General features: G+C 70.3%; 44 protein-coding genes and 1 tRNA gene (2 of these 45 running past the window's edge). 13 read left to right on the top strand and 32 right to left on the bottom strand.

Features of this window, described 5'->3' with window-relative positions:
- Positions 1 to 532: the 5' portion of a hypothetical protein gene (locus GB864_RS00740; protein WP_160422358.1), read on the bottom strand. Its footprint begins 92 nt before the window's first position; only the first 532 of its 624 coding nucleotides appear in the window; its start codon is at positions 530 to 532; its stop codon lies beyond the left edge, outside the window.
- A gap of 456 nt (positions 533 to 988) precedes the next feature.
- Between GB864_RS00740 and GB864_RS00735 the strand changes: the two genes are divergently transcribed.
- Together GB864_RS00735 and GB864_RS00730 are read left to right on the top strand one after the other, a co-directional pair.
- Positions 989 to 1,810 carry a hypothetical protein gene (locus GB864_RS00735; RefSeq protein ID WP_160422357.1) on the top strand — a complete coding sequence of 274 codons (822 nt, stop codon included), beginning with the start codon at positions 989 to 991 and terminating at the stop codon, positions 1,808 to 1,810.
- 2 nt (positions 1,811 to 1,812) lie between these two features.
- The gene (locus GB864_RS00730) at positions 1,813 to 2,520 is read left to right on the top strand and encodes a DUF4191 domain-containing protein (RefSeq protein WP_160422356.1); all 708 of its coding nucleotides are present in this window, start codon (positions 1,813 to 1,815) and stop codon (positions 2,518 to 2,520) included.
- A 61-nt stretch (positions 2,521 to 2,581) separates the two neighbouring features.
- Here the strand turns inward: GB864_RS00730 and GB864_RS00725 are convergent, their stop codons facing one another.
- Positions 2,582 to 2,998 carry an RDD family protein gene (locus GB864_RS00725; RefSeq protein WP_160422371.1) on the bottom strand — a complete coding sequence of 139 codons (417 nt, stop codon included), beginning with the start codon at positions 2,996 to 2,998 and terminating at the stop codon, positions 2,582 to 2,584.
- 162 nt (positions 2,999 to 3,160) lie between these two features.
- On the opposite strand from GB864_RS00725, the gene glnA (GB864_RS00720) reads away from it, so the two are divergent.
- Positions 3,161 to 4,585, top strand: coding sequence for a type I glutamate--ammonia ligase (gene glnA / locus GB864_RS00720; protein WP_160422355.1), 1,425 nt, complete (start codon positions 3,161 to 3,163; stop codon positions 4,583 to 4,585).
- A gap of 147 nt (positions 4,586 to 4,732) precedes the next feature.
- Here glnA (GB864_RS00720) and GB864_RS00715 read toward each other — a convergent pair whose 3' ends face one another.
- Both GB864_RS00715 and glnA (GB864_RS00710) read right to left on the bottom strand, forming a co-directional pair.
- Entirely contained in the window at positions 4,733 to 7,738 is a 3,006-nt protein-coding gene (locus tag GB864_RS00715) for a bifunctional [glutamine synthetase] adenylyltransferase/[glutamine synthetase]-adenylyl-L-tyrosine phosphorylase (RefSeq protein ID WP_160422354.1), read from the bottom strand.
- Between the two features lie 7 nt (positions 7,739 to 7,745).
- Positions 7,746 to 9,083 carry a type I glutamate--ammonia ligase gene (gene glnA, locus GB864_RS00710; RefSeq protein WP_160422353.1) on the bottom strand — a complete coding sequence of 446 codons (1,338 nt, stop codon included), beginning with the start codon at positions 9,081 to 9,083 and terminating at the stop codon, positions 7,746 to 7,748.
- Positions 9,084 to 9,242: 159 nt separating this feature from the next.
- On the opposite strand from glnA (GB864_RS00710), the gene panB reads away from it, so the two are divergent.
- On the top strand, positions 9,243 to 10,097 hold the full coding sequence (panB, locus tag GB864_RS00705; RefSeq protein ID WP_160422352.1) for a 3-methyl-2-oxobutanoate hydroxymethyltransferase: 855 nt from the start codon (positions 9,243 to 9,245) through the stop codon (positions 10,095 to 10,097).
- Between the two features lie 78 nt (positions 10,098 to 10,175).
- Here panB and GB864_RS00700 read toward each other — a convergent pair whose 3' ends face one another.
- The 5 genes from GB864_RS00700 to sufB are packed head-to-tail and all read right to left on the bottom strand — an operon-like array spanning position 10,176 to position 14,286.
- A complete protein-coding gene (locus GB864_RS00700) occupies positions 10,176 to 10,505 on the bottom strand; it encodes a metal-sulfur cluster assembly factor (protein ID WP_160422351.1) in 330 nt (109 codons plus the stop codon).
- A 20-nt stretch (positions 10,506 to 10,525) separates the two neighbouring features.
- Positions 10,526 to 11,293, bottom strand: coding sequence for a Fe-S cluster assembly ATPase SufC (gene sufC, locus GB864_RS00695; RefSeq protein ID WP_160422350.1), 768 nt, complete (start codon positions 11,291 to 11,293; stop codon positions 10,526 to 10,528).
- 49 nt (positions 11,294 to 11,342) lie between these two features.
- Positions 11,343 to 11,669: a non-heme iron oxygenase ferredoxin subunit gene (locus GB864_RS00690; protein ID WP_160422349.1), complete on the bottom strand. Its 327-nt coding sequence runs from the start codon at positions 11,667 to 11,669 to the stop codon at positions 11,343 to 11,345.
- Positions 11,669 to 12,865, bottom strand: coding sequence for a Fe-S cluster assembly protein SufD (gene sufD, locus GB864_RS00685; protein ID WP_160422348.1), 1,197 nt, complete (start codon positions 12,863 to 12,865; stop codon positions 11,669 to 11,671). Before sufD ends, GB864_RS00690 begins: the two co-directional genes overlap by 1 nt.
- 2 nt (positions 12,866 to 12,867) lie before the next feature.
- Positions 12,868 to 14,286: a Fe-S cluster assembly protein SufB gene (gene sufB / locus GB864_RS00680; RefSeq protein ID WP_160422347.1), complete on the bottom strand. Its 1,419-nt coding sequence runs from the start codon at positions 14,284 to 14,286 to the stop codon at positions 12,868 to 12,870.
- A gap of 242 nt (positions 14,287 to 14,528) precedes the next feature.
- Between sufB and GB864_RS00675 the strand changes: the two genes are divergently transcribed.
- Positions 14,529 to 15,467: a COX15/CtaA family protein gene (locus GB864_RS00675; RefSeq protein WP_336603825.1), complete on the top strand. Its 939-nt coding sequence runs from the start codon at positions 14,529 to 14,531 to the stop codon at positions 15,465 to 15,467.
- 277 nt (positions 15,468 to 15,744) lie between these two features.
- On the opposite strand, the gene GB864_RS00670 is transcribed toward GB864_RS00675, so the two are convergent.
- Positions 15,745 to 16,665, bottom strand: a complete 921-nt coding sequence (locus GB864_RS00670) for a heme o synthase (protein ID WP_160422345.1) — start codon at positions 16,663 to 16,665, stop codon at positions 15,745 to 15,747.
- 330 nt (positions 16,666 to 16,995) lie between these two features.
- On the opposite strand from GB864_RS00670, the gene tkt reads away from it, so the two are divergent.
- The 6 genes from tkt to pgl are packed head-to-tail and all read left to right on the top strand — an operon-like array spanning position 16,996 to position 25,095.
- Positions 16,996 to 19,083: a transketolase gene (gene tkt / locus GB864_RS00665; RefSeq protein WP_160422344.1), complete on the top strand. Its 2,088-nt coding sequence runs from the start codon at positions 16,996 to 16,998 to the stop codon at positions 19,081 to 19,083.
- A 25-nt stretch (positions 19,084 to 19,108) separates the two neighbouring features.
- Positions 19,109 to 20,221 carry a transaldolase gene (gene tal, locus GB864_RS00660; RefSeq protein ID WP_160422343.1) on the top strand — a complete coding sequence of 371 codons (1,113 nt, stop codon included), beginning with the start codon at positions 19,109 to 19,111 and terminating at the stop codon, positions 20,219 to 20,221.
- The gene (locus tag GB864_RS00655; protein WP_160422342.1) at positions 20,218 to 21,822 is read left to right on the top strand and encodes a glucose-6-phosphate isomerase; all 1,605 of its coding nucleotides are present in this window, start codon (positions 20,218 to 20,220) and stop codon (positions 21,820 to 21,822) included. Before tal ends, GB864_RS00655 begins: the two co-directional genes overlap by 4 nt.
- Before the next feature lie 2 nt (positions 21,823 to 21,824).
- Positions 21,825 to 23,372, top strand: a complete 1,548-nt coding sequence (zwf, locus tag GB864_RS00650) for a glucose-6-phosphate dehydrogenase (RefSeq protein WP_160422341.1) — start codon at positions 21,825 to 21,827, stop codon at positions 23,370 to 23,372.
- Positions 23,369 to 24,328: a glucose-6-phosphate dehydrogenase assembly protein OpcA gene (locus GB864_RS00645; protein WP_160422340.1), complete on the top strand. Its 960-nt coding sequence runs from the start codon at positions 23,369 to 23,371 to the stop codon at positions 24,326 to 24,328. The genes zwf and GB864_RS00645 overlap by 4 nt, the downstream gene beginning before the upstream one ends.
- Positions 24,325 to 25,095 (top strand): 6-phosphogluconolactonase, encoded by a 771-nt coding sequence (pgl, locus tag GB864_RS00640; protein WP_160422339.1) that lies wholly within the window; start codon positions 24,325 to 24,327, stop codon positions 25,093 to 25,095. Before GB864_RS00645 ends, pgl begins: the two co-directional genes overlap by 4 nt.
- Before the next feature lie 81 nt (positions 25,096 to 25,176).
- Here pgl and GB864_RS00635 read toward each other — a convergent pair whose 3' ends face one another.
- From GB864_RS00635 to polA, 15 genes are all read right to left on the bottom strand, one after another.
- Positions 25,177 to 25,533: an RNA polymerase-binding protein RbpA gene (locus tag GB864_RS00635; protein WP_160422338.1), complete on the bottom strand. Its 357-nt coding sequence runs from the start codon at positions 25,531 to 25,533 to the stop codon at positions 25,177 to 25,179.
- 33 nt (positions 25,534 to 25,566) lie between these two features.
- Positions 25,567 to 25,818, bottom strand: a complete 252-nt coding sequence (gene secG, locus GB864_RS00630; RefSeq protein WP_160422337.1) for a preprotein translocase subunit SecG — start codon at positions 25,816 to 25,818, stop codon at positions 25,567 to 25,569.
- Between the two features lie 70 nt (positions 25,819 to 25,888).
- On the bottom strand, positions 25,889 to 26,677 hold the full coding sequence (tpiA, locus tag GB864_RS00625; RefSeq protein WP_160422336.1) for a triose-phosphate isomerase: 789 nt from the start codon (positions 26,675 to 26,677) through the stop codon (positions 25,889 to 25,891).
- Positions 26,668 to 27,882: a phosphoglycerate kinase gene (locus GB864_RS00620; RefSeq protein ID WP_160422335.1), complete on the bottom strand. Its 1,215-nt coding sequence runs from the start codon at positions 27,880 to 27,882 to the stop codon at positions 26,668 to 26,670. Before GB864_RS00620 ends, tpiA begins: the two co-directional genes overlap by 10 nt.
- 11 nt (positions 27,883 to 27,893) lie before the next feature.
- Complete coding sequence (gap, locus tag GB864_RS00615) at positions 27,894 to 28,901, bottom strand: type I glyceraldehyde-3-phosphate dehydrogenase (RefSeq protein WP_160422334.1); 1,008 nt, start codon at positions 28,899 to 28,901, stop codon at positions 27,894 to 27,896.
- Positions 28,902 to 29,039: 138 nt separating this feature from the next.
- Positions 29,040 to 29,666, bottom strand: a complete 627-nt coding sequence (locus GB864_RS00610; protein WP_160422333.1) for a superoxide dismutase — start codon at positions 29,664 to 29,666, stop codon at positions 29,040 to 29,042.
- A gap of 127 nt (positions 29,667 to 29,793) precedes the next feature.
- The gene (whiA, locus tag GB864_RS00605; protein WP_160422332.1) at positions 29,794 to 30,774 is read right to left on the bottom strand and encodes a DNA-binding protein WhiA; all 981 of its coding nucleotides are present in this window, start codon (positions 30,772 to 30,774) and stop codon (positions 29,794 to 29,796) included.
- A gap of 47 nt (positions 30,775 to 30,821) precedes the next feature.
- Positions 30,822 to 31,694, bottom strand: a complete 873-nt coding sequence (gene rapZ, locus GB864_RS00600) for an RNase adapter RapZ (protein WP_160422331.1) — start codon at positions 31,692 to 31,694, stop codon at positions 30,822 to 30,824.
- A 49-nt stretch (positions 31,695 to 31,743) separates the two neighbouring features.
- The gene (gene uvrC / locus GB864_RS00595; protein ID WP_160422330.1) at positions 31,744 to 33,642 is read right to left on the bottom strand and encodes an excinuclease ABC subunit UvrC; all 1,899 of its coding nucleotides are present in this window, start codon (positions 33,640 to 33,642) and stop codon (positions 31,744 to 31,746) included.
- Positions 33,643 to 33,649: 7 nt separating this feature from the next.
- On the bottom strand, positions 33,650 to 36,541 hold the full coding sequence (gene uvrA, locus GB864_RS00590; RefSeq protein WP_160422329.1) for an excinuclease ABC subunit UvrA: 2,892 nt from the start codon (positions 36,539 to 36,541) through the stop codon (positions 33,650 to 33,652).
- An 88-nt stretch (positions 36,542 to 36,629) separates the two neighbouring features.
- The gene (gene uvrB / locus GB864_RS00585) at positions 36,630 to 38,690 is read right to left on the bottom strand and encodes an excinuclease ABC subunit UvrB (protein ID WP_160422328.1); all 2,061 of its coding nucleotides are present in this window, start codon (positions 38,688 to 38,690) and stop codon (positions 36,630 to 36,632) included.
- A 63-nt stretch (positions 38,691 to 38,753) separates the two neighbouring features.
- The gene (gene coaE / locus GB864_RS00580) at positions 38,754 to 39,374 is read right to left on the bottom strand and encodes a dephospho-CoA kinase (RefSeq protein WP_160422327.1); all 621 of its coding nucleotides are present in this window, start codon (positions 39,372 to 39,374) and stop codon (positions 38,754 to 38,756) included.
- A 142-nt stretch (positions 39,375 to 39,516) separates the two neighbouring features.
- A complete protein-coding gene (gene rpsA / locus GB864_RS00575) occupies positions 39,517 to 40,971 on the bottom strand; it encodes a 30S ribosomal protein S1 (protein ID WP_160422326.1) in 1,455 nt (484 codons plus the stop codon).
- A 223-nt stretch (positions 40,972 to 41,194) separates the two neighbouring features.
- Positions 41,195 to 42,868 carry a DUF885 domain-containing protein gene (locus tag GB864_RS00570; protein WP_160422325.1) on the bottom strand — a complete coding sequence of 558 codons (1,674 nt, stop codon included), beginning with the start codon at positions 42,866 to 42,868 and terminating at the stop codon, positions 41,195 to 41,197.
- 80 nt (positions 42,869 to 42,948) lie between these two features.
- Complete coding sequence (gene polA, locus GB864_RS00565) at positions 42,949 to 45,615, bottom strand: DNA polymerase I (protein ID WP_160422324.1); 2,667 nt, start codon at positions 45,613 to 45,615, stop codon at positions 42,949 to 42,951.
- A 135-nt stretch (positions 45,616 to 45,750) separates the two neighbouring features.
- Between polA and GB864_RS00560 the strand changes: the two genes are divergently transcribed.
- Positions 45,751 to 46,098, top strand: coding sequence for a hotdog fold thioesterase (locus GB864_RS00560; RefSeq protein ID WP_160422370.1), 348 nt, complete (start codon positions 45,751 to 45,753; stop codon positions 46,096 to 46,098).
- A gap of 97 nt (positions 46,099 to 46,195) precedes the next feature.
- Here the strand turns inward: GB864_RS00560 and GB864_RS00555 are convergent, their stop codons facing one another.
- On the bottom strand, positions 46,196 to 46,801 hold the full coding sequence (locus GB864_RS00555; protein ID WP_160422323.1) for a response regulator: 606 nt from the start codon (positions 46,799 to 46,801) through the stop codon (positions 46,196 to 46,198).
- 36 nt (positions 46,802 to 46,837) lie between these two features.
- Here GB864_RS00555 and GB864_RS00550 point away from each other — a divergent pair.
- A tRNA-Leu gene (locus GB864_RS00550) sits at positions 46,838 to 46,923 on the top strand.
- Positions 46,924 to 47,136: 213 nt separating this feature from the next.
- On the opposite strand, the gene pyk is transcribed toward GB864_RS00550, so the two are convergent.
- The 6 genes from pyk to trpB all read right to left on the bottom strand — a co-directional run.
- The gene (gene pyk / locus GB864_RS00545; RefSeq protein WP_160422322.1) at positions 47,137 to 48,552 is read right to left on the bottom strand and encodes a pyruvate kinase; all 1,416 of its coding nucleotides are present in this window, start codon (positions 48,550 to 48,552) and stop codon (positions 47,137 to 47,139) included.
- 67 nt (positions 48,553 to 48,619) lie between these two features.
- Positions 48,620 to 50,077, bottom strand: coding sequence for a glutamate synthase small subunit (locus GB864_RS00540; protein WP_160422321.1), 1,458 nt, complete (start codon positions 50,075 to 50,077; stop codon positions 48,620 to 48,622).
- Positions 50,070 to 54,644: a glutamate synthase large subunit gene (gene gltB, locus GB864_RS00535; RefSeq protein ID WP_160422320.1), complete on the bottom strand. Its 4,575-nt coding sequence runs from the start codon at positions 54,642 to 54,644 to the stop codon at positions 50,070 to 50,072. Before gltB ends, GB864_RS00540 begins: the two co-directional genes overlap by 8 nt.
- A 119-nt stretch (positions 54,645 to 54,763) precedes the next feature.
- Positions 54,764 to 55,777, bottom strand: coding sequence for a prolipoprotein diacylglyceryl transferase (gene lgt, locus GB864_RS00530; RefSeq protein WP_336603824.1), 1,014 nt, complete (start codon positions 55,775 to 55,777; stop codon positions 54,764 to 54,766).
- Between the two features lie 68 nt (positions 55,778 to 55,845).
- Positions 55,846 to 56,631, bottom strand: a complete 786-nt coding sequence (trpA, locus tag GB864_RS00525) for a tryptophan synthase subunit alpha (RefSeq protein ID WP_160422319.1) — start codon at positions 56,629 to 56,631, stop codon at positions 55,846 to 55,848.
- Positions 56,628 to 57,671, bottom strand: partial view of a tryptophan synthase subunit beta gene (gene trpB, locus GB864_RS00520; protein WP_160422318.1) — the 3' portion only. Its footprint extends 171 nt past the window's final position; 1,044 of the gene's 1,215 nt are visible here — the last part of the coding sequence; the start codon falls outside the window, past its right edge; the stop codon is at positions 56,628 to 56,630. The genes trpA and trpB overlap by 4 nt, the downstream gene beginning before the upstream one ends.

The following is a 57,671-nucleotide window of genomic DNA, read 5'->3' as shown; positions in this document are numbered from 1 at the left end:
CGAGCACGGCGTCTCCCAGCCCGTCGAGCTCGCCGATGCGTTCGATCCCGGCGACATCGGCATCGATTCCCGCGATCATCTCGCCGCCGTCGCGCGCGGTCGTGATGGCGGCCGACTCGGCTGCCGCGAGCGGCGACCCCGCCTGCGCCACACCTTCGAGGCACGACAGCGAGAGTTCGTCCCGGCAGCGGGACAGTTCGGCGACGAGCACGCGGGCGGCGGCGACCGGGTCGTCTCCGGCGACGATGCGCGCGGGGTCGTCGGACGCCGTGGATTCGGGGATTCCGCCGCCGTCGGTCGCCGCCGGCGTCGCTTCCGGAACAGCCGGAGGTACGGTGCCGACGACCGTTGGTCCTCCGGTGGGCTCCCCTTCGGACGCCTCCACGCCGGCGCCCGGAGCCGGCAGCACGGTGAAGACGACGACGAGCGCGGCCACGGCGACGAGCCCGCCGATGGCGAGCTGGCGTCGGTAGCGGTCGAGGGTGAAGCGGACCCGTGCGAGCGGCACGCCGCGGTCGGCGATCGCAGCCAACCGCTCCCACAAGTCGCTCGACCCTGCCGCGACGGCGCGCGCCTCCCGCCTGCTGCGGCGTGCCGCCCGGAGCCGCGCCCGCTCCGCTCCGTCGCCGAGGGCCGCGACCCCCTCGAGTGCATGCGCGTGCGCCCCGGGATCGGACGCAGGAGCGGACGCGGTCCAGTGCGCCCACGAGGAACTCGCCGTCGCCAAGGGCCGGTCCGTCGGCCCAGGAGCGGTGACGTGCTGCGCTCCCCGAGCGAACACCAGCGATTGCAGATCGGGCGGTCCGCCGAGCGCGCGGCCGGGTCCGAGGCTCGCCTCTTCGGCGTCCCGCTCGCGCGACGTCGTTCGCTCCACGGGCGGAGCGATACCGCCGCTCGCACCGCGGACGGGCAGCGCCCGCGCCCAGGCGAACAGCGCTCGCTCGACTTCCTCTCCGGGCACCGCGAAGACCGCCGATGCGAGCGCGCCATGGAGGACGCCGCGAACCGGCGCGGATCGACCGTCCTCCGTCGCATCGAGTACGGCATCGACGATGCGTGCGACCGACGACCACGCACCGCGCCGCGCCTCCCGACGCGCCGCGATCGTCGACTCCGATCCGATGCGGAGCAGCCCGGGCAGCGAGGTGAGCCGCGGCCGGCCTTCGAGGTCGAATCGGACGTCCGAGACTTCGAGGCCCGTCGGCGCGAAGCCCAGAGCGTCGAGGGCGACCACGCCGGCCGCAATAGGCGCGAGGATCGTGACCGCCTCCCCGGGCGCGAATCGCCGCTCGGCGAGGACGTCGGACAGCATCGGGCCGGCGAGCCGTTCGAGCACCAGGCAGGTGCGCCCGCCGAGGACGGCGGCGAGGTCGAGGAGACGGGGCAGCGCAGCCAGCCCGCTGTCCTCTCCGGCATCAGTGCGTTCCGATGCGGCGCTCAATGCCGCGACTTCGGCGATCGCCTGCGCCCCGTCGGGCATCCTGAAGGCGCGAAGCACGACCGGTGCTGCATCAGGCTGATCGCCCTCCGCGATCGCGAGGTAGGTGTCCGCGACGGCGCCGGCGCCCAGTCGCCGAAGCAGTCGGTAGCCTGCGAGGCGCGACGGTGCGGCCGCGGCGGGATCGGCGACAGCGGCGGGCTCACGGCGGTCGGTGCGGCGTCTGGCAGCGGGCGTCATGCCGACACGGTGCCGTCGACCGGCCTCCACCTCGCGCATCGGTCGTTCAGGCGGTGGATCACCTTGCAGCGAACGCGATGGTGGAGGATGACTCACGGTCCGATCGCGCTCTCCGGCGCCGGTATCCTGTAGGCATGGCACGCAGTTCGAGCGCTCCCGCGCAGAAGGAGCCGGGACGGCTCAAGCAGATGTGGCAGGTCTTCCAGATGACCCGCCGCTACGACTCCCTGGCCGTGTGGTACATCGTCGGCGTGTTCGTCGCGCCCATCGCTCTCGCCGTGGTCCTCGCGCTCGTCCTCGGCGGCGGATGGCTGAACATCACGCTGTTCGTGATCGCGGGCATCCTGGCAGGCATCCTGCTCGCCATGCTCGTGCTGGGCCGTCGCGCCGAGCGCGCCGCCTACAAGCAGATCGAAGGCCAGCCTGGCGCCTCCGGGGCCGTGCTCCGCAGCGGGCTGCGCCGCAACTGGATCGGCGCGGAGATGCCCGTCGCCGTCAACGCGAAGACCCAGGATGCGGTGTTCCGCGCGGTCGGCAAGGGCGGCATCGTCCTCGTCGTCGAGGGCCCCGAGACCCGCACGAAGAAGCTCGTCGACGACGAGCGCCGCAAGGTCGCCCGCATCGTCCCGAACGTGCCGATCACCGTCATCCGCGTCGGCGCCGGCGAGGGCGAGGTCGCACTGCACCGCATCTCCCCCACCCTGAACAAGCTGCCGAAGGCGTTGACGAAGCCCGAGATCTCAGCCGTCAACAACCGCCTCGCCTCGCTGCAGGGCTCGTTGCCGATCCCGAAGGGAATCGACCCGAACAAGGTCCGCGCGCAGCGCGGCAAGCTCCGCTGAACCGCCTCGAACGCCGAACGGGCCCGCGCATCGCGCGGGCCCGTTCTCGCGTTCGGGGTGTTCAGCGACGGATCAGCACCGTGCCGGCGACCTTGTCGTGGAACCCGCGCTGGTCCGAGTCCCACACGAGTGCCGGGATCACGAGCAGGAGCAGCACCGTGCGGACGATCGGACGTCGGACGCCGACCCAGCCGCCGGCGAGCGGTGCGAGCTGCATGCCCAGCAGTCGGTGGCCGAGCGAGCCGCCGATGGTCGGGATGAACGCCACCTGCAGGACGCCGAAGACGAGCGGCGTCACCCAGGTGTACTGCGGCGAGTCGAACGGCGCGAACAGGATCGAGATCAGCATCGCCGATCCCCAGTCGACGAAGATCGCCGCGATGCGACGACCGGCACGGGCCACGGAGCCGCTGCCCGACTCGGGGAGCCCGAGACGTTCGCCGGGATACTTGCTGGGGTCGAGGTCGCCGAAGGTCATGGGAGTGGAGTCGGGCACCGACCGATTCTACCGAGCGCCCACCGTGTAACACCGCCGAAACATTTGCGTCACTGCGGGGTAACCCCTTCTCGGTAGCGTCTCTCCCGGCTGTACGAAATCGACGTCCGGTCTCACCCGCCCGCCCCCTTGGAGATTCGTCACATGTTCAGTGATTCTTCTGAAGTTCTCAAGTTCATCAAGGAGACGGATGTCAAGTTCCTCGACATCCGCTTCACCGACCTCCCGGGTGTGCAGCAGCACTTCAACATCCCGGCGTCGACGGTCGACGAAGAGTTCTTCACGGTCGGCCAGCTCTTCGACGGCTCCTCGATCCGCGGGTTCGCGTCGATCCACGAGTCCGACATGCAGCTGATCCCCGACGTCTCGACGGCGTACATCGACCCGTTCCGGGTCGAGCGCACGCTCATCATGGTCTTCGACATCTACAACCCGCGCAACGGCGAGATCTACGCCAAGGACCCGCGCCAGGTCGCCAAGAAGGCCGAGAAGTACCTCGCCTCGACCGGCATCGCCGACACCGCGTTCTTCGCCCCCGAAGCCGAGTTCTACATCTTCGACGACGTGCGCTACGAGGTGAAGCAGAACGGGAGCTTCTACTCCGTCGACTCCGAAGAGGGCGCCTGGAACTCCGGCCGCGTCGAAGAGGGCGGCAACCTCGGCAACAAGACCCCGTACAAGGGCGGCTACTTCCCGGTCTCGCCGGTCGACAAGCAGGCCGACCTGCGCGACGACATCTCGCTCAAGCTCATCGACGCGGGCCTCATCCTCGAGCGCGCGCACCACGAGGTGGGCACCGGCGGCCAGGCGGAGATCAACTACCGCTTCGACACGATGGTGCACGCGGCCGACGACATCCTGAAGTTCAAGTACATCGTCAAGAACACGGCCGAGCAGTGGGGCAAGACCGCCACGTTCATGCCGAAGCCGCTCTTCGGCGACAACGGCTCGGGCATGCACACCCACCAGTCGCTCTGGAGCGAGGGCAAGCCCCTGTTCTACGACGAGGCCGGCTACGGCGGCCTCTCCGACCTGGCGCGCTGGTACATCGGCGGCATCCTCAAGCACGCCCCGTCGCTCCTCGCCTTCACGAACCCGACGGTGAACTCCTACCACCGCCTCGTTCCCGGCTTCGAGGCCCCCGTGAACCTGGTCTACTCGGCGGGCAACCGCTCGGCGGCCATCCGCATCCCGATCACGGGCACCAACCCCAAGGCCAAGCGCATCGAGTTCCGGGCGCCGGACGCCTCGGGCAACCCGTACCTCGCCTTCGCCGCGCAGCTCATGGCCGGCCTCGACGGCATCAAGAACCGCATCGAGCCGCACGAGCCGGTCGACAAGGACCTCTACGAGCTCCCCGCCGAAGAGGCCAAGTCGATCCCCCAGGTGCCGGGTTCGCTCGACGCCGTGCTCGACGCGCTCGAGGCCGACCACGACTACCTCCTCGAGGGCGGCGTGTTCACCAAGGAGCTCATCGAGACCTGGATCGAGTACAAGCGCGAGCGCGAGCTCAAGCCGCTCGCCCAGCGCCCGCACCCGTTCGAGTTCGAGCTCTACTACGGCGTCTGATCCGACGAACCCAGAGCGGGGGTCGCACCGAACGGTGCGGCCCCCGCTTCGTCGTGTCCGGAGCGCTCGGCGTGGGACGCTGAATGCGCACCGGCCAGGGCAAACTCGGCGACGGACGACTCCGATGCGGGTCGCGGCCCGGATGCCTCAGAAGCGCGGTTCGCGCCGTTCGGGCTCGCCGTAGAAGCCGCGCTCGAAGACCGTGCGCGCGCGGCGCGTGGTCTGGAGGTAGTCCTCCTCGAACCGGGTCGCCGATCGCGGCGGGTATTCGAGCAGACGTGCGACGCCCTCGAGCTGCGTGCGGTCGGTCGGCAGGACATCGGTCGTGCGATCGAGCCAGAGCGTGAGCGCCGATCTCGCGCGGGACGCGAACTCCCACGCAGCGCGGAGCGTGGCGGCGTCGTGCTTCGCGACGAGTCCGGCATCCACGGCCGCGTCGAGCGCCTCGATGGTCGAGGTCGTGCGGAGCGAGCGCACCCGGCCGGCGTGCTCGAGCTGGAGCAGCTGGACGAACCATTCGACGTCGGAGAGCGAACCGCGGCCGAGCTTCAGGTGCCGCTTCGGGTCGGCGCCCTGCGGCAGCCGCTCGTTCTCGACGCGGGCCTTGATGCGCTTCACTTCGCGCACGTCGTGCTCGGTGACGGCGTCCGGGTAGCGGATCTCGTCGGCCAGCGCGGCGAAGTCGGCGAGGAGGCCGGCGTCGCCCGCGAGCGGATGCGCCCGGAGCAGCGCCTGCGCCTCCCATGTGAGCGACCAGCGCGCGTAGTAGGCGCGGTAGGCGTCGAGGGAACGCGCGACGACGCCGTTGCGACCCTCGGGCCGAAGGTCCGCATCGAGCTCGAGCGGGAGTCGGGCATCCTCGACCAAGCGCCCGAGTTCGGCGACGATCGCGACCGCGCGCCGCTGCGCGCGCTCGGGTTCGTCGCCGGCCGGCCGGAAGACGTAGATGAGGTCGGCGTCCGAGCCGAATCCGAGCTCCCGGCCGCCGAAGCGTCCCATCGCCACGATCCCGAACTCGAGGCCGTCGCGGTCGTCACGCCGGATGATCTCGAGGAGCGCACCGAGGTGGTGCTCCATCACGTCGCTGAGCCCGCGGCCGAGCTCGTCGATCCGGACAGTCCCGAGGATCGAGGCGATCGCGAGGCGCAGGATCTCCCGGCGACGGATGCCGCGCAGCACGTTCGCCGCAGCGTCGCGATCGGCATGACGGGCGAGGACCGCCGCCCCCTCCTCTTGCAGCGCGGCGAGCGAGCGCGGGCGCAGGTCGGCGTCGTCCTCGAGCCACGCGACGGCCTCCGGCAGGTACTCGATGAGCTCGCCGGCGAACCGCGAGCTCGAGAGCACCCGGGTCAGACGCAGCGCCGCCTCGGAGGAATCGCGGAGCAGCCCGAGGTACCAGTGCGTCGTGCCGAGACGATCGCTGATGCGACGGAAGGCGAGCATGCCGTAGTCGGGATCCGGGCCATCCGCGAACCACGCGATGAGCACGGGCATCAGATGGCGCTGGATGACCGCTCGTCGCGAGACTCCGGCGGTGAGCGCCGCGATGTGGGCGAGCGCGCCGCGCGGGTCGCGGTAGCCGATCGCCCGCAGGCGCGCTTCCGCCTGGGCGTCGGTGAGCTCGAGACCGGAGGCCGGGATCGCCGCGACGGCGGAGAGCAACGGCCGGTAGAACAGCCGCTCGTGCAGGCGCCGGACGCGGGCGCGCATCTCGTGCCAGCGGGTGACGAGTTCGTCAGCGCCCCGGGCGAGGCCCGACGCACGGGCGAGCACCCGGAGGTCGGCGGGCTCCGTCGGCATCAAGTGGGTGCGGCGCAGCCGTCGGAGCTGCTGGCGGTGCTCGAGGACCCGGAGGACCCGGTAGTCGTCGGCGAACTCCGCAGCCTCCTCGCGGCCGACGTAGCCGCGCTCAGCGAGGGCGGCGAGCGCCCCGAGGGTGTCGCGCTGGCGGATGCCCTCGTCGGTCGCGCCGTGCACGAGCTGCAGCAGCTGGACCGTGAACTCGATGTCGCGGAGTCCGCCGGGGCCGAGCTTGAGCTGGCGGTCGACCTCGGCGGCGGGGATGTTCGCGGTGACGCGCTCCCGCATCCGCTGCACTTCCTCGACGAACCCGTCGCGCGAGGAGCTCGTCCAGACCTTGGGTGCGACGCCGGCGACGTAGCGCTCCCCCAGCTCCCGGTCGCCAGCCATCGCGCGGGCCTTCAGCAGCGCCTGGAACTCCCAGTTCTTCGCCCAGCGCTCGTAGTACTGGAGGTGGGAGTCGAGCGTGCGCACGAGCGCGCCGTCCTTGCCCTCGGGACGCAGGTTCGGGTCGACCTCCCACAGCGGCGGCTCGATGCCGGGTTCGCCGATGAGCCGCTGGACGGTCACGGCGAGCCGCGTGGCGATCTCGAGGGCGCGGGCGGTCGGCAGGATCTCCTCGTCGGCGGAGTCGCCGACGTAGATGACGTCGACGTCGCTCACGTAGTTGAGCTCTCGCGCGCCGGCCTTGCCCATGCCGATGATCGCGAGCCGCACGGCGTCGACCTGTTCGGCGGGGTAGCGTCCGAAGGCGGCCGTGGCGCCGGGGGCGTTCGAGATGAGACGGCGTGCGCCGGCCAGCGCGGCGTCGAGCGCCGCGGCGGCGAGGTCCGCGAGCCCGGCGGCGACGCGGTCGAGGATGGGGACGGCATCGCCGCCGAGGTCCCAGACTGCGAGTTCGACGAGCTCGCTCCGGTAGGCCCGGCGCAGCCGACGAGCCAGGTCATCCACGTCCGCGTCGGCCGGCGCCGATTCGACCGCAGCGACGAGCGTCGCCCGCGCCGCCTCGGCGTCCGCGGGCGGCCGCGGTGGTGCCGTCAGGCGCTCGAGGGCTGCCGTCTCCCGCCCCAGGAAGTCGGCCAGGCCGCGCGAGGCGCCGACGAGGCGGCTCAATCGCGCGGCGGACTGCGGCTCCGCGAGCAGCCGGTCGACGGAGTCGGGCGCACGGCGCCGCAGCTCCGTCACCGACGCGAGCGCGGCATCCGGGTCGGCGGCGAGGGCGAAGGCGTCGAGCAGCGCCGGAGGGGCGACCCCGGACGCGGCCGCGAGCGCTTCCACACCGGCGGTCGCCGCACCGAGGTCGTCGAACCCCGCCCGCGCCGAAGCGGTCAGACCGAGGGGCGAGCGGGGCATGCCGACGTCAGAGGATGCCGAGGTTGCGGTCGAGCTCGAACTTCGTGACCTGAGCCCGGTAGCCGCGCCACTCGGCGCGCTTGTTGGCCAGCACGTAGTTGAAGACCTGCTCGCCGAGGGTGTCGGCGACGAGCTCGGACTCCTCCATGTACTGGATCGCTGCGTCGAGGCTCGTCGGCAGCGGGTCGTAGCCGAGGGCGCGGCGCTCGGCGTCGGAGAGCTCCCACACGTTGTTCTCGGCCTCGGCCGGGAGCTCGTAGCCCTCCTCGATGCCCTTGAGACCGGCGGCGAGCAGGAGCGCGAACGCGAGGTACGGGTTCGACGCGGAGTCGATGGCGCGGTACTCGACGCGGGCGCTCTGGCCCTTGTTGGGCTTGTAGAGCGGCACGCGAACGAGCGCGGAACGGTTGTTGTGACCCCACGAGACGAAGCTCGGCGCCTCGTCGCCGCCCCAGATGCGCTTGTACGAGTTCACGAACTGGTTGGTGACCGCCGAGATCTCCTGCGCGTGGCGCAGGAGCCCCGCGACGAACTGCCGGCCGATCTTGGAGAGCTGGTACTGGGCGCCGGGCTCGTAGAAGGCGTTCTTCTCGCCCTCGAAGAGCGAGAGGTGCGTGTGCATGCCGCTGCCCGGGTGCTCGGAGAAGGGCTTCGGCATGAACGTCGCGTACACGCCCTGCTCGATCGCCACCTCCTTGATGACCGTGCGGAACGTCATGATGTTGTCGGCGGTCGCGAGCGCGTCCGCGTAGCGGAGGTCGATCTCGTTCTGGCCGGGGCCGACCTCGTGGTGGCTGAACTCCACCGAGATGCCGAGGTCCTCGAGCATCCGCACGGAACGACGGCGGAAGTCGTGGGCGGTGCCGCCGGGCACGTTGTCGAAGTAGCCCGCGTTGTCGACGGGTTCCGGGCCCTCGGGGCCGAACTTCGCCGACTTCAGCAGGTAGAACTCGATCTCGGGGTGCGTGTAGAACGTGAACCCGCGGTCGGCGGCCTTCTCGAGCGTGCGCTTCAGCACGTTGCGCGGATCGGCGACCGCGGGGGCGCCGTCCGGCGTCGAGATGTCGCAGAACATGCGGGCCGTCGGGTCGATGTCACCGCGCCACGGGAGCAGCTGGAACGTCGTGGGGTCCGGGAAGGCGAGCAGGTCGGATTCCGACGTGCGCGACAGGCCTTCGATGGCGGAGCCGTCGAAGCCGATGCCCTCGGTGAACGCCCCTTCGACCTCGGCCGGCGCGATCGCGACCGACTTCAAGGTGCCGACGACGTCCGTGAACCACAGTCGTACGAACTTGACGCCTCGTTCCTCGATGGTCCTGAGAACGAAGTCACGCTGCTTGTCCATCCCTGCCCTCTCTGACTCCGACCAGCGTACAAGTTCGGACGGCCCCGTACGGCCGCTTCCTGCGCCGCGATGACGAGGATGCCTCGACGCCCGCCCGCGCGCCCGCGCGACTCCCCCGTCGGCCCGCGCCGTGCAGGGCCCGGGTCTAGAATCCTGCTCATGCCAGCGCAGCCTGAAACGCCCGAGCAGCACACCTATGGCGCGAGCGCCCCGGCCGGCCCCAAGCGGGTCCGGACGCGGCACTTCCAGAACGCCAAGCAGCAGGGCATCAAGATCACCGGCCTCACGAGCTACGACACCCTCACGGCCCGCATCTTCGACGAGGCGGGCATCGACTTCCTCCTCGTCGGCGATTCGGCCGGCAACACCGTCTTCGGCTACGACACGACGCTGCCGGTCACCGTCGATGAACTCATCCCGCTCACGCGGGCCGTGGCGCGCTCCACGAAGCGCGCATTCGTCATCGGCGACCTCCCGTTCGGCTCGTACGAGACAGGCCCCGAGGAGGCGTTGCACACGGCCATCCGGTTCATGAAGGAGACGGGCGCGCACGCCGTCAAGCTCGAGGGCGGCGAGCGCTCGGCCGAGCAGATCCGCCGCATCGTGCAGGCGGGCATCCCCGTCATGGGGCATGTCGGCTTCACTCCGCAGAGCGAGCACGGGCTCGGCGGCCACCTCATCCAGGGCCGCGGCGACGGCCTCGAGCAGCTCATCGCCGACGCGGAGGCCGTCCAGGCCGCGGGCGCTTTCGCGGTCGTGCTCGAGATGGTCCCCGCCGAAGCGGCGCAGGCCGTCACGGAGCGCCTCGCGATCCCGACGATCTCCGTCGGCGCCGGCCCGCACGCGGACGGTCAGCTCCTCGTGTGGACCGACTGGGCGGGCCTGACCATCGGCCGCGTGCCGAAGTTCGTCAAGCAGTACGCCGACCTCGCGGGCATCCTCGGGGATGCGGCGAAGGCCTGGCAGGCGGACGTCGCGAGCGGCGAGTACCCCGGCCCCGAGCACTCCTACTGAGCGCTCCCCCGGTCCCACCCGCCTGAGAAACAACGAACGCCCCCGGTCCGAGGACCGGGGGCGTTCGTGCGATCGGAATCAGATCGCGAAGCCGATGGCGCGCATCATGTCGCGGCCGTCGTCGGTGATCCGCTCGGGACCCCACGGCGGCATCCACACCCAGTTGATGCGGAACGCCTCGACGTGCCCGTCGAGGGCCTGCGCGGTCTGCTCCTCGATGACGTCGGTGAGCGGGCAGCCCGCGCTCGTGAGCGTCATGTGGATGACGAGGGCGTCGTTCTCGTCATCCCAGCCGAGGTCGTAGATGAGGCCGAGGTCGACGACGTTCACCCCGAGTTCGGGGTCGACGACGTCCTTCAGCGCTTCGCTGATCTCGTCGAAGCGCTCCGGGGCGAGTGAGGTGACCATGTGCTGATGCTACCCCGGCCTTACTCGGCCGAGGCCGCCTCGGTGACGTAGCGGTCGTAGCCCTCTTCCTCGAGCCGCTCGGCGAGCTCGGGGCCGCCCTGCTCGGCGACGCGGCCGGCGACGAACACGTGCACGTAGTCCGGCTTGATGTAGCGGAGGATGCGCGTGTAGTGGGTGATGAGCAGCACGCCGAGGCCGGTGTTCGAGTGGGCGCGGTTGACGCCCTCGGACACGATCTTCAGCGCGTCGACGTCGAGGCCCGAGTCGGTCTCGTCGAGGACCGCGAACTGCGGCTTGAGCAGCTCGAGCTGGAGGATCTCGTTGCGCTTCTTCTCGCCGCCCGAGAAGCCCTCGTTGACGTTGCGGGCGGCGAAGGAGGCGTCCATGCGCAGGTCGTCCATGGCGGACTTGACGTCCTTCGTCCACTGACGGATGCCGGGGGCCTCGCCGGAGATCGCCGTCTTGGCGGTGCGGAGGAAGTTGGTGTTCGTCACACCGGGGATCTCGACCGGGTACTGCATGGCGAGGAAGAGGCCGGCGCGGGCGCGCTCGTCGACGCTCATCTCGAGGACGTTCTCGCCGTCGAGGAGAATCTCGCCCTGGACGACCGCGTACTTGGGGTGGCCGGCGATCGTGTAGGCGAGAGTCGACTTGCCCGAGCCGTTGGGACCCATGACGGCGTGGATCTCGCCCTCGTTGATGACGAGGTCGACACCGCGGAGGATCTCGCGGGTGCCCTGATCGGTCTCGACGTTGACGTGGAGGTTCTTGATCTCGAGGGTAGACATTCGAGTTCGGTTCACTTTCGGTAGCGTGCCGCGCTGCCGCGGCGGAGGGTCAGACGGTCAGCGTGACCGCGGGATCGATGAGCACGTCGTCGCCGTCGATGTCGACGCGGTAGACGGGCACGGGCTCGTACGCGGGGAGCGTGAGGGGACGGCCGGACTTCAGCGAGAACTTGGACCCGTGGGCCCAGCACTCGAGCGTGTCGTCCTCGACGAAGCCCTCGGCGAGGGAGATGTCGCCGTGCGTGCACGTGTCGCCGATCGCGAAGATGTCGCCGGCGCTGTCTTTCACGACGGCGATCGGCACGCCGTCGATGACGACGCGCTTGGCCTCGTTCTCGCCGAGCTCGCTGACCGCACAGGCACGGGACGCGGCCATCAGCGCTCCCCGGCGAGTTCGGCTTCGAGTGCCGCGACGAGGCGCTCCTCGAGCTCGGCGTCGCCGATCTTCTGGACGATCTCCATGAGGAAGCCGCGGACGACCAGGCGACGGGCCTCGTCCTCCGGGATGCCGCGCGACTGCAGGTAGAAGAGCTGCTCGTCGTCGAAGCGGCCGGTCGCACTCGCGTGGCCGGCACCCTCGATGTCGCCGGTCTCGATCTCGAGGTTCGGCACCGAGTCGGCGCGCGTGCCGTCCGTGAGGACGAGGTTGCGGTTCTGCTCGTAGCTGTCGGTGCCGACCGCCGCGTTGCCGATGAGCACGTCGCCGATCCAGACGCTGCGCGCGCCCGCTCCCTGCAGCGCGCCCTTGTAGGTCACGCGCGAGCGGGTGTGCGGGGCGTCGTGGTTGACGTAGACCTGCTGCTCGAGGTGCTGGCCGGCGTCGGCGAAGTAGAGGCCGAGCGCCTCGATGTCCGCGCCCTGCTCGGCGAGGTGGGTCGAGGGGTTGACCCGCACGACCTTGCCGCCGAGGGAGACGACGATGTGCTTGAGCTTGGCGTCGCGGCCGATGCGCGCGAAGTGGCTCGCGAGGTGCACGCCGTCCTCGGCCCACTCCTGGAGGGAGACGACGGTGAGGTTCGCGCCCTCGCCGACGAGGATCTCGACGTTCTCGGTGAGGCGGGCCTCGCCGGTGCCGCGGAGGACGACGAGCCCGCGGCTGTTCGGCGCCGCCTCGATGACCGTGTGGGCGGCGCGGGGCGCGGTGCCCAGGCCGGTGCGGGTGACGCCCGCGACCTTCTCGTCTTCGCCGGTGACCGAGATGAGGAGCGCCTGCTCGAAGCTCGACCACGCGTTCGCGCTCGCGCGCTCCTCGGGGATGCCGGCGGCGCCGATGCGCTCGTCGTCGCGGGCGATCCAGGAGACGTCGACGCCGTCGGCCTCGTGGAGCTCGAGCGTCGGGACGGCGCCGCTGATCTCGCCGTTGGTGAGGTCGGCGAACGTCGCGACGGGCGAGAGCTTCCAGACGTGCTCCTTGCCGTCGACCTCGGGGAAGTCGGCGACGTTCACGGAGCGGAAGCGCTCGGATCGGGTCTGGACGGGGACCGTGCGGTCCCAGTCACCGTCGGAGTGGGCCTTGAGGCCGTGCTGGCCTTCGGTGGGCATGGCGGTGCTGGTGGGGGTGACGCTGGTCATGCTCAGCCGACGCTGCCTTCCATGCCCATCTCGATGAGCTTGTTCAGTTCCATGGCGTATTCCATCGGGAGCTCGCGCGCGATGGGCTCGATGAAGCCGCGCACGATCATGGCCATCGCCTCGTCCTCGGGGATGCCGCGGGACATGAGGTAGAAGAGCTGCTCCTCGGAGACCTTGGAGACGGTCGCCTCGTGGCCGAGCTGCACGTCGTCGACGCGGATGTCGATCGCCGGGTACGTGTCGGAGCGCGAGATGGTGTCGACGAGCAGGGCGTCGCAGCGCACGGTGTTGGCCGCGTGGTGCGCGTTCGCGTCGACGCGGACCTCGCCGCGGTAGCCGGCACGTCCGCCGCCGCGCGCGATCGACTTGGAGACGATCGACGACTGCGTGTACGGCGCCATGTGGATCATCTTCGCGCCGGCGTCCTGGTGCTGGCCGGGGCCCGCGAAGGCGACCGAGAGGGTCTCGCCCTTGGCGTGCTCGCCCATGAGGAAGATCGAGGGGTACTTCATCGTCACCTTGGAGCCGATGTTGCCGTCGATCCACTCCATGGTGGCGCCCTCGTGCGCGACCGCGCGCTTGGTGACCAGGTTGTAGACGTTGTTCGACCAGTTCTGGATCGTCGTGTAGCGAACGCGGGCGTTCTTCTTCACGATGATCTCGACGACGGCCGAGTGGAGCGAGTCGCTCTTGTAGATCGGGGCGGTGCAGCCCTCGATGTAATGGACGTAGCTGTCCTCGTCGGCGATGATGAGCGTCCGCTCGAACTGGCCCATGTTCTCCGTGTTGATGCGGAAGTAGGCCTGGAGCGGGATCTCGACGTGGACGCCCTTGGGCACGTAGACGAACGAGCCGCCCGACCACACGGCGGTGTTGAGCGCGGCGAACTTGTTGTCGCCGGCCGGGATGACCGTGCCGAAGTACTCCTGGAAGATCTCCGGGTGCTCGCGGAGCGCGGTGTCGGTGTCGAGGAAGATGACGCCCTGCTCCTCCAGGTCCTCGCGGATCTGGTGGTAGACGACCTCGGACTCGTACTGCGCGGCGACGCCCGCGACGAGGCGCTGACGCTCCGCCTCGGGGATGCCGAGCTTCTCGTACGTGTTGCGGATGTCCTCGGGCAGGTCCTCCCACGACTGGGCCTGCTTCTCCGTCGACCGCACGAAGTACTTGATGTTCTCGAAGTCGATCTCGGAGAGGTCGGCGCCCCAGCTCGGCATCGGCTTGAGGTCGAAGAGCTGCAGCGCGCGGAGACGGCGCTTCAGCATCCATTCGGGCTCGTTCTTGAGGCCCGAGATGTCGGCGACGACCTCCTTCGACAGTCCGCGACGGGCCGAAGCTCCGGCGACATCGGAATCTGCCCAACCGAACTCGTACTGGCCGAGTCCTTCGAGCTCTGGGCGGTCAATCAGAACGTCCGTCATCTCTCCTCTTCTCCTCCCGTGCACCGGATGTCAGTCCGGCCGCCCGCTCGCCGTTCGAGGCGTGTGCGGCGATGCGGGCGATGTGCGGGCGGTAGCGGTGCGAAACCTAGAATGGGCGGGAATCCGGCGACTGCCTCGTGCGTCGCCGTGCGATTCACCAAGTGCCCAGTCTACAGTGTCGGCCCGGGCCGCCGCCTCTCTCCCAGGGGCGTCCCAGCGCCGTTCCGACAGGATCGAGTTCCGTGACCAGCTCCCCGGCTCCAGCCCGAATCCCCACGGCCCTCCGCGTCTTCGCGTGGCTCTCGTTCGTCGCGCAGACGACGATCATCGCGACCGGCGGCGCCGTGCGCCTCACCGCCTCCGGACTGGGCTGCCCGACCTGGCCGCTCTGCACGGCCGAATCGCTCGTCCCGACCGAGGAACTGAGCTACCACTCGCTCATCGAGTTCGGCAATCGCCTGATGACGGGGGTCGTCGGGATCGTCGCGCTCGCCGTGTTCCTGCTCGTCATCCGGTACAACCGCCGAGCCGGGGCGAAGCGCCAGGACCTCTTCACGCTCTCCTTCGTCGTGGGACTCGGCATCGTCGCCCAGGCGATCGTCGGCGGCATCACGGTGTGGACGGGCCTGAACCCGTTCATCGTCGGCTTCCACTACCTCTCTTCGCTCGCCCTCGTGTGCGTCACGGCCGTCTTCCTCTTCCGGCTCGACCAGCCGAGCGGCCCGCGCGTCCCCGCCGCCCCGAAGTGGTTCGCGATCCTCACGCACGTCACGACGCTCGCGCTCGCGATCTCGCTCGTGTTCGGCGTGCTCACGACCGGTGCGGGACCGCACTCGGGCGATTCGGCGGCGGGCCGCAACGGCTTCGACGCGGTGCTGTTGCAGCACATCCACGCGTGGCCCGGCTACGTGCTCTTCGCGCTCACCCTCGTGCTCGTCGTCGCGGCGTTCCGGCTCGCGCTGCCGGCCAGGCGCTGGTTCCTCGCCCTCCTGCTGCTCGAGCTGGTGCAGATCGCCGTCGGCCTTTGGCAGGCACGGCACGGCCTGCCGCCGCTGCTCGTGGGCATCCACATGGTGCTCGCCGCCCTGCTCTCCGCGACCATGACGCTCTCGGTGCTCAGCCTGAAGCAGCCGGCCGCGTCGTCGGTCGATGCGGAGCCCGAGGCCGCGCGCACGGTCTGAACGACGATGAAGCCCCGGGCATCCTGCAGGATGCCCGGGGCTTCGGCGTGCGGGCTGCGGAGACGGTGCCGGACCGCTCATCCGGACGGGTGCGCGCGGATGCCCGACGTGCGAGCATCCTCGACTCGCCCGCAGTGCGCGGGCAGCCGTCGGGCAGCGGGCATCCTTCGCGCGCCGGCGGCGCGAGAGCAACGGCCGGGCAGCGGTCATCCGATCAGCGCGGTTCGGGCGTGCAGGACGCCCGGTCGGGCGCGATCAGGATGCCGCGCGCCCGCGATCAGAACGCGAGCAGCGGGTCGATCGCGACCGCGAGGAAGACGAGCGAGAGATACGCGATCGAGCCGTGGAAGACGCGCATCGGCGAGACCTCCGCGTGACGGATCGCGAGGGCGTACAGCCGGTGCGTCTCGTAGATGAACCAGCCGCCGACGCCGATCGCGACGGCGGTGTACGTGATCCCCATGTCCGCGACGGGGATGAGGATGAGCGAGCACGCCACCATCGCCCACGCGTAGAGGATGACCTGCATGCCGACCTGCGCACGGCCGCGCACGACGGCGAGCATCGGCACCCCCGCCGCCGCGTAGTCGGCGCGGTACTTCATCGACAGCGGCCAGTAGTGCGGCGGCGTCCACAGGAAGATGATGAGGAACAGGATGACCGGGGCCCAGTCGAGGCTGCCGGTGACGGCCGCCCAGCCGATCAGCACGGGCATGCAACCGGCGATGCCGCCCCACACGATGTTCTGGGCCGTGCGCCGCTTGAGGATGAGCGTGTAGAAGACGACGTAGAGCAGGATGGCCGCGACGGAGAGCGCGGTGGCGAGCCAGTTCGTGAACACCGCGAACCAGATGACGGAGGCGATGGCCATCGCCCAGGAGAAGACCAAGGCTTCCCGGTCGGTGAGTTCGCCCGTCACGAGGGGGCGGTTGCTCGTGCGCTTCATGACCCGGTCGATGTCGCGGTCGATGTAGCAGTTGAATGCGCCTGCGGCGCCCGCGCTGAGGTACCCGCCGACGAGGACGGCGACGAGCAGCCACAGGTCGGGGAAGCCGTCTGCAGCGAGGATCATCGTCGGCGCGGTGACCACGAGGAGCAGCTCGACGACGCGCGGCTTGGTCAGCGCGACGTACGCGGCGATCTTCCGGCGGAGGGTCGGGGTCGCCCGGGTCGTCGTCGTGTCGATCGTGTCCTGCATCGTCCCTCTTCCGCGCGCTCGAACGCCGCACGGCGCTCGCACGGACTCGATTCTATGACATCGCGTGTCGCACCCCGCGGCGCCGCCCTCCCCCGCGGTTCCGCCGCACATCGGGACGGCGCCGCCGTGAGGACCACGACAAGACGGCGTAACCCCCGACGTCTCTATACTGACGGAAGCGCGCCCGACGGCGCGGTCTCCGAGAATCGCCGTCCATTCGGGCGCCCCTTCCGAGTCGACCGTCGATCTGTGCGCGCCACCCGCGTCTCCTCGCGAACGGGCCGGCCACAGGATGCCGGTTCGCGACTCCAACGGAAGGAACACCGCCCCATGGCACTGCAGTGGGAATCCATCGACGCGCGCGCGGTCGACACCGCACGTGTGCTCGCCGCCGACGCCGTCGAGAAGGTCGGAAACGGCCACCCCGGCACGGCGATGAGCCTCGCGCCCGCCGCTTACCTGCTGTTCCAGAAGGTCATGCGCCGCGACCCGGCCGACCCGCACTGGCTCGGTCGCGACCGGTTCATCCTCTCCGCCGGCCACTCGTCGCTCACGCAGTACGTGCAGCTCTACCTGGAGGGCACGGGCCTCGAGCTCGACGACCTCAAGGCGCTGCGCACCTGGGGCTCGAAGACCCCGGGCCACCCCGAGTACGGCCACACCGCGGGCGTCGAGATCACGACCGGTCCGCTCGGCCAGGGCCTCGCCTCGGCCGTGGGCTTCGCCTACGCCTCGCGTTTCGAGCGCGGCCTGTTCGACCCCGAGGCCGCCGCCGGCACCTCGCCGTTCGACCACTTCGTCTACGTCGTCGCCGGCGACGGCGACCTGCAGGAAGGCGTCACGAGCGAGGCCTCCTCGCTCGCCGGCCACCAGCAGCTCGGCAACCTCGTCGTCATCTACGACTCGAACCAGATCTCGATCGAGGACGACACGAACATCGCCTTCACCGAGGACGTGGCGAAGCGCTACGAGGCCTACGGCTGGCACGTGCAGACCGTCGACTGGAAGAAGACCGGCCAGTACGTCGAAGACGTCGCCGAGCTCCACTCCGCGATCGAGGCCGCCAAGGGCGAGACCGACAAGCCGTCGATCATCATCCTGAAGACGATCATCGGCTGGCCCTCCCCCGGCAAGCAGAACTCCGGCAAGATCCACGGTTCCGCCCTCGGCGGCGCCGAGCTCGCCGCGACCAAGGAGGTGCTCGGCTTCGACCCCGAGCAGACCTTCGTGGTCGAGGACGACGTGCTCGCCCACACCCGTGCCGCCGGTGAGCGCGGCGCCGCGGCGCACGCCGAGTGGCAGGTCGGCTTCGACGCGTGGGCGGCGGCCAACCCCGAGCGCGCCGCGCTGCTGGCCCGTCTCGAGGCCGGCGAACTGCCGGTCGACATCGAGTCGGTCCTCCCGGTCTTCGAGGGCGGCACCCAGGTGTCGACCCGCGCCGCCTCCGGCAAGGTCATCAACGCCCTCGCCGGAGCGCTGCCCGAGTTCTGGGGCGGCTCGGCCGACCTCGCCGAGTCCAACCTGACGACGATCAACGGCGCCGCCTCGTTCATCCCGACCGAGTGGTCGACGCACGAGTTCAGCGGCAACCCCTACGGTCGCGTGCTGCACTTCGGTATCCGCGAGCACGCCATGGCCGCGATCCTCAACGGCATCGTGCTCCACGGCCCGACGCGCGCCTTCGGCGGCACGTTCCTCATCTTCAGCGACTACATGCGCCCCGCCGTGCGCCTGGCCGCGCTCATGGGCGTCCCGAGCGTGTTCGTGTGGACGCACGACTCGGTCGCGCTCGGCGAGGACGGCCCGACGCACCAGCCGATCGAGCAGCTCTCGACGCTGCGCGCCATCCCCGGCCTCGACGTGGTCCGCCCCGCCGACGCCAACGAGGTGTCGCACGCCTGGCTCGAGATCCTGCGCCGCCGCCGGAACCCGGCCGGCATAGCCCTGACCCGCCAGAACATCCCGGTGTTCGAGCGCGGCGACGGCGACGCGGCGGGCGACGTGCTCGCCTCCGCGGCCAACGTCGCCAAGGGCGCCTACGTGCTGGGCGAGGCCGCGAACGGCACGCCCGACGTCATCCTGATCGCCACCGGCTCCGAGGTGCAGCTCGCCCTCGCCGCCCGCGACAGCCTCGCCGCCGACGGCGTGCAGGCCCGGGTCGTGTCGGCGCCCTCGCTCGAGTGGTTCGAGGAGCAGACGGCGGAGTACCGCGAGTCGGTGCTGCCGGCAGCCGTGACCGCCCGCGTGTCGGTCGAGGCAGGCCTCTCGCTGTCGTGGCACCGCTACCTCGGCACGCGCGGCCGCGCCGTGTCGATCGAGCACTTCGGCGCCAGCGCCGACTACCAGACCCTGTTCCGCGAGTTCGGGATCACGGCCGACGCCGTGGTCGCCGCCGCGAAGGAAACCCTCGCGGCCTGAGCCGCGAACGAAGGAGATGACGGAAATGGCAGCATCCTCCCCCACGCAGGCGCTCTCGGACGCCGGCGTCAGCATCTGGCTCGACGACCTCTCGCGCGAGCGCATCGCGACCGGCGGTCTGACGACCCTCATCGCCGACCGCAACGTCGTCGGCGTCACCACGAACCCGACGATCTTCGCCGGCGCCCTCGCCAAGGGCGAGGCCTACGCCGAGCAGGTCGCCGACCTCGCGAAGGCGGGCGCCTCGGTCGACGAGGCGGTCTTCGCGATCACCACCGACGACGTGCGCGCAGCGTCCGACGTCTTCCGCCCGATCTACGACGCATCCGCCGGCTACGACGGCCGCGTCTCGATCGAGGTCGCGCCGACGCTCGCCAACGACGCCGCAGGCACCATCGCTCAGGCGCACGAGCTCTGGGACACGGTCGACCGTCCGAACACGATGATCAAGATCCCGGCGACGCTCGAGGGCCTCGAGGCGATCACTGCGGTCATCGGCGCGGGCATCAGCGTCAACGTGACCCTGATCTTCAGCCTCGAGCGTCACCGCGCCGTCATCGACGCGTACCTCGCCGGCCTCGAGATCGCGAAGGAGGCGGGCATCGACCTCTCGACGATCCACTCGGTGGCCTCGTTCTTCGTCTCCCGCGTCGACACCGAGATCGACAAGCGCCTCGAGGCCGTCGGCACGGACGAGGCCCTCGCCCTCAAGAGCAAGGCCGGCGTCGCCAACGCGCAGCTCGCCTACCGCCTGTACGAGGACGCCTTCGCCGAGGAGCGCGCCGCCTCCCTCATCGCCGCCGGCGCGAACCGCCAGCGGCCGCTCTGGGCCTCCACCGGCGTCAAGGACCCGGCGCTGCCCGACACCCTCTACGTGACCGAGCTCGTCGCGCAGGGCGTCGTCAACACGATGCCCGAGAAGACGCTCGAGGCGACCGCCGACCACGGCGTCATCGCGGGCGACAGCGTCACCGGCTCGTACGAGGCCGCCCAGGGCGTCCTCGACGCGATCGCCGCCGTCGGCGTCTCCTACGACGACGTCACCGCGCTCCTCGAGCGCGAGGGCGTCGAGAAGTTCATCGTCTCGTGGGGCGAGCTCCTCGAGACCGTCGGATCCGCTCTGGAGGCCGCGAAGTGAGCATCAAGATCTCCCTCGGCGGCGCGGCGGCGGAGGCCGTCCGCTCGTCGGTCGCGCCGCTCGTCGCCGACAACGTCGCGAGCCGCATCACCTCGCTCGACTCGACCCTCTGGGGCCCCGAGGCCGAGCCCGAGGCCGCCGTCCGACTCGGCTGGACCGAGGCCGTCGCCATCTCGCGCCCGCTCGTGCCCGAGATCCTCGCCCTTCGCGAAGAGCTCCACGAGGCCGGCGTCGACCACATCGTGCTCGCCGGCATGGGCGGCTCCTCGCTCGCGCCGGAGGTCATCACCCGCACGGCCGGCGCCGAGCTCACGGTCCTCGACTCGACCGAGCCCGGCCAGGTCCGGGCGGCGCTCGCCGACCGCCTCGCCTCGAGCGCGCTCGTCGTGTCGTCGAAGTCCGGCTCGACCGTCGAGACCGACAGCCAGCGCCGCGTCTACGAGCAGGCGTTCCGCGACGCGGGCATCGACCCGACCGGCCGCATCGTCATCGTGACCGACCCGGGCTCGCCGCTCGACGTCTCGGCTCGCGAGGCCGGCTACCGCGTCTTCAACGCCGACCCGAACGTCGGCGGCCGTTACTCGGCGCTCACGGCCTTCGGGCTCGTGCCGTCGGGCCTCGCGGGCGTCGACATCGAGGAGCTCCTCGCCGAGGCGGAGGCGCTCCAGCTGGAGCTCGCCCTCGACCGCGACCAGAACCCGGGCCTCGTGCTCGGCGCCGCGATCGCCGCGACGAGCCCCCGCCGCGACAAGCTCGGCATCGTCACCGACGGCACCCACATCGTGGGCTTCGGCGACTGGGCCGAGCAGCTCATCGCCGAGTCGACGGGCAAGTCCGGCACGGGCATCCTGCCGGTCGTGCTCGGCGTGGACGCGCCCGAGCTCGCCGCCCGCCCGGCCGACCTCCAGATCGTCCGACTGGTCGACGAGGCCGACGACGAGTTGTTCCCGGCGCACGCGCCCGACGAGATCCGGGTCTCCGGCACGCTCGGCGCGCTCTTCCTCGCCTTCGAGTACGCGACGGCCGTCGCGGGCCGCATCCTCGCGATCGACCCGTTCAACCAGCCCGACGTCGAGGCCGCGAAGATCGCCGCCCGCGCGCTGCTCGACGACCGTCCCGAGCCGGCTCCGGCCGCGTTCGTCGCCGACGGCATCGAGGTGCGCGGCACGCCGCACGTCATCGGGGCGGCGAGCGACCTCGTCTCGGCGATCGACGTCCTCCTCGAGGAGCTTCCCGAGGACGGCTACCTCGCCGTGCAGGCCTACGTCGACCGCACCGCGCTGCCCGAGCTCGAGGGCCTGCGCGACGCGCTCGCCGCCCGCGCCGGCCGCCCGGTCACGTTCGGTTGGGGCCCGCGCTTCCTGCACTCCACCGGCCAGTTCCACAAGGGCGGCCCCGCCGTCGGCGTGTTCCTGCAGGTGACCGAGACGCCCGCCGAGGACCTCGCGATCCCGGACCGCCCGTTCACCTTCGGGCAGCTCATCGCGGCCCAGGCCTCGGGCGACGCCGCCGTGCTCGCCGAGCACGGACTCCCGGTGCTCACGCTCACGCTGACGGACCCGTCCGCGAACGTGAAGACGCTCTTCGACGCGATCGGCTGACCATGAGCGCGAACCCCGTGCCCATCGGCGAGTCGGAGAATCCCCTCCGCTCGGACAAGGACTACCGGCTCAACCGCATCGCCGGCCCGTCCAGCCTCATCATCTTCGGTGTGACGGGCGACCTGTCCCGCAAGAAGCTGATGCCCGCCGTGTACGACCTGGCGAACCGGGGGCTCCTGCCCCCGGGCTTCGCCCTCGTCGGGTTCGCCCGGCGCGACTGGGCCGACCAGGACTTCGAGCGGGTCGTGCACGACTCGGTGAAGCAGTACGCGCGCACGCCGTTCCGCGAGGAGGTGTGGACGCAGCTCTCCCGAGGCATCCGCTTCGTGTCGGGCTCGTTCGACGACGCCGCGGCCTTCGACCGGCTCCGCGAGGTGGTCGACGAGCTCGACCGCGAGCGCGGCACCATGGGCAACCACGCCTTCTACCTGTCGATCCCGCCGAAGTCGTTCCCGGTCGTCACGGAGCAGCTCAAGCGCTCCGGCCTCGCCGAGCAGGATGACACCAAGTGGCGACGCGTCGTCATCGAGAAGCCGTTCGGCAGCGACCTCAAGACGGCCCGCGAGCTCAACGACGTCGTCGCCTCGGTCTTCCCGCCCGACTCCGTGTTCCGCATCGATCACTACCTCGGCAAGGAGACGGTCCAGAACATCCTGGCGCTCCGGTTCGCGAACCAGCTCTGGGAACCCATCTGGAATGCGAACTTCGTCGACCACGTGCAGATCACGATGGCCGAGGACATCGGCGTGGGCGGCCGTGCCGGGTACTACGACGGCATCGGCGCGGCCCGCGACGTCATCCAGAACCACCTGCTGCAACTGCTCGCGCTGACGGCGATGGAGGAGCCCATCTCCTTCGACGCCAAGGATCTGCGGGCCGAGAAGGAGAAGATCCTCGCCGCGGTGAAGCTCTCCGACGACCTCGCCGAGAGCACCGCACGCGGCCAGTACGCGGGCGGATGGCAGGGCGGCGAGCAGGTCATCGGCTTCCTCGACGAGGACGGGATGAACCCGGAGTCGACGACGGAGACGTACGCCGCGATCCGCCTCGAGGTGGCCACCCGCCGCTGGGCGGGCGTGCCGTTCTACCTCCGCGCGGGCAAGCGCCTCGGCCGTCGTGTCACCGAGATCGCGGTCGTGTTCAAGCGCGCGCCGCAGCTGCTCTTCCAGGACAGCCAGACCTCCGAGCTCGGGCAGAACGCGATCGTCATCCGCGTGCAGCCCGACGAGGGCGTCACGATCCGCTTCGGATCGAAGGTGCCGGGCGCCGGCATGCAGGTGCGAGACGTCACGATGGACTTCGGCTACGGCCACGCGTTCACCGAGGCGAGCCCCGAAGCGTACGAGCGGCTCATCCTGGACGTGCTCCTCGGCGAACCGCCGCTCTTCCCCCGCCAGGAGGAAGTGGAGCTCTCCTGGAAGATCCTCGACCCGATCGAGGAGTTCTGGGCGACGCAAGGACAGCCGGAGCAGTACCGGCCGGGCACCTGGGGACCTTCCTCGGCCGACGCCCTGCTGGCCCGAGACGGACGGAGCTGGAGGCGCCCATGATCATCGACCTTCCCGACACCACCACCAGCAAGGTGTCCAAGGCCCTCGTCAAGATCCGCGAGGACGGCGGCGTCGTCGCCCTCGGTCGCGTGCTCACCCTCGTCATCGCCACCCAGGCGGACGGCGAGGAGGAGGCGATCGAGGCCGCGAACGACGCCTCGCGCGAGCATCCGATGCGCGTGATCGTCGTCGCGACCGACCCGGCGGGCGAAGACCCGTCCGAGCCCGCGCGGCTCGACGCGGAGATCCGCGTCGGCGGCGACGCCGGTGCGAGCGACGTCATCATCCTCCGCGCCCGCGGCGACGCCTGCCAGGACGAGGAGAGCCTCATCACGGGGCTCCTCCTCCCGGACGCGCCGGTCGTCACGTGGTGGCCCGCGCTCGCACCGCCGATCCCGGCGGAGTCGGCGCTCGGCCGCGTCGCGCAGCGCCGGCTGACGGATGCCTCGACGCAGCCCGACCCGCAGTCCGCGCTCACGACGCTCGCCGACAACTACCGTCCGGGCGATGCGGACATGGCGTGGACCCGGCTCACCCTCTGGCGCGCCCAGCTCGCCGCGGTGCTCGACCAGCCGCCGTACGAGGCGGTCGAGCGCGTCACCGTGACCGGCTCGCTCGACTCCCCGTCGACGACGCTCCTCGCCGCGTGGCTGCGCATGCAGCTCGGTTCCGACACCGTCGCCGTGCTCACCGGCCCGGAGGACGGCCCCCAGGGCATCCACGGGGTCGTGCTCGAGCGGGCCTCGGGCCGCATCGAGCTCGTGCGCGATCAGGACCGGCTCGGCGTCGCGACGCTCAGCCAGCCCGGGCAGCCGACCCAGGACCTGGCGCTCCCGCGACGGAGCCTGCGCGACTGCCTCGCCGAGGAGCTGCGCCGGCTCGACCCCGACGAGCTCTGGGGCGAGGTGCTCACCCGCGGGGTGGCCGAACTGCAGGCGGCCGAGGCGGCGGCATGACCGGCGACCGCCGCGTGCTCGTGTTCGCCGACCGGCCGGCGCTCGTGGAGTCCGTGGCCTCGCGGTTCCTCTCGAAGGTCCAGGACCTCCTCGCGGAGCGGGAGCTCGTCCACGTCGCGCTCACGGGCGGCACGGTGGGCATCGCGGTGCTCGCGGCCGTGGCCGCCTCTCCCGTGCGCACGAGCCTGGACTGGTCTCGCGTCCACTTCTGGTGGGGCGACGAGCGCTGGGTGCCGGCCGGCGACGCCGAGCGCAACGACGTGCAGGCCTTCGAGGCGCTGCTCGCGAAGCTCGGGCTCGAGGCCGATCAGCTCCACCCGTTCGCCACGAGCGACGAAGGGCTGACGCTCGAGGAGGCCGCGGACTCGGCCGCCGAGGAGCTCGCGCGCTTCGGCACGGACTCGCAGCCGTTCCCGACGTTCGACCTCGTGTTCCTCGGCGTCGGACCGGACGGGCACGTGGCCTCGCTGTTCCCGCACCGTTCGGGCATCCAGGTCACGGACCGCACGGTCATCCCGGTGCGCAACTCTCCCAAGCCGCCTCCGGAGCGGCTCAGCCTGACTCGGCCGGTGCTGAACGGCGCCGACCGCATCTGGCTCGTTCTCGCGGGCGCCGACAAGGCCTCCGCGCTCGGGCTGGCGCTCGCGGGCGCCTCTCGCGACGAGGTCCCGGTGGCCGGCGTCAAGGGCCGGCTGCGCACGGTGTACTTCGTCGACGCCGAGGCGGCCGTCGAGGTCCCGGCGGAGCTCATCGCGAGCGAGTACTGACCGACTCCGCCGCCCGGCGGAACGACGAGGGGCCGTCCACCTTCCGGTGGACGGCCCCTCGTTCGTTGGCGCGTGTGCAGGTCAGGCCTGACCGCGGCGGGCGCGGAGCTGCTGCAGCGCCTCGTCGAGCAGCTGCGCCGCCTCGTCTTCGCTGCGACGCTCCTTCACGTACGCGAGGTGCGTCTTGTACGGCTCGAGCTTCGCGACCTGCGGCGGGTTGTCCTTGTCGCGGCCGGCCGGCAACCCCGTGGTGGGGCTGTCGACGACGTCGGGAATCTCCTCGTCGGGAAGGTTCGCGGCGAAGTAGCGGACGACCTCGTTGCCCTTCGCATCCCAGTAGCTCACGGCGACCCGGTCCGCGTGGAAACCGCGGTCCTGTTCGCCCATGGGGCCGGCGCCGACCCTCGATCCGCGGATGGCGCTATTGCCTGATGCCATGCGTGTTCCCCTTCGTACGGCGGAAGCGGCGGCTCAGAGGCCGTCGCTGAATCGGGTGATGAGACCGAGCGCGATGACGCAGGCGATCCACACCAGACCGAGGATGACGGTGATGCGATTCAGGTTGCGCTCCGCAACGCCGGACGCACCGAGATTCGAGGTCACCCCGCCGCCGAACATGTCGGAGAGGCCGCCACCGCGACCCTTGTGCAGCAGGATGAGGAGCGTCAGCAGCAGGCTCGAAAGACCGAGCAGGACCTGCAAGACGACCTGGAGGATCTCCACGGGTTGTTTCCTTCCCGGCACGGCGATCGCCGCACCGAGTCCTCATTCTAGCGGGACGTCCGGCGCCTGCTCAGACCCCGACGTGCTTCTGGTAGCGGATGATCGCGGAGAACTCGTCGATGTCGAGGCTCGCCCCGCCGACGAGTGCGCCGTCCACGTCAGGTTCGCGCATGAACGCGGCGATGTTCGCCGCCTTCACGGAACCGCCGTAGAGGATGCGCGTCGCCGCAGCGCCCTCGGCGCCGAGCGACTCCACGAGCACGTCGCGGAGCGCCTTGGCGACCGAACCGGCCTGCTCGGGCGTCGCGGCCTGACCGGAACCGATGGCCCACACGGGCTCGTACGCCACGACGAGATCGACGTCGGCGGGCAGGCCCGCGATCGCCGTCTCGAGCTGGCCGACCGGCACGGCGCTCGGGCCGTACTGCTCCAGGTCTTCGGCGGTCTCGCCGACGCACAGCACCGGGACGAGCCCATGCTTGACGGCGGCCTGCACCTTGGCTGCGACGATCTCGTCGGTCTCGCCGTGGTACTGGCGGCGCTCGGAGTGTCCGATGATGACGTACTTGGCGTCGAGCTGGGCGATGAACGCACCAGAGATCTCGCCCGTGTAGGCGCCCGAGTCGTGCACCGAGAGGTCCTGCGCGCCGTAGGCGATCGGGAGTTTGTCGGCCTGGACGAGCGTCTGCACACTGCGCAGGTCGGTGAAGGGCGGGAAGACCGCGGCCTCGACGGCGCCGAAGTCGTGCTTCGCGTCGGCGAGGTTCCACGCCAGCTTCTGCACGAACGCGATCGCCTGCAGGTGATCGAGGTTCATCTTCCAGTTCCCCGCGATGAGCGGGGTGCGGTTCACTGCCATCCGAGGACCTCCAGTCCGGGGAGCTTCTTGCCTTCGAGGAACTCCAGGCTCGCTCCGCCGCCCGTCGAGATGTGACCGAACTGGTCGTCGGCGAAGCCGAGCTGCCGGACGGCCGCCGCGCTGTCGCCGCCGCCGACGACCGCGAGGCCGTCGACCTGGGTGAGCGCCTCGGCCACCGCGCGGGTGCCGGCGGCGAAGGGAGCCAACTCGAACACGCCCATCGGGCCGTTCCAGAAGACCGTCTTCGAACCGCGGATGCGCTCGGCGAACGCCGACGCCGTCTCCGGGCCGATGTCGAGGCCGAGGCCGCTCGCACCGAACGGCGTCTCCTCGATCGCGTCGGCCGCGGTCACCGCGGTCTCGGCGTCGGCGCCGAACTTCGAGGCCACGACGATGTCGGTCGGCAGCACGATCTCGACGCCGCGCTCGGCGGCCTCGGCGAAGTAGCCCTTCACCGTGTCGATCTGGTCGGCCTCGAGCAGGCTCGAGCCGACCTTGTGCCCCTGCGCCGCGAGGAACGTGAAGAGCATCCCGCCGCCGATGAGCAGCGAGTCGACACGCGGCAGGAGGTGGGCGATGACGCCGAGCTTGTCGGAGACCTTCGACCCGCCGAGCACGACCGCGTAGGGCCGTTCCGGCTTCTCGGTGAGCCGCTCGAGCACGTCGAGCTCGTGGGCGATGAGGAGGCCCGCAGCGCTCGGACGCAGCTGCTCGAGTTCGTACACGCTCGCCTGCTTGCGGTGGACGACGCCGAAGCCGTCGGAGACGACCGCGTCGGCGAAGGCCGCGAGCCGCTCGGCGAACGCCGCGCGCTCGGCCTCGTCCTTCGAGGTCTCCCCCGGGTTGAACCGGAGGTTCTCGAGCACGAGCACTTCGCCGGGCTGGAGCGCCGCCACCTTCGCCTCGGCGTCCTCGCCCACCGTGTCGGCCGCGAGGCCGACGGGCTTGCCGAGGAGCTCCCCGAGCCGCGTCGCGGCGGGCGCGAGCGAGTACTTCGGGTCGGGCGCCCCGTCGGGGCGGCCGAGGTGCGAGATCACGATCACCGAAGCGCCCTCGTCGAGGAGCCGGGTGATGGTGGGGACCGACGCCCGCACGCGGCCGTCGTCCGTGATGATCCCGTCCTTGAGGGGGACGTTGAGATCACAACGGACGACGACTCGCTTGCCGGCGAGCGAACCGAGTGAATCGATCGTTCGCAGGGACATGTTTCGCTTTCCTAGAGTTTGCTTGCCACGAGTTCCGCGAGGTCGACGAGACGGCAGGAGTAACCCCATTCGTTGTCGTACCACGCAGTGAGCTTGACCTGATCGCCGATGACCTTCACCAGGCCGGCGTCGAAGATCGACGAGTAGTCGTCAGACACGATATCGGTCGAGACGAGCGGGTCCTCGCTGTACTTCAGGTAGCCCTTGAGCGGGCCGGACTCGGCGGCCGCCTTGTAGGCCGCCTTGATGGCGTCGACCGTCACCGGCTTCTCGGCGACGACCGTCAGGTCGGTGATCGACCCGGTGGGCACCGGCACGCGCAGCGCGAAGCCGTCGAGCTTGCCGACCAGTTCCGGCAGCACGAGACCAATGGCCTTCGCGGCGCCGGTGGACGTCGGGACGATGTTCAGGGCGGCGGCGCGCGCGCGGCGCAGGTCCTTGTGCGGGCCGTCCTGGAGGTTCTGGTCGGCCGTGTAGGCGTGGACCGTGGTCATGAGACCGTGCTTGATGCCGAACGCCTCGTGGAACACCTTCGCGAGCGGCGCGAGGCAGTTCGTGGTGCACGAGGCGTTGGAGATGATGTGGTCGGTCTCGGGGTTGTAGTCGTCCGAGTTGACGCCCATGACGAACGTCGGTGCCGGACCGCTGGCCGGTGCCGAGATGAGCACCTTCTTCGCCCCCGCCTCGAGATGCTTGGCCGCCGCCTCGGGCTTCGTGAAGAAGCCGGTGGATTCGATGACGATGTCGACGCCGAGCTCCGCCCACGGCAGGTTGGCGGGGTCGCGCTCCTCGAACGAGCGGATGGCCGTTCCGTCGACGATGATGTTCTGCTCGTCGTACGAGACGTCCGCGTCGAGTCGGCCCGTGATCGAGTCGAATTTCAGCAACGTCGCGAGCGTCTTGTTATCCGTCAGGTCGTTGACGGCGACGATCTCGAGGTTGCTTCCCTTCGCCCGGGCGGCGCGGAAGTAATTCCGGCCGATGCGGCCGAATCCGTTGATGGCGATCTTTACCGACACAGTGTCTCCCCTTGACGTGGCGGTGCGCTCGATGGCGCAAACTCCCCGAAATCGGATCGACCCGCGTCTCGGACCGACCCGGTGATGGATCGGATCCGGTGCCCCTGGGCGATGCGCCCCGGGGCACCGGCAATCCGCTTACGACAGTAGCAGCAGGCCCGCCGTCTTGGTCGTGGCGACCGTGAAGCGCTCCTGGACGTTCGCCCAGTTCGCGATGTTCCAGAACGCCTTCACGTAGTCCGCGCGGACGTTCTTGTAGTCGAGGTAGTAGGCGTGCTCCCAGACGTCGAGCATGAGCAGCGGCACGATGCCGGCGGGGAGGTTCGCCTGCTGGTCGAAGAACTGCAGGACGAGGAGGCGCTCGCCGATCGAGTCCCACGCGAGGACCGCCCAGCCGGAGCCCTGCACGCCGAGCGCCGTCGCCGTGAAGTGCGCCTGGAAGGCGTCGAACGAGCCGAACTGGTCGTCGATCGCGCTCGCGAGCTCGCCCGTCGGCTTGTCGCCGCCGTTCGGCGAGAGGTTCGTCCAGAAGATCGAGTGGTTCACGTGACCGCCGAGGTTGAACGCGAGGTCCTTCTCGAGCTTGTTCACGTTCGCGAAGTCGCCCTTGTCGCGCGCTTCCGCGAGCTGGGCGAGGGCGGTGTTGGCGCCCGTGACGTAGGCCTGGTGGTGCTTCGAGTGGTGCAGCTCCATGATGGCGCCGCTGATGCTCGGCTCGAGGGCCGAGTAGTCGTAGGCGAGTTCGGGCAGCGTGTAGTCAGCCATTGGATCTCCTTGTCAGATGCAGGGCGGCCGGCATGGGTCCCGCCCCACGGCTCGTTCCACTCTATGCCCGCCCGCGGGACGATCGTCCCCTCGGAGACGAACTCCGAAACACGCGGACTCGGCGGTCTCAGACCTCGTCGAGATCGCTCGGCAGGTTCGCGTCGGTGCCCGGGATGCCGAGCTCGACGGCCCGCTTGTCGGCCATCGCCAGCAGGCGGCGGATGCGGCCGGCCACGGCATCCTTCGTCATGGGCGGATCGGCGTGGTGGCCGAGCTCGTCGAGGCTCGCGTCGCGGTGCGCGAGGCGCAGGTCGCCCGCGTAGCGGAGGTGCGCCGGGATGTCGTCACCGAGGATCTCCATGGCGCGCTCGACGCGAGCGCACGCGGCGACCGCGGCCTGCGCGGACCGACGGAGGTTCGCGTCGTCGAAGTTGACGAGCCGATTCGCCGTCGCGCGCACCTCGCGGCGCTGGCGCAGCTCCTCCCACTCGCGCACGACGCCTTCGGCGCCCATCGCGCGCAGCATCGCGCCGATCGCCTCGCCGTCGCGGATGACGACGCGGTGCACGCCCCGAACCTCGCGGGCCTTGGCTTGGATGCCGATGCGCCCGGCCGCGCCGACGAGCGCCATCGCCGTCTCCGAGCCGGGGCAGGTGATCTCGAGCGCCGCGGAGCGGCCCGGGTCGGTGAGGCTGCCGTGTGCGAGGAACGCACCGCGCCAGATCGCCGCCAGCTCATCGCGGGAGCCGGTCGTGAGCCGATTGGGCAGGCCGCGCACCGGACGGCGGCGGGCGTCGAGGAGGCCCGTCTGGCGGGCCAGGGTCTCGCCTCCCTCGAGCACGCGGATCAGGTAGAGGTTGTTCCGCCGGAGCCCGGAGGCGCCGATCAGCGAGACATCCGGGCGGACGCCGTAGATCTCGACGAGATCGCGGGTGATGCGCTTGGCGATCGGCTGCGAATCGAGTTCGGATTCGACGGCGATCCGGCCCGAGATGATGTGCAGCCCGCCCGAGAACCGCAGCACCGTCGCGAGCTCTGCGGCCCGGACGCTGGTCTTGGTCACCTCGACGTTCGCGAGTTCGTCTTTCACCTCGGCGGTCAATGCCACTGCTCATCCCATCGGTCGGAACTGGAGATCTGGTGCGCCCCTCGGCGCTATTCGCGGCCCAGGTCGCGGTGCCGCACGCTCACGGAGACGCCGGGAATCCCGGCGATCCTCCGGCTGAGCTCCCGGACCAGGGCGACGGAGCGGTGCTTGCCGCCCGTGCAGCCGATCGCGACGGTCGCGTGCCGCTTGTTCTCGCGGCGATAGCCGTCGAGGGCCGGTCGGAGCGCCGCCGCGTACGCCTCGACGAAGTCGATCGCGCCGGGTTGGGCGAGCACATATTCTGACACGGCCGCGTCCTCGCCGGTGAACGGGCGCAGCTCCGGGTTCCAGAACGGGTTCGGCAGGAAGCGCGCATCCGCGACCCAGTCGGCGTCCGGCGGCAGGCCGTACTTGAAGCCGAAGCTCTGCACCGTCACTCGCAGTTCCGGACTGCCGCCGGCGGCGAAGCTCTCGGTGACGAGCGTCGCGAGCTGGTGGATGTTGAGCTCGCTCGTGTCGATGACGAGATCGCTCTGGGTGCGCATGTCGGCGAGCCTGGCCCGCTCGGCGAGGATGCCCTCGAGCGGCGTGCCCTCCCCCTGCAGCGGGTGGGGCCGTCGGACGGCCTCGAACCGGCGCACGAGGGCCGTATCGGAAGCGTCGAGGAACACGACCCGCACGTCGACGACGTCGCGGAGCGCGGCGAGCGACTGCTCCAGCTCGGAGAAGAGGGCGCCGCCGCGGATGTCGATGACCGCGGCCACGCGCGGCAGCGAGTCGCCGGCGCGTGTCGCGAGATCGGCGAGCGGGCGCAGCATCTGCGGGGGCAGGTTGTCGACGACGTACCAACCCAGGTCCTCGAGGGCGTTGCCCGCCGTCGTCCGACCGGCTCCGGACATCCCCGTCAGGATGAGGAACTCGCGCTCCGCGTCATCCGTCATCGCACGCATCCCCTCCCGAGCGGCCCCAGGCCCCGCCGCCCCGACCAGCCTAGTCGCGGGAATCACCCGCAGGCGCCCGCAGCCGCTCGTGGACGACGCCGGCGAGCGTCGGACCGATGCCGTGGACCTCTTCGATGGCCTCCGCCGACGCCGCTTTCAGGCGGGCGACGGATCCGAAGTGCCGGAGGAGCTCCTTGACCCGGGCAGGGCCGAGGCCGGGGATCTCGCTCAGCACGCTCGAGATGTCGCGCTTGCGCCGCTGGCGCTGGTGGGTGATCGCGAAGCGGTGCGCCTCGTCGCGGACGCGCTGGAACAGGAAGAGCGCGTCGCTGTTGCGGGGCAGGATGACCGGATAGTCGGAGCCCGGCGTCCAGATCTCCTCGAGGCGCTTGGCGATGCCGCACAGGTAGATCCCCTCGACGCCGGACGCGGCGAGGGCCTCGGCCGCCGCGGCGACCTGCGGCTGCCCGCCGTCGACGACGAGCAGATTCGGCCGGTAGGCGAACTTCTTGCGGCCGCCGGTCTGCTCCGAGGTCTCGTCGACCTCGGGATCGGTCGAGGGGTCGCGGAGGTAGGCGAGCCGCCGCCCGAGCACCTGCCGGATCGAGTCGGTGTCGTCGGTCGAGTTCGGGATGCTGAAGCGCCGGTACTCGTCTTTGCGCGGCAGCCCGTCTTCGAAGACGACCATCGAGGCCACGATGTTCGTGCCGGAGAGGTGCGAGACGTCGTAGCACTCGATGCGGAGCGGCGCCTCGGCCATGCCGAGCGCCTCCTGGATGTCCTCGAGCGCACGCGAGCGCGCCGTGAAGTCGGCGCTGCGCCGCGTCTTGTAGAGCAGCAGGGCGTGCTTGGCGTTCTGGGTCGCGGTGTCGAGCAGCGCCGCCTTGTCGCCGCGGTGGGCGACTCGCAGCGAGACCTTGCGGCCGGCCATCGAGCCGAGCCACGCCTCGAGCGCCTCGGCGTCGTCGGGCAGCTCCGGCACGATGACCTGCTTCGGCGGGACGAGGTCGCCGCCGTAGACCATCTGCAGGAGCGAGTCGACGAGACCGCCGAGCGGCAGGTCGAGCTCCTTGTCGACGGTCCAGGACTGGATGCCGCGGATGCGGCCCTTGCGGACGACGAAGAGCTGCACCGCCGCCGCGAGCTCGTCGTGGTCGATGCCGAACACGTCCGCGTCGACCGACTCGTCGAGCACCACGGCGCCCGCGTTGGATTCGAAGAACTGCGTCGCCGCCTGCAGTTGATCGCGGCGCTTCGCCGCGATCTCGTACTCCTGGGCGAGCGCCGCCTCCTGCATCTGCCGTCGCAGCTCCGGCACGATGCGACGATCCTGCTGCTGCATGAAGTCGACGAAGCGACGCACCGCGACGCGGTGCTCCTCGATCGTGACGGTGCCGGAGCAGGGCCCGAAGCAGCGGCCGATCTGTCCGGCGAAGCACGGCTTGCCGCTCTGCATGGCGCGGCGGTAGTCGCTGTCCTTGCACGTGCGGATCGGGAAGAGCTTCAGCAGCAGCTCGAGCGTCTCGTTGACGGCCCAGACCTTCGGGTAGGGGCCGAAGTACTTCGCTCCGGGGATGCCGCGACGACGGGTCACGATCGCCCGCGGGGCCTCGTCGCCGAGCGTCACCGCCAGGTAGGGGTAGGACTTGTCGTCCTTGTACTGGACGTTGAAGGGCGGATCGAACTCCTTGATCCAGGTGTACTCGAGCTGGAGGGCTTCGACCTCGGTGCCGACGACCGTCCACTCGACGCTCGCCGCCGTCGTGACCATGCGCCGGGTGCGCTCGTGGAGCGTGTGCAGCGGCGCGAAGTAGTTGCTCAGCCGCGCGCGGAGGTTCTTCGCCTTGCCGACGTAGAGCACTCGCCGATCGGCGTCGCGGAAGCGGTACACGCCGGGGGTCGTGGGGATCTCCCCCGCCTTCGGCCGGTACGGGACGGTCTCAGCCATCGCCGGATCAGCCGGCGGCCCGAGCCGGCTCGTCGGCGGCGTCGAAGATCTCCTTGAGGAAGCGCCCGGTGTGGCTCGCCGGGTTGTTCGCCACCTGCTCGGGCGTGCCGGTCGCGACGATCTGCCCGCCGCCGGAACCGCCCTCGGGCCCGAGGTCGATCACCCAGTCGGCGCACTTGATGACGTCGAGGTTGTGCTCGATGACGAGGACCGTGTTGCCCTTGTCGACGAGCTTGCCGAGCACCTTCAGGAGCTTCTGGACGTCTTCGAAGTGCAGGCCCGTCGTCGGCTCGTCGAGCACGTAGACGCTGCGCCCGTTGGAGCGCTTCTGGAGCTCGGTCGCGAGCTTGACGCGCTGCGCCTCGCCGCCGGAGAGGGTCGTCGCGCTCTGCCCGAGCTGCACGTACCCGAGTCCCACGTCGACGAGCGTCTTCAGGTAGCGGTGGATCGCGCTGATCGGCTCGAAGAAGTCGGCTGCCTCGGCGATCGGCATTTCGAGGACCTCGGCGATGTTCTTGCCCTTGTAGTGGACCTGGAGCGTCTCGCGGTTGTACCGCCGGCCGCCGCAGACCTCGCACGCGACGTAGACGTCGGGGAGGAAGTTCATCTCGATCTTGATCGTGCCGTCGCCGGAGCAATTCTCGCACCGGCCGCCCTTGACGTTGAACGAGAACCGGCCGGGCAGGTAGCCGCGGGCCTTGGCCTCCGTCGTCTCGGAGAAGAGCGTGCGGATGCGATCGAACACCCCCGTGTAGGTCGCCGGGTTCGAACGCGGCGTTCGGCCGATCGGCGCCTGGTCGACGTGCACGACCTTGTCGAGCTGGTCGAGGCCCTCCACGCGGCGGTGCTTGCCCGGCACCTTGCGGGCGCCGTTGAGGCGGTTCGCGAGCACCCGGTAGAGGATGTCGTTGACGAGCGAGGACTTGCCCGAGCCGCTCACGCCCGTGACCGCGGTGAGCACGCCGAGCGGGAAGTCGACGTCGACGCCGCGCAGGTTGTTCGCGGCCGCGCCGCGCACGGTGATCTTGCGAGTCGGGTCGAGCGGACGCCGCTCGTCGGGGATCGCGATCTCGCGGCGACCCGAGAGGTAGTCGCCGGTCAGCGACTCCCGATTCTCGAGCAGCTCGCGGTAGCCGCCCGAGTGGACGACTCGACCGCCGTTGACGCCGGCGCCCGGCCCGATGTCGACGATCCAGTCGGCCGTGCGGATCGTGTCTTCGTCGTGCTCGACGACGATGAGCGTGTTGCCGAGGTCGCGCAGCGCGACGAGCGTCTCGATGAGCCGCCGGTTGTCGCGCTGGTGGAGCCCGATGCTGGGCTCGTCGAGGACGTAGAGCACGCCGGTGAGCCCGGAGCCGATCTGCGTGGCGAGCCGGATGCGCTGCGCTTCGCCGCCGGAGAGCGTGCCGGCTGCACGCGCGAGGTCGAGGTACGCGAGGCCGACCCGGATGAGGAAGTCGAGTCGGGCGCGGATCTCGCGGAGCACCTGCTCGGCGATGTGCCGGTCGCGCTCGGAGAGCACGAGGGCGTCCATGAAGCGGCGCGAGTCGTCGAGGCTCATCTTGGCGACCTCGGCGATGCTGCGGCCGTCGACGAGGACCGCGAGGACCTCGGGCTTCAGCCGCGCGCCGTCGCAGACCGGGCACGGGACCTCGCGGAGGTACTCGCCCCAGCGGGCGCGCTGCGCGTCGGTCTCGGCCTGCTCGTACTGCCGTTCGATGTAGGGCACGACGCCCTCGAAGCCGGAGGTGTAGGTCATCTCGCGCCCGAAGCGGTTGCGCCAGCGGACCTTCACCTCGAAGTCCTGCCCGCGCAGCACCGCGTTGCGGGCGGCCTTCGGCAGTTCGTTCCACGGGTCGTCGAGCGAGAAGCCGAGGTCGGCGGAAAGGCCGATGAGCAGCTTCTCGTAGTACGAGTAGAGGCTCTTGCCCTGCGAGGTCCAGGGGATGATGACGCCCTGCGCGATCGAGAGCTCGGGGTCGCCGAGCAGCAGGTCTTCGTCGACCGACATGCGGGTGCCGAGGCCCGAGCACTCGGGGCAGGCGCCGAACGGGGCGTTGAACGAGAACGTGCGCGGCTCGATCTCGGCGAGCTGGATCGGGTGCTGGTTCGGGCACGAGAGCTTCTCGCTGAACGTGCTCCAGGCGTCGGGCCCGGTCTCGTCGACGTAGTTGACCTGGACGAGCCCGTCGGTCAGCCGAAGCGCCGTCTCGAGCGAGTCGGTGAGACGGCCGAGGATGTCCGGACCGGCCACCAGTCGGTCGATGACGACCGAGATGTCGTGCTTGAACTGCTTCTTGAGGGTCGGCGGTTCGGTCAGCCGGACGACCTCGCCGTCGACCACGGCCCGCGCGAACCCCTGCGCCGCGAGCTCCTTGAAGAGGTCGACGAACTCGCCCTTCTTCTGCGAGACGACCGGGCTCAGCACCTGGTAGCGGGTGCCCTCGGGCAGTTCCATCAGCCGGTCGGCGATCTGCTGGACGGTCTGCTTCTCGATCTTCGCGCCGCACACCGGGCAGTGCGGGACGCCGATGCGCGCCCACAGCAGGCGCATGTAGTCGTAGATCTCGGTGATCGTGCCGACCGTCGAACGCGGATTGCGGTTCGTCGACTTCTGGTCGATGGAGACCGCCGGGCTGAGACCCTCGATGAAGTCGACGTCGGGGCGGTCGACCTGGCCGAGGAACTGGCGCGCGTACGCCGAAAGCGACTCGACGTAGCGGCGCTGGCCCTCGGCGAAGATCGTGTCGAACGCGAGGGACGACTTGCCCGACCCCGAGAGGCCCGTGAAGACGACGAGGGAGTCGCGAGGCACCTCGACGTCGACGTTGCGCAGGTTGTGCACGCGGGCGCCGCGGACGCTCAGATGGGCGCGGGATTCGAGCGGGGAGATCGTCACCGTTCGATCCTATGTTCTACTGCCGACACGGATCCCGGGAACATCCCGCCGAGAGCGAACATTCCTTCGAATACCCCGGATGCGCCGCTCAGGAGATGTGACCGGCCTTCTCCATCTGCCGGAGCTCCCGCTTGAGGTCGGCGACCTCGTCGCGGAGCCGCCCGGCGAGCTCGAACTTGAGCTCCCCCGCCGCGGCCAGCATCTGCTCGTTGAGATCGCGGATGAGGTCTTCGAGGTCGTTCGCGCCCTCGGCGGCGATACCCTCGCGCCGCTTCGGCGCTCCGCCCCCCGCTCCCCCGCGGCCGGCGAGCAGTTCCGCCGTGTCCGCCTCCTCGCGAGCGAGCACGTCGGTGATGTCGGCGATGCGCTTGCGCAGCGGCTGCGGGTCGATGCCGTTCACCCGGTTGTATTCGACCTGCTTCTCGCGACGGCGGTTCGTCTCGTCGATCGCGGAGGCCATCGAATCGGTGATGCGATCCGCGTACATGTGGACCTGACCCGACACGTTGCGCGCCGCGCGGCCGATCGTCTGGATGAGGGACGTCGAGGAGCGCAGGAACCCTTCCTTGTCGGCGTCGAGGATCGCGACGAGCGACACCTCGGGCAGGTCGAGTCCTTCGCGGAGGAGGTTGATGCCGACGAGCACGTCGTAGACGCCCTGGCGCAGCTCGGTGAGCAGTTCGACGCGGCGCAGCGTATCGACGTCGGAGTGGAGGTAGCGCACCCGCACGCCGGCCTCCGTCAGGAAGTCGGTGAGTTCCTCGGCCATCTTCTTCGTGAGCGTCGTGACGAGCACGCGCTCGTCGCGGTCGACGCGCAGCCGGATCTCCTCGAGGAGGTCGTCGATCTGCCCCTTCGAGGGCTTCACGACGATCTCGGGGTCGATGAGGCCCGTCGGGCGGATGATCTGCTCGACCACGCCGTCGGCGATGCCGAGCTCGTACTTGCCGGGCGTCGCAGAGAGGTAGACGACCTGGCCGACGCGCGACTTGAACTCGTCGAAACGCAACGGGCGGTTGTCGAGGGCGCTCGGCAGCCGGAATCCGTGCTCGACGAGCGTGCGCTTTCGGGAGGCGTCGCCCTCGTACATCGCCCCGATCTGCGGCACGGTCACGTGCGACTCGTCGATGACGACGAGGAAGTCGTCGGGGAAGTAGTCGAGGAGGCAGTGCGGCGCCTCGCCCGGGGCGCGCGCGTCGATGTGCCGCGAATAGTTCTCGATGCCCGAGCAGAAGCCGATCTGCTCCATCATCTCGAGGTCGAAGGTCGTGCGCATGCGCAGGCGCTGCGCCTCGAGCAGCTTGCCCTCGCGCTCGAGCTCGGGCAGTCGCTCGTCGAGCTCCTCCCGGATGGTGCCCATGGCGCGCTGCATGACGTCGGTCGACGCGACGTAATGGGAGCCGGGGAAGACCGGCACCGAGTCGAGTGCCCGCACGACCTCGCCCGTGAGCGGATGCAGGGCGTAGATCGCCTCGATCTCGTCGCCGAACATCTCGATGCGGATCGCGAGCTCCTCGTAGACGGGGATGATCTCGATCGTGTCGCCGCGGACGCGGAAGTTGCCGCGCGAGAAGTCGATGTCGTTGCGCTGGTACTGCATTGACACGAACTTGCGGATGAGCCAGTCCCGGTCGACCCGCTGCCCGACCTGCAGCGGCATCATCGCGCCGAGGTACTCCTCGGGCGTGCCGAGGCCGTAGATGCACGACACCGTCGAGACGACCACCACGTCGCGCCGGCTGAGCAGGGAGTTCGTCGTGGAGTGGCGCAGCCGCTCGACCTCGGCGTTGGTCGACGAGTCCTTCTCGATGAACGTGTCGGTCTGCGGGACGTACGCCTCGGGCTGGTAGTAGTCGTAGTACGAGACGAAGTACTCGACGGCGTTGTTCGGCATGAGCTCGCGGAACTCGTTGGCGAGCTGCGCGGCGAGCGTCTTGTTGTGGGCGAGCACGAGCGTCGGCCGCTGCACCTGCTCGATGAGCCACGCCGTCGTCGCGGACTTGCCCGTACCGGTGGCGCCGAGCAGCACGACGTCGGTCTCGCCGGCGTTGATGCGCCCCGCGAGCTCTGCGATCGCCTGCGGCTGGTCGCCGCTCGGGACGTACTCGCTCACGACCTCGAACGGGCGGACGGATCTGGTGGCCTCCATGCGTTCCAGCCTAGGCGCGTGCTCGGACACCCCGGCAGACGGGGACCGACGCGCGGCGAACGGTCAGGCGGAACGCTTGGCGTCCCGCGCCGCCACGATCGTCGGCCAGAGGGCGTCCACCTGGCTCATCGTCGCCGCCATCCTGCCGTCGGTGTCGATCACGGCGTCCGCGAGCGCGTTGCGGGACTCGCGGTCGATCTGCGCGTCGATGCGGGCCGCAGCCTGCACCGGGTCGAGGCCGCGCTCATCGACGAGCCGGGCGAGCTGCGTCTTGCGCGGCGCGTCGGTGACGATCACGAAGTCGAACGAGTCGGCCGTGCCGCCCTCGGCGAGCAGGGGCACGTCGTAGACCACGATGGCGTCCGGGTCGGCGGCGCCCGCCTCGGCGATGCAGCGCAGCGCGAGCTCGCGCACGGCGGGGTGAGTGATGGCGTTGAGCCGGGCGAGGGCTTCCGGATCGTGGAAGACGACGGCGGCCAAGGCGCCGCGGTCGAGGGAGCCGTCGGCGTGGAGCACTCCCTCGCCGAACTCCTCGGCGATCTTCGCGAGCACCGGCGTTCCCGGCTGCACGACCTTGCGCGCCAGTTCGTCCGCGTCGATCACGACCGCACCGTGCTGGTAGAGGCGCCGGGCGACGGTCGATTTGCCGGAGGCGATGCCGCCGGTCAGTCCGATGAGATACACGCGTTCATCGTAGCGAGCGCGCACCGGCCCCGGATGCCCGGCATCCGGCATCGACTCGCCGACGCTCCCCCGGCATCCGACCCGAACGCCGGAAGGCCGGCCCCGCGACGCGGGACCGGCCTTCCAGGTGATCGGGGTTCGATCAGTTGTTGCTCGAGAGCTTCTCGCGAAGCGCCGCGAGCGAGGCGTCGTCGGCAAGGGTGCCGGCGCCCGCCGCGTCGTTCGAGAACGACGACGAGGACGTACCGGTGAACGCGTCGTCCGAAGCCTGCGCCGCGAGCGAGGCCGCGACCTGCTTCTTGTGCGCCTCCCAGCGAGCCTGAGCGGCGGCGTACTGCTGCTCCCACTCCTCGCGCTGGGACTCGAAGCCCTCGCGCCAGTCGTTCGTCTCGGGGTCGAAGCCCTCGGGGTACTTGTACTCGCCGTTCTCGTCGTACTCGGTGAGCATGCCGTAGAGCGCCGGGTCGAACTCGGTGCCCTCGGGGTCGACGCCCTCGTTGGCCTGCTTGAGGCTGAGCGAGATGCGGCGACGCTCGAGGTCGATGTCGATGACCTTGACGAAGACCTCTTCGCCGACCGAGACGACCTGCTCCGCGAGCTCCACGTGACGGTCGGAGAGCTCCGAGATGTGCACGAGGCCCTCGATGCCGTCGGCGACGCGAACGAACGCGCCGAACGGGACGAGCTTCGTGACCTTGCCCGGGGTGACCTGGCCGATGGCGTGGGTACGGGCGAAGACCTGCCACGGGTCTTCCTGCGTCGCCTTGAGCGAGAGCGAGACGCGCTCGCGGTCGAGCTCGACGGAGAGCACCTCGACGGTGACCTCCTGGCCGACCTCGACGACCTCGCTGGCGTGCTCGATGTGCTTCCAGGACAGCTCGGAGACGTGCACGAGGCCGTCCACGCCGCCCAGGTCGACGAACGCGCCGAAGTTGACGATCGACGAGATGACGCCCTTGCGGACCTGACCGGGGTGCAGGTTGGCGAGGAAGGTCGAACGCGACTCGGACTGCGTCTGCTCGAGGAGCGCACGGCGGCTGAGCACGACGTTGTTGCGGTTCTTGTCGAGCTCGAGGATCTTCGCCTCGATCTCCTGGCCGAGGTACGGCGTGAGGTCGCGGACGCGGCGCAGCTCGATGAGCGAGGCCGGAAGGAAGCCGCGGAGGCCGATGTCGACGATGAGGCCGCCCTTGACGACCTCGATGACGGTGCCGGTGACGACGCCGTCGGTCTCCTTGATCTTCTCCACGTCGCCCCAGGCGCGCTCGTACTGCGCGCGCTTCTTCGACAGGATCAGACGGCCTTCCTTGTCCTCCTTCTGGAGAACGAGGGCCTCGACGGTGTCGCCGACCTCGACGACCTCGGTGGGGTCGACGTCGTGCTTGATGGAAAGCTCGCGCGAGGGGATGACGCCCTCGGTCTTGTAACCGACGTCGAGGAGGACCTCGTCGCGGTCGATCTTCACGACGGTGCCCTCGATGAGGTCGCCGTCGTTGAAGAACTTGAGGGTCTTCTCGACCGCGGCCAGGAAGTCGTCAGCAGAACCGATGTCGTTGATCGCGACCTGCTTGGGCGCCTTGGTCGTAACGGTGGTCATGTAGTGGATGCTCCGATATGGACTGAATCAGGCCCGTCGCGCAGCCGAACGCCAGGTGACGAACGAGTGTGGTGTCCGCGATGGGCAGCGGTTATGGATGTCACAAAAGTGACGTTCTATCCTAGCCCGACTTCGGAAGCCGATTCAACCCGCTCACCGCTTCCGCACAGGATGCCCGCCGCCGCGGGGGAACCGCGGCGACGGGCATCCTGCATCGCGACGCCTACGCGCCGAGGATCGCCGTCTTCAGCGTGTCGAGGCCGACGCCGCCGATGTCGAGCGCCCGCTTGTGGAACGCCTTGACGTCGAACGCGGCGCCCTCGCGGCGGGCGACCTCGTCGCGCAGCTGCTCCCAGATGCGCTGACCGATCTTGTAGGACGGGGCCTGGCCCGGCCAGCCGAGGTAGCGGTTCACCTCGAACCGGACGAAGCCCTCGTTCATGTTGACGTTCTGCCCGAGGAAGTCGAACGCGTACTCCCCCGTCCACGCGCCCTGGCCGTCGGGGCGCTGCTTGCCGAGGTGCACGCCGATGTCGAGCACGACGCGCGCCGCGCGCATCCGCTGCCCGTCGAGCATGCCGAGCCGGTCGGCCGGGTCCTCGAGGTAGCCGAGCTGCTCCATCAGCCGCTCCGCGTAGAGCGCCCATCCTTCGGCGTGGCCGGACGTGCCGGCGATGCGGCGCCACGAGTTGAGCTCGGCCTTGTTGTAGGTGGCGATGCCGATCTGGAGGTGGTGGCCCGGAACGCCCTCGTGGTAGACGGTCGTCAGCTCGCGCCACGTGTCGAACTCGGTGACGCCCTCGGGCACCGACCACCACATGCGACCGGGGCGCGAGAAGTCCTCGGCCGGCCCCGTGTAGTAGATGCCGCCTTCCTGGGTCGGGGCGATCATGCACTCGAGCGCGCGCACCTCCTCGGGGATGTCGAAGTGGGTGCGGCCGAGTTCGGCGACGGCGCGGTCGCTCGTCTCCTGCATCCAGCGCTTGAGCGCGTCGGTGCCGTGGAGCTTGCGGCTCGCATCCTGCTCGAGGAAGGCGATCGCCTCGGCGACGCTCGCGCCGGGCTTGATCCGACGGGCGATCGACTCCTGCTCCTCGACCATGCGGTGCAGTTCCTCGATGCCCCACTCGTACGTCTCGTCGAGGTCGACGCTCGCGCCGAGGAATCCGCGCGAGGCGAGCTGGTAGAGGTCGCGCCCCACGGCGTCGGCCTCGCCCGCCTTCGGGGCGAGCTCCTGCTCGAGGAAGTCGGCGAGCCGGCCGTACGCGGCGGCCGCCGCCGCGGCGCCGGCACCCAGCTCGGCCTTGAGCACGGCGGGGAGCTCCCCCGCGGCCGGCGCCGCGCCGTCGGCGAGGTCGCCGAAGAAGCCGTCGGGACGCGCGTGCTTGCGGGTCTGCAGGGCGACCTCGCGCACCTGGCGGATCGCCGGGACGTTGCCGGCGGCGATGCCGGCGCGCAGGGTCTCGATGTAGCCGTCGACGGCGCCGCCGACGTTGCCGAGCCGCGTGCGGACCGCGACCCAGTCCGCCTCGGTCGCCGTGGGCATGAGATCGAAGATGTCGCGGATGTCCTGGGCGGGCGAGGCGATGACGTTGAGGTCGCGCTCGGCGAAGCCGGCGTCGTGCTTCTCGAGCTCGAGCTCGAGCTCGCGCACGAAGTCGAGCTTGGTGACCTCGTCGACGAAGTCGGCCGGCGCGGCGGACTGCATGTCGGCGAGGGCGGCCTTCGCGGCAGTCGCGGCGGCCTCGTTGCCCGCCGGCGAGTAGTCGGAGTACTCGCCCTCGCGGCCGGGACGGCCGAGGTGGACGTGGAATTGGGGGAAGAGTTCGAGCTGGGTGTCGACCCACCGTTCGGCGATGGCGTCGATCTCGGTCGGGTTGCGCGGTTCGCTGGCCATCCCTCGACCCTAGGACCTCGCACGACGGCCGGGCGACCCGGTCCTCCCGGATCGCCCGGCCGTCGCTCGAGGCGCGGCGATCAGTGCGCGGCGGCGTCCCAATTCGGGCCGCGGCCGACGCTCACCTCGAGCGGGACGAGCAGGTCGGCGGCGCCGCCCATGCGCTCGCGCACGAGCGTCTCGAGCTCGTCGCCCTCGCCCGCCGCGACCTCGAAGATGAGCTCGTCGTGCACCTGGAGGAGCATCCGGGAAGCCAGACCGCGATCGCGGAGGTCGCGCTCGATCGCCGACATCGCGATCTTGATGATGTCGGCCGCAGAGCCCTGGATCGGCGAGTTGAGCGCGGCGCGCTGGGCGTTGTCGCGGAGCACGCGGTTCGGGCTCGCGAGGTCGGGGAACGGCCGGCGGCGGCCGAAGATCGTCTCGGTGTAGCCGTCGATCTTCGCCTGCTCGACGACCCCGCGGAGGTAGTCGCGCACCGAGCCGAAGCGCGCGAAGTAGTCGGTCATGAGCTGCTTCGCCTCGGACTGCTCGATGCGCAGCTGCTTCGAGAGGCCGAAGGCGCTGAGGCCGTACGCGAGGCCGTAGGACATCGCCTTGACCTTCGTGCGCATGTTCGGGGTGACTTCCTCGGGCGAGACGCCGAAGATGCGGGCGCCGACGAAGCGATGCAGGTCTTCGCCAGCGTTGAACGCCTCGATGAGGCCCGGGTCCTCCGAGAGGTGCGCCATGATGCGCATCTCGATCTGCGAGTAGTCGGCCGTCAGCAGCTCGGCGAACTCGGGGCCGTGGCCGAAGGCGTGCCGGATGCGCCGGCCGTCTTCGGTTCGCACCGGGATGTTCTGCAGGTTCGGGTCGTTCGAGGACATGCGCCCGGTCGCGGCGCCGATCTGGCCGTAGCTCGTGCGCACGCGGCCGTCGGCCCCGATCGCCTTGTCGAGGGTCTCGACCATCTGGCGGAGCTTCGTCGCGTCTCGGTGCTGCAGGAGCAGTCCGAGGAAGGGATGCGGGTTCGACTCCTGCAGGTCGGCGAGGGCGCTCGCATCCGTCGAGAAGCCGGTCTTCGTCGCGCGCGTCTTCGGCATGCCGAGCTGGTCGAAGAGCACCTCCTGGAGCTGCTTCGGGGAGCCGAGGTTCACCTCGCGCCCGATCTCGGCGAAGGCCTCGCCCGCGAGCCGGGCCGACTCGGTCGCGAGCTCGTCGGAGAGCGTCGCGAGCTCGGGGTGGGCGACGGCGACGCCGCGCAGCTCCATCGCCGCGAGCACGCCGACGAGCGGGAGTTCGATGTCGGCGAGGACCCGGCGTCCGCCGTCGGAAAGGGCGTTCAGCACGGGCACGGCGACGCGCAGGGTGAACCACGCGTCGGTCGCGGGGCCCGAGCCGTCGTCGATGGGGACGAGGAGGTTCGGGTCGCCGGTCGGCAGCGTCTCGTCGAGGTAGCGATCGACGAGGTCGCCGAGGGACTTCTCGGTGAGGTTCGGCCGCACGAGCCACGCCGCGAGCAGCGGGTCGAGGGCGAGGCCGTCGAACGCGAGCCCGGAGCGCGCGATGGCCTCGAGCTGCGGCTTCGCGTCGGCGAGGATCTTCGGCGCGTCCGAGGCCAGCCACGCCTCGAACGGCGCGTAGTCGGTGCGGCCCGGCTGCCAGGCGAGGAAGACGGTCTCGGCGTGCGACGCGATGCCGACGCCGACGACCTGCCCGCCCTGACGCTGGATCGAGAGCCCGAGTCCGGCGGGCTCGGCGGCCTGCGCCCGGACGAGCCACCCGGCGAGCTCCTCGTCGAGGATCTCCCGCGGCGCTGGAGCGCTCGGAGCGGGCTCCGCCTCCGGCGCCGGGGCGGCGGGCGTCGCGCCCTGCTCGGCGCCGAGCTTCAGCACGCGGTCGAGCAGGGACTTGAACTCGAGCCGGCCGAAGACGTCGCGGACGGCGGCCTCGTCGAGCGGCTGCGCCTCGAGCTCGTCGAGGGCGAGTCCCAGGTCGAGGTCGTTGACCAGGCGGTTGAGCCGCCGGTTGCGGATCGCATTCTCTTTCTGGTCGCGCAGGTTCTGCCCGACGACGCCCTTGATCTCGTCGGCGTGCTCGAGGATCTCTTCGAGGCCGCCGAACTGGTTGATCCACTTGACGGCGGTCTTCTCGCCGACCTTGTTGATGCCGGGGAGGTTGTCGCTCGTCTCCCCCACGAGCGCCGCGATCTCGGGGTACTGCTCGGGGCGCACGCCGTAGCGCTCCATGACGGCGGCGGGGTCGTAACGCTTGAGCTGGGACACGCCCTGCACCGACGGGTAGAGCAGCGTCACGTCGTCGTTGACGAGCTGGATCGTGTCGCGGTCGCCCGAGACGACGAGCACCTGGTACCCCTCCGTGTCGCCGCGCTTGGCGAGGGTCGCGAGGATGTCATCGGCCTCGTAGTCCTCTTTCTGGAGGGTGCGCACGTTCATCGCCGCGAGCGCCTCCATGAGCAGCGGCACCTGGCCGATGAACTCCGACGGCGTCTCGCCGCGGGTGCCCTTGTACTCGGCGTACTCGCGGGTGCGGAACGAGTGCCGCGAGATGTCGAAGGCGACCGCGACGTGGGTCGGCTTCTCGTTGCGGAGCAGGTTCAGGAACATCGACAGGAAGCCGTGGATGGCGTTCGTGTGCTGCCCGTCACGGGTCTGGAAACTGTCGACCGGGAGGGCGTAGAACGCCCGGAAGGCCAGCGAATGGCCGTCGACGACGAGGAGGGTAGGCTTTGCTGCGTCCGACACGGCCCCCACTCTACTGGCGCGCTCCGACACCCCCGCAGGTGCCGCCGCGGGGGCCCGACCCGAAGGCGAGACGACGTGTCCCACGACCCCCAGACGTTCCTGATCGAGCGAGGAATCGGCGAGCTCGCCGAGAAGATGGGGATCGAATTCCTCGAGTACTCGGTCGAGCGCTCGGTGGCCCGGATGCCCGTCGAAGGCAATCGGCAGCCCGCGAACCTCCTCCACGGCGGCGCGTACGTGGTGCTCGGCGAATCGCTCGGCTCGATGTCGGCGAACCTCTACGCGGGCGCGGGCCGCCTCGCCGTCGGCATCGACATCAACGCCACCCACACGCGATCGGCGACGAGCGGCTGGGTGACCGCGGTCTGCACGCCCATCCACCTCGGCCGCTCGCTCACCGTGCACGAGATCGCCGTCGAGGACGAGCAGGGCCGCCGCTGCTCGACGGTGCGCATCACGAACCTCATCAAGGACGCAGCCTGAGCCGACCGGGCATCCGGCCCGGCGGAGACGACGAACGGGGCACCGCGCGAACGCGATGCCCCGTCGTCGAGCGGATGCCGCGAGGCATCCGCTCAGGTCACTTCTTGGCCGAGAGCTGCTCGATGATCGCCTGCGAGACGTCCTTCATCGTGAGCCGGCGGTCCATCGACGCCTTCTGGATCCAGCGGAACGCCTCGGGCTCCGTGAGGCCCATCTTCTCGTTGAGCAGGCCCTTGGCGCGGTCGACGAGCTTGCGGGTCTCGAAGCGCTCGACGAGGTCGCCGACCTCGGCCTCGAGCGCGATGATCTGCTGGTAGCGGGCGAGCGCGATCTCGATCGCGGGCAGCAGGTCGTTCGGCGTGAACGGCTTCACGACGTACGCGAGCGCACCGGCCTCGCTCGCGCGCTCGACGAGCTCCTTCTGGCTGAACGCCGTGAGGAGCACGACCGGCGCGATGTGCTTCTCGGAGAGCCGCTTCGCCGCTTCGATGCCGTCGAGCTGGGGCATCCGGACGTCCATGATGACGAGATCGGGACGCAGCTCGGTCGCGAGCTGGACGGCCGTCTCGCCGTCGCCGGCCTCGCCGACGACCTCGAATCCGGCATCTCGGAGGATCTCCACGATGTCGAGCCGGATGAGCGATTCGTCTTCCGCGACGACGACCCGGCGCGGGGCCGGCTGAGTGTTGTCGGTGTCTGTCACGGAAGAAAGCCTACGGTATGGTGATGGTCGGCCCCGGCCGGTGTGGCGGAATGGCAGACGCGGAGCACTCAAAATGCTTTGCCCGGAAGGGCGTGTGGGTTCGACCCCCACCACCGGCACCACGAGCGGCGTCGTCTCACCCGAGACGGCGCCGCTTCCGCGTTCGGCGGGGTTCGGTACGACTCGGCACGGGATGACGGCGAGGCGCGCTCGTGCGCTGGCCCCGCGCGGCCGCCGCGACGGCATCCGCGCCGCCGCGCCCGCCCGCCGACGACGGGGACGACGAACGGGCCGCACCCCCGGAGGGATGCGGCCCGTTCGCGCAGCGCGGAAGGTCAGAGCACTTCGCCGACCCGGTGCACGCGCACGTCGTTCGTGGTGCCCGGGATACCGGGAGGGGAACCGGAGATGATGACGACCGGGTCGCCCTCCTGCACACGGCCGGACTTCACGAGGACCTCGTCCACCTGGGCGACCATCTGGTCGGTGTGGGTGACGCGGCCGACGACGAAGGACTCGACGCCCCAGAACAGCGACATGCGGCGCAGGATGGCCTGCTCCGGCGTGAACGCCAGGATGGGGATCGGGCTCCGCAGACGCGCCATGCGGCGCGCCGACTCGCCCGTCTCCGTGAAGACGCAGAGGTACTTCGCGCCGACGAACTCTGCGATGTCCGCGCCCGCGAGGGTGATCGCGCCCGACTGGGTGCGCGGCTTGGTGCCGAGCGGCGGCACGCGGTCGAGGCCGTGGCGCTCGGTGGACTCGACGATGCGCGCCATCGTCTGCACGGTGACGACGGGGTACTCGCCCACGCTCGTCTCGCCCGAGAGCATGACCGCGTCGGCGCCGTCGAGCACCGCGTTGGCGACGTCGGACGTCTCGGCGCGGGTCGGCACCGGCGAGTGCGTCATCGACTCGAGCATCTGGGTCGCGACGATGACCGGCTTGGCCAGACGACGGGCGATCTCGACCGCGCGCTTCTGCACGATCGGCACCGCCTCCAGCGGCAGCTCGACGCCGAGGTCGCCACGGGCGACCATGATCGCGTCGAAGGCCTCGATGATCTCCTCGAGCGCATCGACGGCCTGCGGCTTCTCGACCTTGGCGATGACGGGGATGCGGCGCCCCTCTTCGTCCATGATCTCGTGGACGCGCTCGATGTCCTCGGCGTTGCGCACGAACGAGAGTGCGATGAGGTCGGCGCCGAGGCCGAGGGCCCAACGCAGGTCCTCTTCGTCCTTCTCCGACAGCGCGGGGACGCTCACGGCGACGCCCGGCAGGTTGATGCCCTTGTTGTTCGAGACCGGGCCGGCCACCACGACGCGGGTCGTGACGGTGACGCCGTCGGTCTCGACGACCTCGACGCGGACCTTGCCGTCGTCGATGAGGAGGAAGTCTCCCGGCTTCACGTCCTGCGGGAGGCCCTTGAAGGTGGTGCCGACGATCTCCTTCGTGCCGAGGATCTCCTCGGTCGTGATCTTGAAGATGTCGCCGACGGCGAGGTCGTGCGGGCCGTCGGCGAAACGGCCGAGTCGGATCTTCGGTCCCTGGAGGTCCACGAGGACCGCGACGGCGCGACCGGCGTCGGCCGCGGCCTTGCGCACGTTGGCGTAGGACGCCTCGTGCTCCTCGAAGGAGCCGTGGCTGCGGTTGATTCGCGCCACGTCCACTCCGGCATCGATGATGCCCCGGATCTGTTCGTAGCTCGAGGTTGCGGGCCCGAGCGTGGCGACGATCTTCGCTCGTCTCATTTGATGGTGTCTTCCTGTTCTCGGCAGTGGCCTGCCGAATCGGATGCTTCCGCGCGGCGCGCGGAAATCACACGGCGATCGCCCGTGCCGTCGCCTGGATCGGAGACGGGAGACGGGTGTCACCTTCAAGGTAGCGGTCGACGGCCGCGGCTGCAGCACGTCCCTCCGCGATGGCCCAGACGATGAGGGACTGGCCTCGCCCTGCATCGCCCGCGACGAACACGCCCGGCAGGCTGGTGTCGTAGTCCGCGCCGCGCGCCGCGTTGCCGCGGCCGTCGAACGGGAGGCCGATCTGGTCGCGCAGCGTCTGCTGCTCCGGGCCGGTGAAGCCGAGGGCGAGCAGCACGAGGTCCGCGGGGATCTCGCGCTCGGTGCCGGCCTTCGGGAGGCGCTTGCCGTCGACGAACTCCGTCTCGGCGACGCGGATCGCCCGGACCTCGCCGGCGTCGTTGTGCAGGAACTCGACGGTCGAGACGAGGTACTCGCGCTCGCCGCCCTCCTCGTGCGCCGACTGGACCTCGAACAGCGTCGGGTGCATCGGCCAGGGCTGTCCGACCGGACGGATCTCCGAGGGCTGCTTGCCGATCGCGAGGTTCGTCACCGAGAGCGCGCCCTGGCGGTGCGCCGTGCCGATGCAGTCCGCGCCGGTATCGCCGCCGCCGAGGACGACGACGTGCTTGCCCTCGGCCGTCAGCTGGCCGGGCACCTGGTCGCCGGCGACGGCGTGGTTCGACTGGGTCAGGTACTCCATGGCGAAGTGCACGCCGGGGAGATCGCGGCCGGGGATCGGCAGGTCGCGCGGCACCATGGCGCCCGTGGCCACCACCACGGCGTCGTAGCGCTCGCGGAGCTGGGCCCACGTGATGTCGGTGCCGATGTCGACGCCGGCGCGGAATCGGGTGCCCTCGGCCGTCATCTGGGCGAGGCGCTGGTCGATCTGACGCTTCTCCATCTTGAAGTCCGGGATGCCGTAGCGGAGCAGGCCGCCGATGCGGTCGTCGCGCTCGTAGACGGCGACGGTGTGGCCCGCGCGGGTGAGCTGCTGCGCGGCGGCGAGGCCAGCCGGGCCCGAGCCGACCACAGCGACCGTCTTGCCGGTGAGGCGTGCCGGCGGGTGCGGCTGCACCCAGCCGTTGCTGAACGCCTCGTCGATGATCGACACCTCGACCTGCTTGATCGTGACCGCCGGCTGGTTGATGCCGAGCACGCACGACGACTCGCACGGGGCCGGGCAGAGCCGGCCCGTGAACTCGGGGAAGTTGTTCGTCGAGTGCAGACGGTCGATCGCGGCGCGGCCCTCGCCGCGCCACGTCAGGTCGTTCCACTCCGGGATGAGGTTGCCGAGCGGGCAGCCCTGGTGGCAGAACGGGACGCCGCAGTCCATGCAGCGGCCCGCCTGCCGACGCAGCTGGGCCGGGTCGCCCTGCTCGTAGACCTCTTTCCAGTCCATGATCCGCACGGGGACGGGGCGCCGCTTGGGCAGCTCCCGCTCCGTGACCTTGAGGAAGCCCTTCGGGTCAGCCACCGGTCACCTCCATGATCCGCGACCACACGACGTCGGAGTCGGGGTCGAGACCCTCGGCGACCGCGGTCTGCCGGGTCTCGAGCACCGCTGCGTAGTCGCGCGGAAGCACCTTGACGAAACGATCCAGCGCGTCGTCGCCCTCGTCGAGCATGCGACGGGCGAGCGCGGATCCGGTTGCGGCGACGTGCGCCTCGAGCAGGTCGCGGACGATCTCGCGGTCCGCGCTGCCCAGTTCGATGAGCTGCAGTTCCCCGGAGGCGATCGCCTCGCGGTTGACGCGCTCGGCCGACAGGGCGTGCACGTAGGCCGTGCCGCCCGACATGCCGGCGCCGAGGTTGCGGCCGGTGTCGCCGAGGATGAGGGCGAGGCCGCCCGTCATGTACTCGAGCGCGTGGTCGCCCACGCCCTCGACGACGGCCGTCGCACCCGAGTTGCGCACGAGGAACCGCTCGCCGACGATGCCGGAGAGGAACATGCTCCCGCTCGTGGCGCCGTAGCCGATGACGTTGCCGGCGATGACGTTGTGCTCCGCGGCGAAGACCGCGTCGGGCGCCGGGTGCAGGATGACCGTGCCGCCCGAGAGGCCCTTGCCGACGTAGTCGTTGGAGTCGCCGACGAGGCGCAGCGTGATGCCGTGCGGCATGAACGCGCCGAACGACTGCCCGGCCGAACCCGTGAGCGTGACGTCGATGCTGCCGTCCGGCAGGCCCTGCTCGCCGTGGCGGCGGGTGACCTCGTGGCCGATCATCGTGCCGACGGCGCGCTCGGTGTTCTTGATGGGCAGCTCGATGCGCACCGAACCGCCGCCGTCGATGACGGTGCGGGAGCGCGCGATGAGCTCGTTGTCGAAGTGCTCGTCGAGCTCGTGCAACTGCGCGCGGCCGTGCTTGCGCGGCTCGGACGCCGAGAAGTCCGGTCCGACGAGGATCGGCGCGAGGTCGAGGCCGTCGGTCTTCCAGTGGTCGATCGCACGGTTCATGTCGAGCAGCTCGTTGCGGCCGATGATCTCGTCGAGCGAGCGGTAGCCGAGCTCCGCGAGGTACTCGCGCACCTCCTGCGCGATGAACTCGAAGAAGTTCACGACGAACTCGGGCTTGCCGCTGAAGCGCTGGCGCAGCACGGGGTTCTGGGTGGCGACGCCGACGGGGCACGTGTCGAGGTGGCAGACGCGCATCATGACGCATCCTTCGACCACGAGGGGTGCCGTCGCGAAGCCGAACTCCTCGGCGCCGAGCAGCGCGCCGATCACGACGTCGCGCCCGGTCTTGAGCTGGCCGTCGACCTGCACGACGACGCGGTCGCGCATGCCGTTGAGCATGAGCGTCTGCTGCGTCTCGGCGAGGCCGAGCTCCCACGGCGTGCCCGCGTGCTTGAGCGAGTTGAGCGGGCTCGCGCCAGTGCCGCCGTCGTGGCCCGAGACGAGGATGACGTCCGAGAGCGCCTTCGCGACGCCCGCGGCGACCGCGCCGATGCCCGACTGGCTGACGAGCTTCGTGTGGATGCGCGCCTTCGGGTTCGACCGCTTGAGGTCGAAGATCAGCTGCTTCAGGTCTTCGATCGAGTAGATGTCGTGGTGCGGCGGCGGCGAGATGAGGCCGACGCCCGCGGTCGCGTGCCGGGTGCGGGCGACCCACGGGTACACCTTCGCCGGCGGCAGCTGGCCGCCTTCGCCGGGCTTGGCGCCCTGGGCGAGCTTGATCTGGATGTCGTCGGCGTGCGTCAGGTACATGCTCGTGACGCCGAAGCGGCCCGAGGCGACCTGCTTGATGGCGCTGCGGCGCTCGGGGTCGAGGAGACGGTCGAGGTCCTCGCCGCCTTCGCCCGTGTTCGACTTGCCGCCGATGCGGTTCATCGCGATCGCCAGCGTCTCGTGCGCTTCCTTCGAGATGGAGCCGTAGCTCATCGCACCCGTCGAGAAGCGCTTCAGGATCGATTCGATGGGCTCGACCTCGTCGAGCGGCACCGCGGGACGCGTGCCCGTGCGCAGCGTGAACATGCCGCGCAGGGTCTTCAGCTCGTCGGCCTGGTCGTCGACGAGCTTCGTGTACTCCCGGAACACGTCGTAGCGGCGGTTGCGCGTCGAGTGCTGCAGCCGGAACACCGTCTCCGGGTTGAAGAGGTGCGGCGCGCCGTCGCGGCGCCACTGGTACTCGCCGCCCGTCGAGAGGCGCTCGTGCGCGCGGGCCGCGGCGTCCTCGGGGAAGGCCGCCTGGTGGCGGGCGAGGTTCTCGGCCGCGATGACGTCGAGTCCGACGCCGCCGAGCTTGGAGGTCGTGCCGGCGAAGTACTCGGCGACCAGCTCGTTGGAGAGGCCGACGGCTTCGAACGCCTGCGCGCCGGCGTACGACGAGATCGTCGAGACGCCCATCTTCGACATGATCTTCAGCACGCCCTTGCCGAGCGCCTTGATGACGTTGCGGACGGCCTGCTCCGGCGTGATGCCGGTGATGACGCCCGAGCGCACGAGCTGCTCGCTCGTCTCCATGGCGAGATACGGGTTGACCGCCGCCGCGCCGTAGCCGATGAGGAGCGCGACCTGGTGCACCTCGCGCACATCGCCGGCCTCGACGAGCAGACCGACCTTCATGCGGTTCGACGAGGCGATGAGGTGGTGGTGGACGGCCGAGGTCAGCAGCAGCGACGGGATCGGAGCGAGGTCGCGCGTCGAATCGCGGTCGGAGAGCACGATGAACGCGGCGCCGGCCTCGATGGCGCGGTCGACCTCGCCGCGGATCTCCTCGAGCCGCGTGCGCAGGGCGTCGGGACCCGCGTCGACGCGGTACAGACCCTTGATGGTCGCCGTCGTCGAGGCATCCTTCGCGGGGTTGATGTGCACGATCTTCGCGAGCTCGTCGTTGTCGATCACCGGGAACGACAGCACGACCTGGCGCGCGTGCTCGGGCGTCGCCGCGAGCAGGTTGCGCTCGGGGCCGAGCGACGTGCCGAGCGAGGTCACGACGGCCTCGCGGATCGAGTCGAGCGGCGGGTTGGTGACCTGCGCGAACTGCTGCACGAAGTAGTCGAAGAGCAGCCGGGGACGCTCGGCGAGCACGGCGATGGGGGTGTCGGAGCCCATGGCGCCGAGCGGCTCGGCACCGGTCTTCGCCATCGGGGTCAGGAGGATCTTGACCTCCTCCTCCGTGTAGCCGAAGGTGCGCTGGCGACGGGAGACCGACGTCGGCGGGTGCACGATGTGCTCGCGTTCGGGCAGGTCGGACAGCTTGATGCGCTGCGCGTCGAGCCACTCGCCCCACGGCTCCGAGGCCGCGAGCTCGGACTTGATCTCCTCGTCCTCGATGAGGCGGCCGGCCTCGGTGTCGACGAGGAACATCTTGCCGGGCTGCAGGCGGCCCTTGCGGACGATCTTCGACTGCGGGAAGTCGAGCACGCCGATCTCGCTCGCGAGCACGACGAGGCCGTCGTCGGTGACGAGGTAGCGGCCGGGGCGCAGGCCGTTGCGGTCGAGCGTGGCGCCGACGAGCGAGCCGTCGGTGAAGACGATCGCGGCAGGGCCGTCCCACGGCTCCATGAGCATCGAGTGGTACTCGTAGAACGAGCGGCGGACCGGGTCGATCTCGGTCTGGTTCTCCCAGGCCTCGGGCACCATCATCATGACGGCGTGCGGCAGCGAACGGCCGGCGAGCGTCAGCAGCTCCACGACCTCGTCGAACGAGGCCGAGTCGGACGCGCCGGGCGTGACGATCGGCTGCAGCGGCGCGAGGTCGCCGAGGACCTCGGACTCGAGCTGCGACTGGCGCGCGCGCATCCAGTTGCGGTTGCCCTGCACCGTGTTGATCTCGCCGTTGTGGGCGATCATGCGGAACGGCTGGGCGAGCGGCCACGACGGGAACGTGTTCGTCGAGTAGCGCGAGTGCACGAGGGCGAGCTTCGAGGCGAAGCGCTCGTCGGAGAGGTCGGGGTAGAACGGCTCCAGCTGGAGCGTCGTCACCATGCCCTTGTAGACGAGGGTGCGCGCCGAGAGCGACGCGAAGTAGAGCTCGAGCTCGCGCTCGGCGCGCTTGCGCACGCGGAACGTCAGGCGGTCGAGGTCGATGCCCGCGGGTGCGTCGACGCCCTCGACGGGGGCGGCGGCGACGTAGAGCTGCTGCACGGCCGGCATGGCGGCGCGCGCCAGGGTGCCGAGCTCGTCGGGCCGCACGGGCACCTCGCGCCAGCCGAGGACCGTGAGGCCCTCGGACTCGGCGATCGCCTGGAATCTGCGCTTGACGTCGCTGCGCGCGCTCGGGTCCATCGGGAGGAAGGCGTTGCCGACCGCGTACTCCCCCACGGCGGGCAGCGGGAAGGTCACCACTGCACGGAGGAACTCGTCGGGGATCTGCGTGATGATGCCCGCACCGTCGCCGGTGCCGGCGTCCGAGCCGACCGCGCCGCGGTGCTCGAGGTGGCGCAGCGCGTCGAGCGCCGCCTGGATGATGTCGTGCCCGGCGGTACCCCGCAGGGTCGCCACCATCGCGAGGCCGCAGGCGTCGCGCTCGTCGGCCGGGTCGTAGAGCCCCTGGGCGGCGGGCACGGCGGAGAACCGTGCGAAGGGAGGGGTAGGCGACACGTTGACCGTCCTCTGCTTGTCGTCGAATGACAGGGACGTCGTCGGCCCGTCTGGAAGTCTCGGTACGCGGCCTGAGGTGCGGGCCGCGTGGAGAACGTCGCGAAAGCGGTGCGGCCCCGTCAGGAGGCGTTGCCGCGTGGGCTTGTGGCCGGTGCCGATCCGTCGGCGTTCTCGGTCTCGGCTTCATCGCCGTCGGAGTCTGAATCGGACTCGGTGCTCTCGGAGTCTACCCCAGGCTCGGGTTCCACCCATTCGCGACCGGGCACGTAGACGCTGGGCTCCAGACCCGTGTGACGACGGCGCTGCACGAGGATCAGCACGATGCCGAGGACGATGAGGATCCACGACGCCCAGATGTTCACGCGGATGCCGAGGAACATCTCGCTCGGGTCGAGACGGATCGATTCGAGGAAGGCGCGACCGGTGCCGTACCAGATCATGTAGACGCCGAACGCCTTGCCCCAGCGCAGCACGCCTTCGCCGCGGCGCTCGATGAGCAGGATGACCGCGATGCCGACGACGTTCCAGATGATCTCGTAGAGGAACGTGGGCGCGAAGAGGGTGTCCTCCGGCAGGCCGGCGGGCCAGGCGGGGTTCGGGTAGGTGATCTCGAGGCCCCACGGCAGCGTGGTGGGCTGGCCGAAGAGCTCCTGGTTGAACCAGTTGCCGAGTCGGCCGAAGGCCTGCGCGAGCAGCAGTCCGGGTGCGAGCGCGTCAGCGAACGACCAGAAGCGCAGCCCCGTCAGGCGGCAGCCGATGAAGACGCCGATCGCGCCGCCGATGAGCGAGCCGTAGATGGCGTTGCCGCCCTCCCAGATCGCCCAGATCGACCCGGGTTCGAAGGGGTTCCAGACGTTCGCGCCCTCGTAGAAGAAGTCGTCCGGGTGCGTGAAGACGTGGTAGAACCGCGCCCCGATGATGCCGAGGACGACGGCCCAGAGGGTGACGTCGAGCGCGACGCCCGGCTCGCCGCCGCGCTTGGTGAGACGCCGGCTCGTGACGATGTAGGCCGCGATGATGCCGACGAGGATGCAGATCGCATACGCGTGGATCGTGAGCGTGCCCCACGGGACCGGGATCTCCCAGTAGCGCCAGTCTTCGCTCGGGCTCGGAATGCTCAGCGGTGCGATCACGCCCGGTCTGCCTTTCTCACGTGCGGGGGAAGGCGCGCCGACCCGCGGCGCGCCTCAGTCAGGGTACTTCAGTGGCCGGAGGGGCCGTGCGAGAGCGAGGCCGCAAGGGCACCGGCGGCGCTCGGGCCGCCGTCCGCGAGCGACTTCACGAGGGCCGAGCCCACGATGGCGCCGTCGGCATAGCCGTTGATCTCGCGCACCTGCTCGGGCGTCGAGACGCCGATGCCGACGCAGACCGACTCGGCGCCGGCGTCGCGGAGCCGCCCGACGAGCGTGCGCGCGGCGACGTCGAGGTCGGCGCGGGCGCCGGTGATGCCCATCGTCGAGACGGCGTACACGAAGCCGCGGCTGAGCTCGATCGCGCGGCGCAGGCGCTCGTCGCTCGAGGTCGGCGCGGCGAGGAACACCCGGTCGAGCCCCGTTCGGTCGGACGCGGCGAGCCAGTCGCCCGCCTCGTCGGGGATGAGGTCGGGGGTGATGAGCCCCGCTCCCCCGGCGGCCGCGAGGTCGTCGGCGAAGCGGTCGACGCCGTACTGCAGCACCGGGTTCCAGTACGTCATGAGCAGCACGGGCGCGTCGACGCGCTCGGTGACGCGGCGGACGGCCTCGAAGGCGTGGCGGAGCTTGAACCCGTTCGCCAGCGCGGCCGTCGTGGCAGCCTGGATGACCGGGCCGTCCATGACCGGGTCGGAGTACGGGATGCCGAACTCGAGCACGTCGACGCCGTTCTCGATGAGGGCGACGGCGGCCTCGACCGAGGCGTCGAGATCCGGGAAGCCGATCGGCAGGTACCCGACCAGCACTTCGCCGCCCGCGGCGCGCTTGGCGGCGATGACGTCTGCGACCCGGCTCATTCGGCGGTTCCGTTCTGCTCGTCGAAGAGGCCGAACCACGTACCGGCGGTCTCCATGTCCTTGTCGCCGCGACCCGAGAGATTCACGAGGATCGTCGCGTCGGGGCCGAGCTCGCGACCGAGCTCGATCGCACCGGCCAGGGCGTGCGCGGACTCGATCGCAGGGATGATGCCCTCGGTGCGCGAGAGCAGGAGGAGGGCATCCATCGCCGCGGTGTCGGTGACGGGGCGGTAGGAGGCCCGACCGATGGCGGAGAGCCAGGCGTGCTCGGGACCGACGCCCGGGTAGTCGAGGCCCGCGGAGATCGAGTGCGACTCGATCGTCTGTCCGTCCTCGTCCTGCAGGAGGTAGGAGCGGGCGCCGTGGAGCACGCCGGGGCGGCCCTTCGTGATAGTGGCCGCGTGACGCGGGGTGTCCGCGCCCTCGCCGCCGGCCTCGAAGCCGTAGAGGGCGACCGTCGGGTCGTCGAGGAACGCGTGGAAGATGCCGATGGCGTTGGAGCCGCCGCCGACGGCCGCGGCGACCGCGGTCGGCAGCTCGCCCGTCAGCTCGAGCACCTGCGCGCGCGCCTCCTCGCCGATGATCTTCTGGAAATCGCGCACCATCTCGGGGAAGGGGTGCGGGCCGGCGACCGTGCCGAAGATGTACATCGTCGACTCGACGTTGGCGACCCAGTCGCGCATGGCCTCGTTGATCGCGTCCTTCAGCGTGCGCGAGCCCGACTTCACCGGGATCACCTCGGCGCCGAGCAGCCGCATGCGGGCGACGTTGAGCGCCTGGCGCTCGGTGTCGACCTCGCCCATGTAGATGACGCAGTCCATGCCGAAGAGCGCGGCTGCCGTCGCGGTGGCGACGCCGTGCTGGCCGGCGCCGGTCTCCGCGATCACGCGGGTCTTGCCGAGCCGCTTGGTCAGGAGCGCCTGACCGAGCACGTTGTTGATCTTGTGCGAACCCGTGTGGTTCAGGTCTTCGCGCTTGAGGATGACCCGGGCGCCGCCCGCGTGCTCGGCGAAGCGCGGCACCTCGGTGATGATCGAGGG

The sequence above is a fragment of the Agromyces seonyuensis genome, from assembly GCF_009789225.1.
GTDB classification, from domain to species: Bacteria; Actinomycetota; Actinomycetes; order Actinomycetales; family Microbacteriaceae; genus Agromyces; species Agromyces seonyuensis.
This window is presented reverse-complemented; position numbering and strand designations above follow the sequence as displayed.

Bases quoted from the DNA above. Each gene is read 5' to 3' on its own strand.
- GB864_RS00725 (WP_160422371.1), bottom strand. From the start codon at position 2,998: ATGACCTTCGGCGACCTCGACCCCAGCAAGTATCCCGGCGAACGTCTC.
- GB864_RS00715 (WP_160422354.1), bottom strand. From the start codon at position 7,738: ATGCCCCGCTCGCCCCTCGGTCTGACCGCTTCGGCGCGGGCGGGGTTC.
- tkt (WP_160422344.1), top strand. From the start codon at position 16,996: ATGGCACTGCAGTGGGAATCCATCGACGCGCGCGCGGTCGACACCGCA.
- pyk (WP_160422322.1), bottom strand. From the start codon at position 48,552: ATGAGACGAGCGAAGATCGTCGCCACGCTCGGGCCCGCAACCTCGAGC.
- GB864_RS00635 (WP_160422338.1), bottom strand. From the start codon at position 25,533: ATGGCATCAGGCAATAGCGCCATCCGCGGATCGAGGGTCGGCGCCGGC.
- GB864_RS00645 (WP_160422340.1), top strand. From the start codon at position 23,369: ATGATCATCGACCTTCCCGACACCACCACCAGCAAGGTGTCCAAGGCC.
- trpA (WP_160422319.1), bottom strand. From the start codon at position 56,631: ATGAGCCGGGTCGCAGACGTCATCGCCGCCAAGCGCGCCGCGGGCGGC.
- uvrB (WP_160422328.1), bottom strand. From the start codon at position 38,690: ATGGAGGCCACCAGATCCGTCCGCCCGTTCGAGGTCGTGAGCGAGTAC.
- glnA (WP_160422353.1), bottom strand. From the start codon at position 9,083: ATGGACAAGCAGCGTGACTTCGTTCTCAGGACCATCGAGGAACGAGGC.
- GB864_RS00735 (WP_160422357.1), top strand. From the start codon at position 989: ATGGAGGACGCCGCGAACCGGCGCGGATCGACCGTCCTCCGTCGCATC.
- GB864_RS00730 (WP_160422356.1), top strand. From the start codon at position 1,813: ATGGCACGCAGTTCGAGCGCTCCCGCGCAGAAGGAGCCGGGACGGCTC.
- sufD (WP_160422348.1), bottom strand. From the start codon at position 12,865: ATGACCAGCGTCACCCCCACCAGCACCGCCATGCCCACCGAAGGCCAG.
- rapZ (WP_160422331.1), bottom strand. From the start codon at position 31,694: ATGACGGATGACGCGGAGCGCGAGTTCCTCATCCTGACGGGGATGTCC.
- sufC (WP_160422350.1), bottom strand. From the start codon at position 11,293: ATGTCTACCCTCGAGATCAAGAACCTCCACGTCAACGTCGAGACCGAT.
- glnA (WP_160422355.1), top strand. From the start codon at position 3,161: ATGTTCAGTGATTCTTCTGAAGTTCTCAAGTTCATCAAGGAGACGGAT.
- GB864_RS00690 (WP_160422349.1), bottom strand. From the start codon at position 11,669: ATGGCCGCGTCCCGTGCCTGTGCGGTCAGCGAGCTCGGCGAGAACGAG.
- sufB (WP_160422347.1), bottom strand. From the start codon at position 14,286: ATGACGGACGTTCTGATTGACCGCCCAGAGCTCGAAGGACTCGGCCAG.
- GB864_RS00700 (WP_160422351.1), bottom strand. From the start codon at position 10,505: ATGGTCACCTCACTCGCCCCGGAGCGCTTCGACGAGATCAGCGAAGCG.
- tal (WP_160422343.1), top strand. From the start codon at position 19,109: ATGGCAGCATCCTCCCCCACGCAGGCGCTCTCGGACGCCGGCGTCAGC.
- pgl (WP_160422339.1), top strand. From the start codon at position 24,325: ATGACCGGCGACCGCCGCGTGCTCGTGTTCGCCGACCGGCCGGCGCTC.
- GB864_RS00670 (WP_160422345.1), bottom strand. From the start codon at position 16,665: ATGCAGGACACGATCGACACGACGACGACCCGGGCGACCCCGACCCTC.
- GB864_RS00570 (WP_160422325.1), bottom strand. From the start codon at position 42,868: ATGGCCAGCGAACCGCGCAACCCGACCGAGATCGACGCCATCGCCGAA.
- GB864_RS00620 (WP_160422335.1), bottom strand. From the start codon at position 27,882: ATGTCCCTGCGAACGATCGATTCACTCGGTTCGCTCGCCGGCAAGCGA.
- zwf (WP_160422341.1), top strand. From the start codon at position 21,825: ATGAGCGCGAACCCCGTGCCCATCGGCGAGTCGGAGAATCCCCTCCGC.
- GB864_RS00610 (WP_160422333.1), bottom strand. From the start codon at position 29,666: ATGGCTGACTACACGCTGCCCGAACTCGCCTACGACTACTCGGCCCTC.
- panB (WP_160422352.1), top strand. From the start codon at position 9,243: ATGCCAGCGCAGCCTGAAACGCCCGAGCAGCACACCTATGGCGCGAGC.
- uvrC (WP_160422330.1), bottom strand. From the start codon at position 33,642: ATGGCTGAGACCGTCCCGTACCGGCCGAAGGCGGGGGAGATCCCCACG.
- rpsA (WP_160422326.1), bottom strand. From the start codon at position 40,971: ATGACCACCGTTACGACCAAGGCGCCCAAGCAGGTCGCGATCAACGAC.
- tpiA (WP_160422336.1), bottom strand. From the start codon at position 26,677: ATGGCAGTGAACCGCACCCCGCTCATCGCGGGGAACTGGAAGATGAAC.
- GB864_RS00560 (WP_160422370.1), top strand. From the start codon at position 45,751: ATGGGGATCGAATTCCTCGAGTACTCGGTCGAGCGCTCGGTGGCCCGG.